Source organism: Neobacillus drentensis, assembly GCF_036965425.1.
Taxonomy (GTDB): Bacteria; Bacillota; Bacilli; order Bacillales; family Cytobacillaceae; genus Neobacillus; species Neobacillus drentensis_F.
This window is the reverse complement of record NZ_JBALPP010000022.1, coordinates 56,712-114,382: the sequence shown is the minus strand read 5'-3', so window position 1 is coordinate 114,382 and position 57,671 is coordinate 56,712. Positions and strand designations below refer to the sequence as shown.

Genomic DNA, 57,671 nt, shown 5'->3' with positions numbered 1-57,671 from the left:
CTTTCTATATTTACGATTTCGACTTCGTAAGGATAGACCGTTGGTGAATGAGTTAAATATGCGGAGTAATAATTGTTAACCGCTTTTTCTATTTCTGAACCTAACAAAACCATTAAAATATCATTGATCAACCATTCTTTCGAATCTTTGGGAGGCTCTGTATTTTCATATTTCCACCCTGCCAGCAGCCAATCAAAAAGCTCAACGGATCTCAATCGTTCTTTTTGATCATTTCGGGTATAAATGACATCGTTATACGACAACGTGCAAGTTTTTGTTTGGTTTTGAACAAGGCAGTTATATGCAGGTTCGATTAATGCAACATTGCCGTTTTTCATTTTTATTTTTAATACGGCATTTGGTGGTTGTTTATTAACTATCTCTATTTCTTCTTTTACAGGACTTGCATTGTTAATCCATTCAACAACCTTCCTGATAACAGGCTCTTCATAACCATCGGTTTCTCTAAAAACATGTGCTCCTCCATATAAGCGCTTTATTTGAATATAAGCAACATCCTCTGTTTTTAATTGAACCTCGGCCTTTGCTAGTGGAATCGAATGAAAATAGCCGGCAAAGACGACGAATAATAGGACTAATTTTTTCAATAAATTTTCACCACCATTGCACTGTCTCTAGTACCTTTTATAATTTTTCCTAAATTGAAAAGCTTTATGATTGCATGGGAAAGAAGATATCGTAAAATACCGTTTTCGACATTTTTTATTGGATCTTTAAAGGAGAAATTTAGTGGTGGAGCGTGCTAAAGCCACTTTTAAATAATCGTTTGATTAAATGACAAAAATTTTACCCTTATATCTAATAAAATCCTTAATTAATAAGCTTTACTACACTTTTAATCAAATGATTAATTAATTTGCTAGAACGGGGATTTTGTAGAATTTTGGATCAAGGGGACGTTTCTTCTGGTTTTCACTAACCCAATCAGAAACCAGGAGAACCGTCCCTGTGGCCTTTTTTTATTCTTCCGTAGGACGTTTAGGTCCGTTAAGCTCTAATTGATAAAATGCTAAGTCTAGCCATCTATTGAATTTAAAACCCGCCTTTTTTATTGTACCTGAATGAACAAAGCCAAAGTTTTTATGCATGGCAATGCTTTTTTCATTTGCTGCATCAATTCCAGCAATTAAGGTCATATACTCTCGTTCATTGGCAATAGCGATTAATTCTTTCATTAAAGAAGTCCCAATTCCCTTTTTTCTGTATTCCTTATTTACATAAACAGAATGTTCAATGGAATATTTATAAGCGGGCCATGCTCTAAAAGGACCGAATGTCGCAAATCCAGCCACTTTATGATCTAGTTCGCATACTATTATTGGATAACCATCAGCCATCTTTTGTTCATACCAGGTTTGTCTGCTTTCAAGCGTTTGCGGTTGATAGGAGTATACAGCAGTAGTATGGAGAATGGCATCATTATAGATATCTAAGATGTCCGCTAAATCTTTTTGCGTTGCTTCCCTTATCATGTTTTTCTCCCTCTCAAAATAAATTTCTTTTTCTCCATTTATTGTAGAATGTTCCATACAAAACGTAAAATTGAACTTTTTAACCCCTTGCTATAGGATAAAGTTATAGCAAAAAGATAAGGGAAGGTGAGGACATGACGCCCCAACAATTTCGATACATAGTGGAGATTGCCAAGCATAATTCAATTAGTAGAGCTGCTTCTGCACTTTACGTAACGCAGCCGAGTATCAGCAAAGCGGTCCGTGAACTAGAAACTGAGTTAGGGATTACTATTCTCGATCGAACGAATAAAGGCGTTGTCTTCACAAAAGAAGGCACAGAGTTATTATTTTACGCAAAAAAGCTTCTAGAACAAATGGAGTCTGTGGTCCATCATTTTAACAAAGAGAAAACAATAAACGTAACCAAGTTTTCTATATCATCTCAACATTATGGTTTCGCTATAGAGGCTGTTGCCAATTTAATGGATTATTTTGCTAAGCGGAAATATGAGCTGGCGATTCGAGAGGGTAAGACAACCGATGTGATTGATGACGTGTATGCAAGCAGAAGTATTCTTGGGATCTTATCTCTGAGCGATTTAAACAAGCATTTTTTTGAGCGTTATTTCACCACAAAGTTACTAACGTTTACTCCCCTGGCTTCATTGAAACAGCACGTCTTTCTACGAAAAGAGCACCCGCTGGCACACCTCGAGTGTATTACCTTGGAGCAGTTAAGGGACTATCCTTATCTGACCTACCAGCAGGACGACATGTTGCTGCATTTTGCCGAAGAAGCCCTGAATGTCGACAATATCGGGAAACTAGTTTATCTCAAGGATAGAGGGGCCATGAATAATCTCCTGTCAAATACAGACAGCTACAATCTGGGAACAGGCTGTATCGTAAAGAATTACATGAACCCCAATATTATCTCGATTCCCTTGGAAGGAGGCAATCTAATTCAAGTGGGCTTGGTGAAACGAAACGATGTGTTTTTGCCAGAAGAGGTTCTCGTATATATTGATTTTTTAAAATCAGCTTTGGAAAAATCTATCCCAAATGAGATTACAAAGTAAAAACAAGCTGCTAAATTCCGGTGTCACCACCCGATTTAGCGGCTTGCCAATGTTCCTTTTTAAAAATTCAGATCAGTTTACTAATGTATAAGAATCGAATTTTATTATGTTGTGTCCGTCATTTTCGTTATTCCTCTTTATAAAAGCGCTCGCCGGTTTCTGGGTTAAAATAAACAACTAATCTTTTATTTGTAGTTGGATCAATTGATACCTCATTTGTTCGGACAAATCCTTTAGGTATTTGTTTGCCATGTTTTGCTTTAAAGCGGCGGTCCCAAATAAGCCAAGATAAAAAAATTAGTATAAGCAGAATAAAGAGTTGGATACCGTAGAATCCCAAAATCCATTTCATGTGTTATTCCTTTTCCACCAATACAGCTGTCCCATATGCGACAATTTCACTCATGTTCTGGCCGATTTCGCCTGAGTCAAAGCGCATCATAATAATACCGTTGGCCCCCATTGCTACTGCATTTTTCACCATTCGATCTATTGCTTGTTTTCTGGCATCTTCTAGCATTTCTGTATACTGGCTTATTTCTCCTCCTACCAGCCCCTTAAGAGAAGCCATGATATCTTTCCCAATTCCCCTTGCCCTTACGGTTAAACCAAATACTGGACCTAATACGTCTGTAACTTTATGATTCGGAATATTTTCGGTTGTAACGATGATCATATGTATCCTCCCCTTTACAAAAAGTGAATATTCGATACTAATCTTACCCTAAATTGGGTATAAATACCATTGTTTTTGGTGCCGTCTAAAAATACCAGGGGATACCCTATCATCATCAGAAACCATTAGAACTGTCACTGTGGCCTTACCCCACTGGATGATATCTATTGGTAAAATGACAAACCCCTTTCTTTTTTTGCATTATCTGCCATATTTACAGAAATACTAAAAGAAAATATGTGATAGGATTGAATATTAATGGTTGAACACTTACCCAAAATAACATCTGCTGAAATTTCGATGTTGTGGAGCACCTATATTGGTGACACCATGTCTATTTGTGTTCTAAAACATTTTTTATAAACATGCGAAGATCCGGATATTAAAACCATTCTTAAACTTGCTCTTAGCTATTCTTACGACCATGTGGCTCAAATATCCGATATATTTACAAAAGAAGGTATTCCCCTCCCAATTGGATTTGGGGAACAAGATGTTAACTTGCAAGCTAAGAAACTTTTTTCGGATGTTACCTACATGCGTTACTTGCATCATATGGGGAGAACGGGATTGAATTCCTATAGCTTGGCCAAGTCCGTTTCTGCACGTAAAGACGTTCGTAACTTGTTCAAACAGTTTTCAAACCAAACAGAAACGTTGTATGACTTGTAATACAGAAGTGATGCAGGAAAAAGGGCTCTTTATCCGAGCTCCGTATATTTCTTATCCTGATAAAGTGGAGTTTGTTACAGATAAAAAATTCCTTGGTGGATTAGTAGGTCATCGCCGGCCGCTCCTTGGAATTGAAATAGCCCATTTAGGGGTTAATATCGAAGTCGCAAATGTGGCGAAAACAATCCTATTAGGATTTAGTCAAGTCGCTCAATCCAAAAAAATTAGTGATTACTTTAAAGATGGATATGAATTAGGAAAGAAAATGGTGGAAGATTTTATGATAAAACTAAAAGAAGATGATAATTCTTATCCTTCCACGTGGGATTCCACTGTTACAAATAGTAAAGACGCGCCATTTTCAGATAAATTAATGTTATTCCATACGAATGCACAAAGTGCTATTGGTCTTGGGGATTTTGGACTTGCCATTGCCGCCTCACTGCGAAAAGATTTAACGGTCAATTATGAAGGGTACATCCTTAGGATCGGGGCTTATGCAGTGGAAGGGGCAAAAATCTTAATTGACCATGGATGGTTTGAAAAACCTCCCCAATCCATCGACCGAGAAGCACTTAGAAACCAAAATAAATAATGAATATGGAAAAAATGCTTCTTCTTATTAAGCTAACCTGCGCTGGAGGAATTACCCTAACAGCATATTTTTTATTAGTGGAAGGTATTTGATTTATCCCATCACCTGTTTCAATAAGGGGAATTTATGAATATTTCCATCATATCATCCGTCACTTTATTAATCCTCATTTCATTTTGTGTTACGCCAAAAAAAATGCATATTTTTGAAATACTTTTTATTTGGATTGTCGTGTGGCTGCTCATGCACCCGTTATCGTGGATCATATATGTTAATTTAACTTGGATAAAAGTATCGACGAAGTTAGGGGATTTTTGGGCTTATGCTTTTGAGAGATTACTTCTTCTTCCGCTTCTGATCGTTCTCTTTTTTGAGATTTCGTTGAGATTCAATCGAAAAACAGCAAAATGTTTCATTCTTTTCGTGGCAATTTTAATTTTAATGCTTGATGAATATGCTTTGCTCAGAATGGGAGTTCTTCAAGATGTTAAGTGGAATATTGTCTATTCTTTTATTGGAAAGTCCTTTATTTTACTCGTTTCTTATTTTTTATGGATGAGATTTAGGAGGAAATTTATTTAAGAGGAGTTTTGGTACCCATGTTTTTATATTTACCGAAACACTTTGATGAAAATGAATGGTTCATTATCATTGTTCTGCTTTTAAGTATTTTCTTGGTGAGGCTGCCTAAAAGAATGCCTACCGAAGTTTCTTACTTAATCGTCCTATTAAGTCTTGCTATTCCGAACATCATCGACCATAGCATTGCTGCCATATCTCCTTATGATGTATATCGAATCAATGATTCGGAGAAGTATGAACTGTTTGATATTTTATTAAGCGGAGTTTATATTCCTTTTGGGTATCTTTGTGTGTATTTTTATGAATGGTTTAGACCGAAGAAAATGAAGATTGTATTTTATATTCTAAGCTGGTCCCTTTTTGCTATTTGTTTTGAATTTGTCATTGTAAGATTGCATGTCTTTACATATCATGGTTGGAAATTAGTCTATTCTTTTCCCACCTATTTGCTGGTTATTTCTCTATTCTTATCGTATTATGAGTTCCTCCTTTTCCACCACAAAAAAAAGGTGGAATCGGAAATTCATTATAGGAACACTTAAGTTGCAGTGGCACCAAATCCGAGACCTGGAAAATAACCAAAACCTGAGCCCGGTCCACCTAATCCAATGCCTGGATAAAACCATAAGCCTAGTCCAGGTTCACCAAATCAATGGAGGGGTGTTTTTTTTATGACTAAATTTACCTTTCGTCCATACCGAACCGAAATTTATACTGCCATATGGATCCATGGCAGAAATTAATTGTGATAAGAAGACTTTCACGATTTTAGAAAGTGGAGTGGAATAATTAAAGAATATGGGGACGGTTCTTCAGGCTGTTATTGCCAGTAGAACGGTCCCTTTTGAATTTAGGGAATTGAAATGACTTAAGTGCCATATAAAATTATGAAGGGAGGAGAGTCATGGAATGCATATGATGAATAACTATTTTCGTGCTAGGGCGAGTATGGTTTACATGATGACTAATAATGAAGTAATGAATCAAATCATTGCCTTTCGTCGGGACATGAATGGAATGCTCACCTTTATGGGCTCCTACCCAACTTATGGAAGGGGCACGGGTACAAAGGAGGTCTCCACTGCAACAGCAAACGATGGTGTCGATCCCCTTGCGTCACAAGGCTCCTTAACTTTGTCCCGTGATGGACGTTTCCTGATTGCCGTTAACGCTGGCAGCCATAGTATCAGCAGTTTCATCATACCTGACAGCGGGGCACCTGTTCTCATTGATGTGAAGTCATCAGGAGGCGCTCAGCCCAATAGTGTAGCTGTGTTTGGTAATCTTCTCTATGTTTCCAATGTAGGGAATCCCACTAATAATTTTGCATCCAATATCACTGGTTTTCATATAGACGCTAACGGACGCCTCACTCCTATTCCTGGATCCATCCATTCACTAAGCACCCCTAATGCTCAGCCAGCGCAGGTTCTCTTCACTCCCGATGGCAGTAAAATCCTTGTTTCCGAGCTTACTTCCAACCGTCTCAGTGTTTTCCATGTGAATCAAAATGGTACTGTTACTAGACCAATTGTTAATGATTCTAATGGAATGGGACCACTGGGAGCTTATTTTTTATCTTCTGGAATCCTTTTAGTTACGGAAGCCGTGTCAAATGCGCTGTCATCCTATTCATTGAGCCGCGACGGGACCCTTCATGTGATCAGCGGTTCGGTACCGAATGGATATGTGACGGCTTGCTGGGTTGCGACAACGAGAGATGAACGATTTGCTTACACCACCAATACCTTAAGCGGCACCATCTCCACATATCGAATTGATCCGAGTGGAGCATTGTCGGTGGTAAGGCACATTACCAGTACACCGGCTGGCACACCTGCCGGATTTCCAATGGATATTGGAGTCAGTAAAGATGGACGGCATTTTTACACCCTTAATGGAAACCAGGGGACAGTCTCCGTATTTACTATCCAAGATGATGGCGTTTTGGTACCATTGCAGGTTGCTGCTTGGACTAATATTCCTTATTTTGGATCGCAGGGGTTAGCGGTTCTTTAAAGACTATAGGGACGGTTCTCATGGAGCAGACCGAGAACCGTCCCTGTGGCTTTTTTTATTCCTCAGTAGGATTTTTAGGTCCGTTAAGTTCTAATTGATAAAATGCTAAGTCTAGCCATCTATTGAATTTAAAGCCTGCCTTTTTTATTGTACCTAAATGAACAAAGCCAAAGTTTTTATGTTATAAAGTAAGCGTAATAGGTCCGTTTGGCACTTTTCGGTTATTTAACCTTTCTTAAACATTTTCCTCGTGATTGATCTTATTAACAGTCGAAGCCCTTGTGGTATTAGGTATAGAAAATATGATATAAATAAGGGCTTAATCCGACGATACTTTAAATAAACTGATGCATAAGCTGGTATTGAGCATCGGCTATGCTGCCATACATTTTACATCCTCAGTGCGTAATAATGCGTTCGGTGCATTAGAGCAGATAAAAAAGCCCTAAAAAATAAGGGCTTTTTTATTTGAAAAAAATTAGGTTGGATTCTTCCTTTTAATAAAAGACAGTTGCTCCAATGATAATTAATAAAATAAACAAGACAACGATTAAGGCAAAACCTCCGCCATAACCAAAGCCGCCACCGTAACCGAATCCACCACAGCCACAACCTCCAAAGCCGCCGAATCCTCCATATCCGAACATAAATTTCCCCTCCTTTAATGTTTATTATTTAATTAATAAAAGCCGCCGAATCCTCCGCCTATAAAGGACGCACCTATAATAATAAGAAGGATAAACAATACAACTACTAATGCGAAACCTCCACCTGCTCCTACACCGTCCATTTAATTACCTCCTTTACATCTTATTCAATACAAAATATGACTAAATTTAAAAGGTGTCAGGGCACTTGCGAAATACAAAAGCCCAATCTCATCTTTTCATTATAAGAAACAGCATTATGTAGCAGAAAAAAGACTCCTTAACGCTAAGAGTGCTTAGTACGGCTGCTTTGGTTATGGCGCTGGATTTTATGGATGTGGTACTTTCGTTTTAATCGCAAGTATTCCTTATCTTGTTAATCATCGTTCAGTCGTTTATTAAATAAGAGCAATATAAAAAAGCCCTTGTTAGGGGCTTTTTCGTGTTTGAGATTACTTTCCTATATTCATACAAAGGATATGGGTATATCGGCTACACTCTATCGTATGCATAGAGCTAATTTAAATAATCCATAGGTTAAGCCTGATTTTGAGGGGTTTTTATTAATTATGCAATATCCGTATTGAAAGATAATCAAATCACTTTAGAAATCAAAAAACCTGTGAATGACCATACTGAAAGTTCTGATTATAAAAGTTTACGGATATATTTCTGTTATAGACGTAGAGAAAAATCGTTGCCATTCTACGGAGCTTTATAAGGAGAGTATATTTCTATTTTAATAACAGATGAAGCTGCAGCTATTTCCTTACTCTGTATGGAGGTGAAAGAAAATCATGGCGTACATTCTGGCATTTGATGCTGGTACTGGCAGTATTCGCGCTGTTTTGTTCGATCAATTAGGTAATCAAGTTGGGGTTTCACAAATAGAATGGAACCATTTATCAAATGAACAGTATCCAGGATCTATGGACTTTGATTGGGAAACAAACTGGAAGCTAGTCGTTCAGTGTGTAAGGACTGTTATAGAGGAAACAGGAGTAGACGCCAAGCAAATAAAAGCGATAAGTGCTACGAGTATGAGGGAAGGAATTATCCTTTATGATGAAACGGGTAAGGAGATTTGGGCTTGTGCAAATGTTGATGCTCGAGCTTCGGATGAGGTAAAGGCGTTAAAGGCATTAGATCCTGAATTAGAATACAAGCTTTATCGATTATCTGGCCAAATGTTTGCATTGGGGGCACTTCCCAGGCTTTTGTGGATAAAAAATCATTTACCGGATATTTATGACAAAGCCGCAGCCATGACAATGATTAATGATTGGATTCTTTATAAGTTGTCAGGGAAACTACAGGTCGATCCTTCAAATGGCTGTACGACTGGAATTTTTGATATTAAAAAAAGGAATTGGGATCGTGCTGCAGCAGAAATGTGCGGACTAAAAAATAATTTATTCCCTGCGGTTAATGAAGCGGGTACTGTCATCGGTCACGTGACGGATGGAGCAGCAGCGTATACAGGCTTGAATGCAGGAACTCCGGTTATCTGTGGAGGCGGAGATGCTCAAATGGCTTCTGTTGGTGTAGGTGCGGTAAAAGCGGGGCAAGCGGTTGTATCAGGTGGATCATTTTGGCAGCAAGAAGTCAATGTGGAACAGCCTTTGATTGACAAAAGCGGCCGAATCCGGGTTAACTGCCATGCCGTACCCGAATTATGGCAGCTAGAAACCATTGCTTTTTTCCCTGGTCTTGTCATGAGATGGTTCCGTGATGCCTTTTGTGATTTGGAAAAAAGCGAAGCAAAAGAGACCGGTCGGGACCCCTATGAAATTTTAGAAGAAAAGGCAAAGCATGTACCAATCGGGGCAAATGGGATTATTCCAATCTTTTCAGATACGATGAATTATCGCTCTTGGCGCCATGCATCCCCATCGTTCATTAACCTCACTTTAGATCCTCTGAAAACGGGTAAAAAAGAAATGTTTAAATCCATTCAAGAAAATGCGGCGCTTCTAACACTAGGAAACTTAAAGATTATCGAAGAAGAAACCGGATATTATCCAACAGAAGTTATTTTTGCAGGCGGAGCCTCGAAAGGAAAGCTTTGGAGTCAAACTCTTGCAGATGTTCTGGGAGTACCAGTGAAAGTCCCTGAAGTGAAAGAAGCAGCCGCATTGGGCACAGCGCTATTTGCAGGTATAGGCGCAGGAATTTATGCGAATATCGAGCAGGCCGTTAACCAAGTTGTAAAGTGGGAGAGGACACATCCCCCTAACAATGAAAACCATGTCCAATACTTAGAAATCTATGAAAAATGGAGAAGTGTCTATCAAGAACAACTTCAGCTTGCGGATCGTGGATTAACGTCTCATATGTGGAAGGCACCTGGTCTTGAATAATTTAAAAGTGGGTGATGGAATGAAGAAAGTTCACGAAAATGACTTCGAATATCGGTTTGGCGACAATGGGCCGAAATATTTAACAAAAGGTCCGAACGTAGATGTTGGTGTGGTGGTATTAAAGCCAGGCCAAGATTTCCAAAACCATTATCATACCGTTTGCGAAGAAATTTTCTATATCCTCGAAGGGAAGATCGATTTTTATATAAATGGGATTAAAGTACCTGTTATACCCGGTGATATGATTCAATGCCTTCCTGGCGATGCTCATTACCTTATCAATCAAACTGATCTAACCTTTAAAGCCCTTTTCATTAAATCACCGCATATTTCGGAAAGAGATGTTGTGAACAGTAAGAATCCAGAAATCAATGAAAGGAGTGAGTAGATCGTGAGCTGGGGCTTTCAAAATCGATTAAATAAAATATTGCCAAATAAGCGGGCAGTCATGCTTGCCATCGATCACGGCTATTTCTTAGGTCCAATAAGGGGTTTAGAAAAGCCTGAGGAAACGGTCAGAGACTTACTTCCCTATACGGATTCCCTCTATTTAACACGAGGTACACTGGCTGCATGTATTCCAAATGATACAGAAAAACCAATGGTTCTTCGTGTATCTGGCGGTCCTACTACACTCGGAAAGGATTTAGCGAATGAAACGATCGTTACTTCGATAAAAGAAGCGATTCGCCATAATGTTGTTGGTGTAGGAGTTTCGGTTTTTATCGGATCTGACTATGAAACTCAAACCGTAACAAATCTAGCTCATGTTGTAACGGATGCTCATGATTACGGAATACCGGTACTTGGAATTACTGCTGTCGGAAAAGAGCTGGAGAAACGGGATGCTAGGTTCTTGGCATTGGCTTCAAGAGTTCTTGCAGAAATGGGAACGGATATTGTTAAAACCTATTACTGTGACAACTTTGAACAGGTAACGAGTAAGTGTCCGGTTCCGATTGTTATTGCAGGCGGTCCAAAATTTGATACTATTCGTGAAGCACTTGAAATCACCTATAATGCGATGGCGCAAGGTGCAGCCGGGGTGGATATGGGAAGGAATATTTGGCAATCTAAGCATCCTCTTGCCATGATCCAAGCAATACATTCCATCGTTCATAAAGGATTCACTGTCAAAGAAGCAGTAGATTTATATGAATCTTCTTCTTCATAAAGGGACCAAGGGGACGGTTCTCACGGTTTTTTTGAACCATGAGAACCGTCCCTTTGGTGTTCCAGGAGGAATGCCCCAATTTCATTCGTATCGTTTCAATACAATCGCTGAATTATGCCCGCCAAAGCCAAAGGAATTGGATAAACCGATTGATAACGGAAGCTTTCGTGCTCCTTCTGCCACATAATCCAAATCACACTCTGGATCTGCCGTAACTAAATTGATGGTTGGAGGTACAATCCCTTGCTGTAGAGTTTTAACTAGAGCAATGGCCTCCACTCCGCCGGCAGCACCAAGCATATGGCCAGTCATAGATTTATTAGCCGTAACTGGTATTTGATAGGCACGTTCTCCGAATAAACTTTTTATGGCCATGGTTTCAGAGCGATCTCCTACTGGTGTACTTGTCGCATGAGCACTGATCACATCAACATCATCCGTTGAAATGTTTGCTTTACGTAAAGCATTTCTCATCGCTAAATAGGCGCCTTTTCCTTCAGGGTGTGAAGCGACCATATGATGGGCATCGGAACTAGCTCCATAACCGACGACTTCGCATAAAATCGGTGCATTTCTTTTAACAGCATGTTCTAAAGACTCTAACACTAATATTCCAGCTCCTTCACTCATGACGAAACCATCTCGTTCGGAATCAAACGGGCGGCTTGCGAGTGTTGGCTCCTCATTTCTTGTAGATAATGCTTTGGCATTCCCGAAACTCGCTAAGGATAAAGTGGTGATGGCTGCTTCCGTTCCACCTGCAAAGATAACATCTGCATCACCGTAGCGGATGGTATTAAAGGCTTCGCCAATCGCAGTGTTGCCGATTGAACATGCCGTTACTGGCGATAACGATGGTCCACGTGCTCCAAATTTTATGCTTATTTGTGCAGCAGCTGCATTGGAAATCATCATTGGAACCAGATTAGGACTTACTCTTCTCGGTCCACGTTCGTTTAGGAGGTTCACGTTATCAATAAAGGTGTTGATGCCGCCGATCCCTGATCCCACATACACGCCAAAGCGGTCCCGATCTAATTTTTCGAGTTGTAGTTGCGAGTTTTCCAGAGCCTCCTCGGCTGCAGCTAAAGCAAACTGTGTAAAACGGTCTAATCCTCTGGCTTCCTTCGTACCCCAGCGTTCTTCCGGATTAAAGTTACGCACTATACCGGCAATTTTCGTTTTGGAATTGGATACATCTAAAGTATCAATCGTTGATATACCGGATTTTCCTATTAGTAAGGAGTCCCAAAACGTGTCCACATCGTTGCCAAGAGGCGAGATAAGCCCCATTCCTGTAATAACCACTCTATTCATCTTCATTCCTCCAATCAGTTCATTTTCTATCATTGTAGCTCATTATTATCCTATTACAAGTTGTTGTTTATCATAGTATAATTAGTACCACGATAAATCGATCGAAAAGAGGAAGGGAAAATGAAACCTGAAACCAGACTTGAAGCACTTTCAGAATTTTTAAAAGCAAAACGTTCGAAGCTCAATCCACAAATGGTGGGACTGCCAACGGGGACCCGCAGAAGGACACCGGGTTTAAGGAGGGAAGAGGTGGCTCAATTAGCTGGTGTCAGCACGACCTGGTATACCTGGTTAGAACAAGGACGGGATATTAAAGTTTCTACTTCCGTATTAGATGCTATATCAGATGCACTGAAATTAAGTAATGATGAAAAAAAGTATTTGTATGCTTTAGCTTTGGAGGAAGGGAGTGGGGCCAATCCTGCATTCTCCAATACAGAAGAAATTATCATTAGCCCATCTTTAAAAAGGATTTTACAAGAGCTTCGATATTGTCCCACCATCATTACCGATCGGCGATGCTTTATTGTAGGATGGAATCAGGCAGCGGCCAATGTGTTTTTGGATTTTGAACTGATTCCAATGGAGCAGAGGAATCTCATCCAGTTGTTATTTTCAAGAAAGGAATTTAGAAGTTTAGCCGTTAATTGGGTCCATTTCGTAAAGGGGTTCATCGCCATTTTTCGGACGTATTACGGTCAATATGTGGCAGATCAATGGTACAACCAATTTATTCAGGAGATGGAACAGGTCTATCCGGAGTTTCACCAATTGTGGAATGAAAGTGAAGTGAGTTCAGCACCTGAAATTCAAATTGAATTCCGGCACGCGAAGGCAGGAAAAATGATCTTCAATTTAACTTCTTTACAGGTTCAGGGAAATAATGATTTAAGATGCAGTGTCTATACACCGGTTGAAAACACTGAAACAGAAATAAAGTTAAAGCGCCTTATGGAACATTAAAAATCTTGGACCATGGGGACGGTTCTCACGGTTTTTTTGAACCATGGGAACCATCCCTGTGGTATTCTTAGGTAACTAAAAAGCTTAATTAAATGGAACAGGGGTTGTTATCGATGATTCGAAAACATACATTGCATATTCTTAACGGGCAAGAAATGTATAATTATTTTAAAAAGACACAGTTTCTCGAACAAGAATGGATGATTCCTTTTAATGAAGCTATGTGTTATGGAAACACGTGCGACGATCTATTTTCACAGAAATTCGTCGAAATACGTTCAAAGGTTCATCAAGTAACGCCGGCACAATATGCTGAAATCACGCTTAAACCATTAGATCCTCTCTTTAGGGAAGATTTTACTCACATTGCCTTATGGTTTGATTCCGATATGTTTTGTCAAATTAATCTCCTCACCATTCTTGCGTGGTTGGACCAAACAAATCATAAAGGTAGGATTGACCTTCATATAGTCGGAGATAAGTTTGAACCGGTGGATTCCTTCGAATTAAAAGCGAATGGATATTATCAAGTTTACAAGCAAGTTTTGATACATAAAACACTTCCTAAATATATCCATCCAGCTCCCTTAAAGAAGGGGGTTGAACTATATTTGAATTACCTTAATAAAAAAAGTGATCTACTGCTGTATATTCAAAAGCACCAAGATGTTCCAGAAAAAGAACTTGTGCCTGCTCTAATCGAAAAATTCAGAGATTACGGGTTAGGAGATACACAATACTTCGAAATTATTAAGTCGCTTCGTAAAACAAATCCATAACCTTTAACTTTTATTTTCTAACTACCGGTTCATCCAGTTTAATAAGGAAATAGGAAGCTAGTCTTAAAAGAATAGCTTCCTATTTGTCTTTAAAACTTGTATTTTTCAGCCGAATCAACAGTGTGTTTCAGCAGCATGGCAATGGTAACAGGTCCTACACCACCGGGCACAGGTGTTATGGCACCTGCAGCCTGGTAACAACTCTCATAATCTATATCTCCAATATTTCCTTTGTTATATCCAGCATCTAGGACAACGGAGCCCTCTTTTAGCCAACTTCCTTGAATAAATTGGGGCTTACCAACTGCAGCTACCACAATATCTGCTTGTTTTAAAATATCTGGTAAATTAGACGTTTTTGAATGACACGTTGTAACCGTAGCATTTTCGTTAAGAAGCAACGCAGAAACAGGCTTACCTAGGATTGGGCTTCTGCCAACAACAACGGCATGTTTACCTTCGATTGAAATCTTGTAATATTTTATTATTTCCATAATGGCTGCTGGAGTACAGGAAGGATAATTTCCAAATCCTAATGCAGTCTGACCGTACCCAGCACTTGTAACACCATCTACATCTTTGCGAATATCGATTGCCTCGAAAGCCATTCGTTCATCAATCTGCGCTGGAACTGGATGTTGTAAAAGGATACCATGTACAGTTGGATCTTCGTTTAATTCTCTAATCGTTTCTAATAATTCGTTTGTCGTTGTTTCTTCAGGTAAATGTACACGAATAGAATTTATACCTAATTTCTTACAGGCATTCCCCTTCATTCTTACGTATGTTTCTGAGGAAGGATTATTCCCAACTAAAATCGTGGCGAGGCATGGTGTGACCCCATTGTTTTTTAATGATTCAATTCGTCCTTTTAGTTGATCCTTTATATTTTGAGCTACAACAATTCCATCCAAAATGATTTTCTCCATTTTTTTCGCCTCCAGGAATGATAATAAAAAAGAGATAAGGACAATATCCTTATCTCTAAAAAAAGGATAATATCCTTATCTCTGCCCAGACGACCCGACAATTCCAATCACAGCTTCCTTGTGGTCTTTTCCACGGATGTCGTCAGTTACTGTGACTGCTTCGTTTATAAGAAAAAGATAACATATAAAAGAAAAATGTCAAGAAGACCAAGTGGACGGTGGTGATTTCATTAATAAAAAAATATCTGGAATGAATCGATAAAATTCTATGGATTGTTTAATAAGAATAGAGGGAAGGTCAACGTAATGATATATTGATTTAGTATGTTTCTCGTCCAATAATAACCTATTATAATCGTTCAATAGTTTGTCTAGTTCTTGGCTGCAATAGATCGTTTCTTCATCTTGGAGTCCTTTTGTCATTCCTAAATGAATCATTTCGGCCTTTTTCTCATTTATTGCCTCTTCAAAGTGTTCCAGTCTCATTGCAGATTCACCTCGTAAATTCCAGTAAACTTTTAGTAAACTAATCTATTGAAATGAATTATAGCATTCTTTACCTAATATGGAAGAGATTCAACAAAACAAGATAAAAGGAGACAAAAATAGACGAAGAGCGTAGGTATTCGACAAGTGCCATGCGTGACATGGGGACGATTCTCTTGGAGGGTTCATGAGGGGAACACCCCGGTCAGGCAGACCGAGAACCGTCCCTCTAGCCTACTCCAGATATAAATCCGCAATCGAATAGAGGGCTGCTTTGCCTGCCATCTTTACTCGGGTGTCTTCATGCTTACAGTAAAGTGTACCGCCTCTTTTGGATACCTGCTTGGCAGTCATTTCCTTTTTGTCTAGTCTTTTTGCCCAATATGGAAGTAAACTGCAGTGCAAAGAACCTGTTACGGGATCCTCATTTACTTTTAACTTTGGAAAAAATCCTCTGGAAACAAAATCATATTCTGTTCCTTTAGCGGTGATACAGACACCAAGGCCATCCGGTAATTTTTCTAATTTTACAAAGTCTGGGTTTGCGTTAATCACGGCTTCTTCCGATTCTAATACCAATATTAGGTCTCTGTTGATAAAGGCTTCGATTGGTGTAACACCCAACGCTTCGATGATCTGTTCCGTTACTGGATATTCTTTGGATGGAACAGCGGGAAAATCCAATTCATACAAATCACCGATTCTATTTACCGTTAACAATCCGCCCATTGTATCAAACTGGACGGAAGACAGTTCCTTTTTATAATAATTCATAATGACAAAGGCGGTGGCGAGAGTAGCATGACCACAAAGGTTGATTTCTCCCCCTGGAGTAAACCATCGCAGCCGATAATGAGCTCCTTCTCTAACAGCAAAGGCGGTTTCGGATAAGTTATTTTCGATCGCAATTTTCTGCATTAAGTCGTCGGAAAGCCAATCCTTCATCACACAAACTCCTGCCGGATTGCCTTCAAAAATTTTCTCCGCAAAGGCGTCAACTACAAAATATTTCATAACTTAATCCCTCCGTGAGTACCTATGATATTTACTATTGAGATAAGTATAACACTCGAACAGCAAAGTTTTTTAGTAACTAGTAGAAGAATAGTTTAAATTATATACTTAGATTAATAGAGTTAGTTACATATATAAAGGAGATAAATATGCGGAGAAAGTTAAAATCAGCATTATTCTCAACGCTGATGTTGAGTGGATTCTTTTTTCTGTCTGGAGTCATTGAGGGAGCAGTTGGAGCATTTAGTATTGTCGTTCTGTTTTTTGCCGCAGTGGGAAACTTTCTTTACGGCATACCTGTTTCTTTTTTATCGGATCATCTTACAAGAAAATTAATGAAATCAAGGTTCATAGTGGCAGGCTTTATACATTTATTATTCGGCTTTTTAACCGCTTTTGTCATTGAGGGGTTAGGTATATTTGCTGGGGTTTGCTCCCTGCTCTTTTTCTTATTCGAAGAACTGCAAAGGAAGAACCGTTCACAATTTAAGGTCAATAGAAAAACAATCTTTATTAATGGGATCATAACAATCTGTTTGTTCTCATTAGGGATATATGGGTTATTGCATTTTATGGGCACAGATTCTGAAAAGGAAACAAATCAAATCTATTTAATTCCTAGTGGTTATGAGGGTTCTATTGTGGTTTACTATGATGTTTCGAAGGAACCCCCTTTAAAGAAAGAAGGCAAATTTTCAGTTATTCCCGTAAAAGTAGAAAATTTAGAAGCCTTAGCGGACACAGATATAGAACAATATGGTATTACATTGACTTCTTCACCTATGAATGACGAAGGTGCTACCATTAACGACAAATATTATTACGTAGACGAAACGGGAAAAAGAACGGAAATAGACCAATATTGCACCTCATATGGTACCAATGGTTCTTTTTCAGCTGATGATGAGAAGGAAATTCAATATACAACACTTCAAATCACGAAGACCGATTGCAGTGAGCAGTTTTATCTTAAGGGTAAGGACATTTATCATACTCAATTGGATGAGGTACAAAATCACTGGATGAATAAATTATTGGAAGAAAACTAATTTGAACCAAGAGAACAGTCCCTTTGGTGGCTATTGGTGATTAGCAGTATTAATGAATGGGAAAAATATGAGAAAGCAGACAGTAAAAAAATCTAAGGAGGTACCAGTGAAACGTATAGCGGTTTATTGTGGTTCAAGTTTCGGTGCTTCAGAAGCATATAAAAATGGAGCCGTTCAATTGGGAAAAGAGTTGGCTAAACAGAAAATCACGTTGGTTTATGGCGGTTCAAGTAACGGCTTGATGGGTGCAGTGGCGGATGCGGCACTTCAAGAAGGCGGGCATGTAATTGGAGTTATTCCCAGAGTATTGGAAGAACGTGAAATATCTCATAAAGGTTTGACGGAGCTGCATACGGTTGAAACGATGCATGAGAGAAAAGCAAAAATGGCAGAACTGGCAGACGGGTTTATTGTGCTGCCTGGCGGGGCCGGAACACTTGAAGAGTTTTTTGAAGTTTTCACATGGGGTCAGATCGGCTTGCATCAAAAGCCATGCGGCATTCTAAATATTCATCACTATTACGACCCCTTAAAAAATCTGATTGACCATATGATCGAACAGAAATTTTTACAGGAGAAATTTCGTTCTATGGTGATATTCGAAGAACAGCCAGATGTTTTGCTTGATCAGTTTTCCAAATATGTACCGCCATCGATAAAAAATTTCAAATAGAAGAGAAGTGTTCGTGCACTTCTCTTTTTTTATTCATTATCCTTTATGTAATAGGTTTAATTGCATATTTATTCAAATATTTGATTGGTTTTGAGATAGTGTAATTTGTTGAGGATTGTCAGTTTAATATAATGGGATTTCCAAAAATCTTAACAATTAATCCAATAAAAAAAGAGCTATCAAGCTCTTACTTTTTGTTCGTATTAGCCCCACCTTCGCTAAATACGGTGATGTTCACATTAACCATCCAACCCAGTATAATTATACAATAAAACGCTTACATATTCAATACCTATTCATAGTCTAATATTTTCCATATTAAGAGACTAAGGGGAAGGTCATAGTGGTTGTCATTTACCACATCTAAAACCATGAGAACCATCACAAAGGAATTATGCATTTTCAAGTAACAGCAGGTAATTTTACTAATATTGTAGAAATTAAAGCCAGATGCTATGTTCTTCAACTATAGGTTATCGAGGGTGGGAGTAAAATGTTAATAAAGCCAAAGAAATTGCAGCCAGGAGATTGTGTTGCAACCGTAAGTCTGTCTTGGGGAGGAGCTGGTGATCCAGGACTAAGATGGCGATATGAACAAGGTGTAAGGAGATTAGAAGAAGTTTTTGGATTGAAAGTTATCCCAATGCCAAATAGTTTAAAAGGGAGTGACTATCTTTATAAAAATCCACAAGCTCGTGCGGAAGATTTGATGACAGCGTTTAAGGATGAAAGTATTAAAGGAATCATTGCCAATATTGGCGGAGAAGATAGCATTCGCTTGCTTCCTTATATTGATTTTGATGATATACGTAAAAACCCGAAAATTTTTATGGGCTATTCTGATGTGACCATTTCCCATTTATTTTGTCTTAAAGCAGGAATTTCTTCTTTTTACGGTCCAGCCATTTTGACTGATTTTGCGGAAAATGTTGAGATGGATCCATATACGGTTGAAATGGTGAATCGAACTCTCTTTACAAATGAGATCATTGGCGAAATTCAACCGGCCAAAGAATGGACGAGTGAGCGGTTAGAATGGATAGAAGAGAATAAGAACCGCCGCCGGACAATGCAGCAAAATACCGGTTACGAGGTACTTCAGGGCTCAGGTGTCGTACAAGGACATTTGATTGGCGGTTGTTTGGAAGTGTTAGAGTTTGCGAAAGGAACAGAACTTTGGCCAGATCAGGAATATTGGAATGATAGCATACTTTTCTTTGAAACATCTGAAGAAAAGCCGGAACCGCATTTAATGAAGTATTGGCTGCGAAATTATGCGGTACAAGGAATTCTTCATAAAGCCAATGGAATTATTTTTGGCAAACCGCAAGACGGGAAGTATTACGATGAATATAAAGAAGTAATTCATAAAGTTATGAAGGAGTTTAACTTGGAGGATTTGCCGATTCTTTATAACTTGAATTTTGGCCATACCGAACCGAAATTCATTTTGCCATATGGAGCAAGGGCAGAAATAAATTGTGATAAGAAGACGTTCAGGATTTTAGAAAGTGGTGTGGAGTAGGAAATACTGTTTTCGACATCTTTCATTGCGTTTTGAAAGGAGAAACCCAGTAGTGGAGCGTGCCGGACCATTTTTAATCAAATAATTGATTAAAATTAAAAAGGCAGGATTTAAAACGAAGGGTTGATGAAGGAAGCATACAGGAACCGAAAACTGTCTTCATGGAGCGTTCATGAGAACAAAACCAGGATCGAAAAACCGAAAACTGTCCTCATGGAGCGTTCATGAGAACAAAACAAAGACCGGAAAACCGAAAGCTGTCCTCATGGAGTGTTTATGAGAACAAAACCAAGACCTGAAAACCGAAAACTGTCCTCATGGAGTTCATGAGGACAAAATCAAGACTGGCAAACAGAGAGCCGTCCCTATGGTGTTCTACTGAACTGTAACAGAAGTACCGGCTGGGGCACTTGTACCTGCAGCATTGGATGCTGTCACAGAAATGATATACGTTTGACCTGGCTCCGGGCCACTTAACGTTGCTTGTGTTTCTGTAGTGGGCGCCAATCTATACGTACTGCCCTTAACCGTAAAGGAAACTGTAAATTGAACATTTTGAGTAAGGTCATTATTGTTGGTCCAGGTAATCACGATATTATTAGAGTTTTTATCGAAATAAGCTTGTAAATTGCTTGGACTGATTGGTGCTGCTGCTGCTTTTTCTTTAACGGTTATGGAAGCAGAAGCTGGATCACTTTTTATCCCATCAGAGATGGCAACGATCGTAAATGTATATGATTTTCCTTTCTCCGGGCTTTGAAGTGCGGCTTGCCTATTACTTGTTGATGTTAATTTTGTTGTATTTCCATCCACTGTATAAGAAACATCATAGGCTGGTTCTGAACCAGTTTCAGAAGCATAATTCCATGATAATTGAATGCTATCTGAAGCTTCATCATATTTTGCTTGAACATTGGTTGGTTTATTCGTCTTAGGTGGTTGCGGCTTTTCTCCACCTTTTATATAGTATTCCTTGCCTAATTTTCCAACACTGCTTGGTTGCGTAAATCCTTCCGTGCTGGCAGCTGCTTTTGACATAATTGCTTTAAATGCTAATTTAGAGAAGTTGGCGCTTTTGCTTCCTAAATAGTCATCCTTAGAAGTAGTTTGTGTGTAGCCTGTCCAAACAGCACTGGTGTACTGCGGTGTATATCCTACAAACCAGGCATCTCTTGTCGCATCATTGGGTAAACCATATTTCGTTATTGCTGATTGATCGAAGCTGGTTGTTCCGGTTTTTCCAGCTATATCGAGACGAGGAATATTTGCCATGGTTCCTGTTCCTGAATCCACCACTGTACGTAACATATCTGTGATGAGGAAGGCCGTAGAATCTTCCATTACCTTCTTCTTACTTGAAGCTAAACTCATTTCCGTTCCATCCTGATAAATGATTTTGGAAACAGTAAATGGTTTTGCATAGTAGCCGCCATTTCCAAATGCGGTATACGCTCCCGTCATATTAAGAGGAGAGGCTGCATCAATCGCGCCAATCGCATTCGATTCATTTGCTTTTTGGGCATCTGTAATCGGAAAACCAAGGCTATTGGCAAAATCAGTGGCATAGTCTGCTCCTACTTCCTGATAGGTTTTTAATGCAGGAATATTCCGTGACCATTTCAGATGATCTCTAATTGATTTATCTCCTGCATAGGTATGACTTGCATTTCGAATCGGGGCACCATTTGAGTATTGATACTTTTCATCCTTTATTATGTGTCCAGTAGACCATTTGAATTTTTCAATGGCTGGCCCGTAGTCAAGAATGGGTTTAATCGTAGAACCAGGATGACGTTTAATTTTTGTTGCATAGTTAAATTTGCCGGTGCTATAATTTCTTCCTCCGCCAATGGCTTTAATGGCTCCAGTCTGGGTCTCTGCAATGACCACCGCTGTTTGCAGCTTATCATTAGCAGGAAAGTTGATATAATTGTTTGTTGAAAGAACGTCTTCCGTTACTTGCTGGATTTTTGGATCAATGGTTGTATAAATTTCCAATCCATCTTCAAAAATATTTGCACCTGTTTTTTCTTGTACTTCTGTAATGGCCGTATCAACAAATGCTTGATATTTATTGGGAGGTGCTTGTTGAATATTTAAGGTACCTTCAATTGGTGTACTTTGTGCTTTCTCCATTTCTGATTTAGAAATATATCCATGCCTGTTCATATAATAAAGAACCATATTTCTGCGTTTTTTGGCTGCGTCTAGATTACTTTCAACCGTTGGTGTATAGTTATTTGGACTTTGTGGAATCCCTGCCAGGAGTGCAGCTTGTTCCAGTGTTAATTTATTCAACTGGTCAGGACCAAGTCCAAAGAATCTTTCAGCTGCTTTTGCAACGCCATAAACATCATTGCCATATAAGTTTTTGTTAAAATACATCTCTAGAATTTGATCCTTCGAGAATTTTCTTTCTAATTGAAGGGCTAAATACCATTCCTGCACCTTTCTTGTAGGGGTTTTTTCTATGGTTAGAAAAGAATTTTTCACAACCTGCTGTGTAATCGTACTGCCGCCTTGCGAGGAACCGGTCGTTATATTCGTCCAAATGGCAACGAGTGTCCGTTTCACATCGATTCCATGATGCTGATAAAAACGGGCATCCTCTGTAGCTAGAACAGCATTTTTTAAGACATCAGGTATTTGCTTAATCGTAATTTCATCCCGTTTTTCTTTACCGATTTCGGCAATGACGGTTTTCTCATCACTAGCATAAAACTTAGAAGATAAAGGATCTTTTAATAGCGTTTCGTTAAATTTCGGAGCGTCTTTTATAATCCATGCCAAAGCTCCGGCCCCTGCCAGAAACAAAACTATACCTAATGTAAGACAAATATATAAGAACTTTTTCCAAAATCCTTTTCTTGGCTTCTTGTTTTTGGAAGAACCTTGCTGATGTTCTTGTATGTTTTTTCTTCGCTCAGTCCGAGAACTATACTCTTCTGACATGTTCCTTTCTCCTGCCTTTCAAAAATGCCATAGAGACGTTACTGCTGGTTTTATATTTAAGGATTCCCTTTTAGAAAAACTCAATGCTTTATTCCAAAAAAAAAGAGACTTATAATAGCCCCTAATTTATCTAAATAAACTTTTTTAATTCCTAATGATTTTCTAAAAGGTATTGTTTTATTTTATGAAACCGCAACCTTTTCCTTAAAACTTCACTGTTTTCATCATTGTAGGAGATTCTAGTTTTGTAGTAACTAATAATAATTTGATGCATGAACCACTTTACAGTTTTCATTAACACCACGCTCCTTTTTTGAATATTCTAGCGAATATTTATTAAGAACTAATGACAGTGATGTAAAAAATTCAATAAGAGTTGGTTAAAAGAGGTCTGACCCTCACTGGGTTAGATTTGAGAAAGGCATTTCTATAAGAGAGCTGTCCCCGCAGAATTTTTTCTAATGACATACCAAATAATGGACATAAAGCTAAATCATATAGTATTTTTATTTTGTGTCACGAAATTTTCTGGGAGGGATTAACATGGAATACCGTCGTTTAGGAAAAACAGGACTAAAAGTGAGTGAAATAAGTTTAGGCAGCTGGCTTACATATGGTGGGTACGTAGAGGAACAAAATGCTGCGGCTTCAATCGATAAAGCCTATGATCTAGGGATAAACTTTTTTGACACTGCCAATGTGTATATGCGCGGGGAAGCAGAAATTGTAGTCGGAAAAGCACTTAAGAAGTACGTGCGTGATTCCTACGTTTTAGCCACAAAGGTATTCTGGCCAATGGGTGATGGGCCAAACGACCGGGGGTTATCCCGAAAACATGTCATGGAACAATGTCATGCGAGCCTAAAGCGCCTGAACACAGATTATGTGGACATTTATTATTGTCATCGTTTTGACCAGGAAACGCCGCTGGATGAAACATTGCGGGCATTGGATGACCTTGTTCGCCAAGGAAAGGTTTTATATGTCGGGGTTAGTGAATGGACAGCTGAACAAATTACGGAAGCGGTTCATCTTGCAGACAAAAAGCTCCTTGACCGAATTGTTGTGAATCAGCCGCAATACAGCATGCTTCAACGGTATATTGAAAAGGACGTCATCCCAGTAAGTGAAAAACATGGCATTGGCCAAGTCGTTTGGTCTCCTCTTGCCCAAGGTATTTTAACTGGTAAATATCAGAAGGGTGCTCAGGCTCCTGCAGGAAGCCGTGCATCACAGGAAAAATACAGTAACCTTTTTGGATTACTCACTGATGAGAATCTCGATAAAGTGGAACTATTAAAAGAAGTCGCCAAAGACAATGACATGTCACTTGTCACCCTGGCATTAGCGTGGATTTTACGACAACCAAATGTATCCAGTGCTCTTGTAGGAGCGAGTCGGCCTGAACAACTAGAAGAAAATGTAAAAGCGGCGGGCGTAAAGTTAAATGCTGAAACCCTCGCTCGAATTGAGGATATTTTAAGATAAGGCTCTGTGATCAAGGGGACGGTTTATGTGGTAATCTCTAACCATTAGAATCGCCCCCTGTGGTCTTTTTAAAGAGGAGAACGGTCAATAAAAAGGGTTCATAATGCCCAACTCATCCGGGAAGTGAGAGAAATGTCCTTCATAAGATAAATGAAAGACAAAACGCATCTAATAAACAGGAGTACGGTCAGTTAGAGGGGTTCATAATGCCCTAACTCATCAGGGAAGTGAGAAAAATGTCCTTCATGGGGTAAATGAAAGACAAAACCTATCTAGTAATCAGGAGAACGGTCAATAAAAGGGGTTTTTAATACCCGATCCCATCATGAAAATGAGAGAAATGTCCTTCATAATGCGGATGTATGAAATAAAATTGATTTGTCGATAGGCTCAGAATAAATTTAATAAAGAAATCTACTGCAAAAGTTAAGTTTTTATTAAGAAAAAAAAGCTATCATTAAGACAAGCTTTTTCAAGACCCCCTTTTATATATTTACTGGATGCCCTCGAGGATTGTTTTCGAACAGTCTTGAGGGCTATTTTTTTGGGGGAGGAACGATCTTGTGGTTTTTAAATCGCATATGATTCATATGACTTGAGAAGATAGCGTTCTATAAACTCAGCTAATCCATCATTTTCGTGGTGTCCGGTAACAAAATCAGCTGCTGCTTTAACCTTTTCGCTAGCGTTCCCCATTGCCACACCAGTACCGGCATGACGAAGCATCTCTATATCATTAGGTCCGTCTCCAATGGTTACCACTTCATTTGGACTAATTCGAAGTTCGGTAAGTAAGCCTTTTATAGCAGACCATTTGGAAACATTAGGAGCAAGCAGCTCAAACCCGTCATTCCAATCGACGACTTCTGCTTCCTCTTTAAACAAAGCGGAAACTTTCGGACTAGCCGTACCTGTTCGAACACTATATTTAAGCACATCTTGATAATTTGCCTGTCTTAAATCTCCAATATACTGAGGCGGAATTTGCCCAACTTTTGTCCAATAATCGATTTCTTCATTTGTTTCCTTACAATAAACCCCGTCTGCTGTATGGATGATAACATTCCAAGGATTTTCAGCCGTCAGATAGTGAAATCGTTCTTCGTTCAATCCGACGGTTTTCTTTTGCAATACTCTTCCTGTCTCTGCATCGTGAATAGCAGCACCATTTAAACAGATCATCGGTGTTCGCAATCCAATTTCCTTATGGTAAGGAGCTGTTACTTCGTAGTGTCGGCCCGTGGCTAGAAAAACTATGACTCCCTGATTAATAAGCCTATAAATGGCTTCCTTATTTCGGTGGGAAATGTTGTTTGAGGCTTTTAGTAGTGTACCATCCATATCAATAAATATTGCACGCACATTCATCTATACTGCCTCCTCATTCGTTGATAAACCAATCATATCATCTGAATATTAATGGTTAGTAAACTGAGTGTATAGTTTAAATGAAGTTTATTATTCTGGTGCCCGTCCCCCAAAAAAACAATAAAGCTGCCTAAAAAATCATTTTGAAAAACGATCTTTTAGACAGCTTTTTGGATTTATTTATGCGGCTTAGCTAGTAGGACCATTGTCAACAGTGGCTTCGATGCTGTCCTGGATGCTTGTCGAAATCGAAGGCAGGAAATTATAACCAGTCAAAGATTCAATCGAGTCAACACTTACCCTGTAGTTGCCCCAAGGTTGACTGGAAGCTGTTTGATCATTCGGCAACATCACAGCGATTACTCTTGTCGAAGTGGATACACGGCTAATATCATTACTTCCATTAGGCAATACGACGATTACCTTCCATACTTTTGCCGGTACGACAACTCCGTTCCCAACTGTGGTTTTAAATCCATTTGACCCGGTACCCCCACTTCCGTAACCTCCGGAAATAATATATAATTCGTTTCCAGCTGCAACAAGTTGACGGGAATATGACTCTAAATTTTCCCATGTAATCTGGTTGTTATTTGGAGCTTGAGGGAGCATATTGGTCATCAGAAACGTAGCTGAATTGTTGGCAACAGAAGATGTACGGTCTCCAGAAGGAGTCATGTGCCCTCTGTCAAATCCGCTTCCAGAAAATTCAGTAGCAGTAACCTGATACCATCCCGACGGCAATGTAGTATCAGCACGGAAGTCATCCTGACGTGGAGTGCTTCCAATATCAGAGGAACCTAAATGCCAGCTGACCCAGTTAGGCTCGTGTTTGCTATTGTTGTACGATAGTGTATATTGCGGCTTAGTCATTAAATAATTATTGGCATTAGTTGTAACTGCTGTGGCGCCACTTGGATTCCCCAGCCCCATATTATCATCATCAACACCTGTTTGTGTCGTAGGTTCAGCTGGTGAAGATGAATTCTGAGGAGCCAAGCTACTGGTAATCACTAAGTCATTTGCATTATTGTTTGTGTCCCAACCATTACCTTGCCCCTGTACGGTTCCACCGTTATTGTCTTTACGTTCTGCACTTGTAGTAGCAGAAAGTGTACCTACTGGAGAAGTCTCTGAATTATTGGCAGAACCATAGCCTACAAAATCGACAACATTTGAATCTGTTGAACCCGATACCGAGGTGGTGACCTTTGCCAATGCAACCTTTCCACTGGTTGCACTTAAGTTAATAGTGCCTGTAACATTAGCAGTCGGCAAATCAACCGTTCCGCCGCCGCCGCTAGCCTGTTTCACTAAAAAGTATTGATGTGCACCAATACTGCCTGTTAAATTTGTAATGTTACTAAACGTACCGGTTGAAGAGGCATATTGAACAGACCATCCAGACAAGTTAATACTAGAATTTGTAGGATTGTAGAGTTCAATATAATCATTTTTATAGGATGAGCCACTATTACCTCCACCACCATAAACTTCACTGATTACAACATTGGTTCCGACCGCAGCTTGTGCAGGCTTAATATTTAAATTAGCTATGGCACCTACAAACACGAGGCACGTTGAAACAAGAACGGCTGCCTTTTTCATTATATTTCCTTTGCTCTTTTTAGATAAAATTGCTTTTTGTCCCAATCCGCTTTCAAACATATTTCGATAACCTCCTATTAATGATATAGAAATAGCCCGTTTAATTTCAAAAAAGGATGATAAAAAATAATTACAGGAAATTAGAAAAAGTTGTGATAGACTAAATACCTCAGTTATCGGTCTATGAATATAAAAGTCTTAAATAATTCTCCAACACCTCCATCTCTATTAACGCAACCCACTCCACATAGCTTGTATACAAATCATAGTTATGTGTTGTGTATACCATGCTCAAATTTATAATAGCAAAAGGCTCTTCTGAAAAATACTAATTTTCTGTAAATTTATTCTACTTCTTCTATAAATAGGGTTAATCTTTGGTATCTCCTCATGATTTTGAGGAGGCTATAAAACTAATAATCGAATATGCAAAACAATCTTCAAGCGAAACTATTGCAGGAAGGTATTGAGAGAATGGAATACTTGGCTTTTCTCCGGGAAAAGGAGTGGATTACGGTCAAGGATATGCCTTAGGCATGCCATAAAAGGATGTTAATCCGGGGAGAATCCCGCAGTATTCTGTATCGCAAAGACTCTCTGTCATTTAATGGTTAGGATGATGTAGTATATTAAGGAACAATGTGTTCAACATACCGATCCCTTATCAGGAATGATAAAGGTTTCCCTGGCAGCTTCTGAGCGGTTTGCCGAACTTGCCGTTCAGGACAATGGCTCTGGTATCTCCGAAGAAAATCTTCCTTTGATATTTGACCGTTTTTATCGTGCGGATGTGTCCCGTACAAGACGGACAGGAGGCGCGGGACTTGGGTTATCGATCACCAAGTCGATTGTGGAAGCACATGGAGGAGGAATTGAGGTCGAGAGTCAACCGGGAACCGGTACAATCTTTCGTGGTTACTTACCGTTGTCAGAGTGACATTGGGGACCGTCCTTGTGGCTTTTTCAACTAAATATAGGCCCATCTCTTATGAATAAGTATAAATGGGAAAAATAACATTCGGACAAAGGGAATATATAATGAAATTAGCAGAGGGGGTGTGTTAATTTGGAAAATAAAAAAGTCTTTAATGATATAATTTCTGATTATGCAATAGCTCGACCAGGTTACCCAATTGAGTTGTTTAGGGATATCATCGATTATTCAAAAATAAAGAATGAGGCAAAGATACTTGAAATAGGTTCAGGACCAGGTCAAGCTACAGAGTATTTTGTGAAAAATCGATATTCAATTACAGGATTAGGCTTCTTAGTACTGTTTTTGTTAGTCCACAGTATTTGGAGGAGAATCACTCAATCTCGATTAAGTATTGCGAGGGACAATTATGAAAAGGTTTAAATTGGGATTTATAGGATTTATACTTTTATTAACAATAATTTTATTAATATCCATATTACAGGTTAGAGGTACCAAAGCTGATGACACAGTTTATAAGGTAGAAATTTCAACCACTCCAGCTGAAGGGTTTTTAATTGCTCAAAATATGTCCCCTGGAGATAAAAAGACTTCCATACTAAGGGTAAGCAATAATGGTAACTTAGACTTTAACTACTCTGTTAGTTCACGTCAGGAAACTGGAAATGTAGATTTATATAATAAAATTTTGCTAAAGGTATCTGATAGTGAAGGTAGGCTTTATGAGGGTCCATTAAATAATTTTAAAGATTTCCCTTTAGGCACGATTGAAATCGATGGAAATGAATCTCTAACATTTACGGCAGAACTTCCAGTCGATAGCGGAAATGAAATCCAAGGGCAGTCGACAAAAGTAGCATTCGATTTTACAGCTATTGGACATGAGGAACAGATACCGATTGGAGATCAATGTTATGAGCCACCATTCTCAAATCAGAATTTTACTCTTCAACAAAAATCAACAGTCCCAATTAAATTTCATTTGAGAGATGAATTTGGAAATTTAGAAGAAGAACTATTACAAAATGTTCGAATAGAGGTGACTGGTCCTTCTTCTAAAGGCGGAGTACTTAAGTATGTTTTTGTTCCTAAAGATGGATCGTTAGATTTCCAAAAGGTTAACCCACCACATTATCATGCTCGCTTCTCCACCTTTGATTATCCTGTAGTGAATGATCAATGGTATACAGCAACAGTTTATGTGGATAACAAAGAATATTGTAAAAAAACCTTCCAAGTGTTACAAAATGGTAACCGTTCCAATGCACCATAAAAGACCTTGAATCTAATTTCAAGGTCTTATTTATCAATAATTTAATAGGATATAAATAACACTCTAGTAATTATAAAAGGAGCTTCCAGAATTGTATAAAAATATTTGCCCAAATTGCCCCAAACAATCCTTCAGCAGCATCGACTTCGGAAAATAGCTCTGTCCCTACTGCAACAAGACCCCACCAAAGCCAAGCTCCTAGATGCTGAACGTCACCATAAAAACACCCCTCCATTATTCCTAATCAAAACAAACCACACATTTGAAAAATTCACAAATTATTTTTCCACCCAAGCATATTTAGACACATTTCGGGAGGTAAAAGATGTATAATATAGTCAAACGGGTGAAAAAGAGGATTGATATTTTGTTATTCAAAAGCCTAGAGTTCAAAAATGATATTGGACAGAAGGTTAAAGTCGTCGAAATTCCTGTATTGGGGGAAGATAGTACTTATAAATTTATGATCCAAGTCCGTTTACAGACGTATATTACGTCAATCTACAAGGAGCCAAGCCCGAAAAAATGCTACTCCTTTAAAGACTACTTGAAGAAGGTCATGAAATGGCCGGATTATGAACAATTATTTAACGTGGCAGAATTAAAGAATAATGCTTAATGTAAGGGGAGCACCGGGTAACCGGTGTTCTTTTTGTGTCAAAACAACACAAAAACCGTGATTTTGTTCCAATCAATCCCCGAAACCTGTATAATACAAAGCAGTAACATTAGGGAAGTGAACAAATGAGCAAGATTAAAATTGTAACCGATTCAACGTTAGACATTTCCAATGAAACGGCCGATCAATTAGGGATTGTCATTGTGCCGTTATCGATAACGATAAATGGAGAAACCTATTTAGATCGGGTTGATATAGACCCAGCTGAATTTATTGAAAATATGAGCGTTGCAAATGAATTGCCGAAAAGTTCTCAGCCTCCAGCAGGTGCCTTTTTAGAGGTTTACGACCAGCTTGGGAAAGAAGGATATGAAGTTTTATCCATCCACATGACCGGAAAAATGAGCGGCACGGTTCGCTCAGCAGAAAGTGCGGCCCAAATGTCAGAGACAAAAGTGACGGTGGTCGATTCGCAATTTATTTCCAAGGCCTTATCCTTTCAAGTAAAAGAAGCTGCCGAAATGGCCAAACAGGGGAAAAGTGTGGAGGAAATCCTTGAACGTTTACAATCGGTTCGCGAGCATACGAAGTTATATATAATGGTAGATACGTTAGAGAATTTGGTAAAAGGCGGGAGGATTGGTAAAGGTAAGGCCTTTATCGGATCCCTATTAAACATCAAACCGATTGCTTCGCTAGAGGGAGCAGAATATAACCCCGTAACTAAAGTGCGTAGTCATTCCCAGGTTGTCAAATTTATGGTCAAGCAGTTTGCTGATGATGTAAAAGGGAAGACGATTCGCGGCGTTGGAATTGCTCATGCCGAAGCACATGAACTGTCTACAAAAATAAAAAATAGCATAATAGAATTAACCGGTTATCAGGATATAGAAATAGATTATACCGGCCCAATTGTTAGTACCCATACCGGCCCAGGTGCTTTTGCGTTAATGTATTATTATGAATAAAAAAAGAGGATGTCAAAAAAGTCTAGCTTTTGACATCCTCTTTATTTCTACTGGATGATAGATTTTTTAATTCGCCGATAAACTGGCTAGATTCGCCGATAAATTTGAAAATTCGCCGATAAAGTGGTCAGAATCGCCGATAAACACTAAAAATTCGCCGATATCATTTTTCATTGATTAAAAAATATGAAATTTGCATGTAAAAACCATTAAAATCTGACCCAAAAAACTTATTATTTGCGAATAATCTAGTTATATTTGCGAAATGCCGATTTTTATTTGCGAATCTCACAGTTTTACTTGCGATAACTCGAATTTTATTTGCGAATCGAATCTTAATGTTACCCAACTTATCCCAGGACCACATTTAAAGAATAAATCAACCATTTACCACTTTTTCAGAACCTTCAGGAACCGTCAACCCCAATCGAACCAGATGCTTCCGGATCCCGCTCCGTTCCCAAGTTTTAAAAATAGTATTTTCCAAACTTTTTTTCGGGTAGAAAATGCCGATGTTTGTAAGTTCCTCAAAGGAAAGTCCTTCCCGTACATATTTCTCAATGGTTTGATCGCGTCGGTCAATAATGGCAAGGAATTTATCCATCGCCGCCTGAAAATCCTGCTTAGAAAAAATTCCTTTTTGATGGCCGGTAATATAGGTGTCAGCATCAAGGGACAGCAATCGTTTACCGGAAGCGATGAAATCTTCAATATCCCCATCCGTACCGTTATACCAGGGACCAAATGAGGTCATGTCATAGTCACTCGTAAATACAACGCCTTGCTCCGGGAAGTAAGGGCATGAAAGCCCGTTTGTATGACCAGGTGTATGAAGAAAATGTACTTTTACTTTTCCAAAGCGATATTCCACTTCATAATCATAGGTTCCTGTTATTTCTCCGAGGTTTTTCACCCATTCCTGAGGGAGATTCTTTTTCCATTTCTCCACACCAATCTGGCCCCATTCCTGGTATACGCCATTTGCTTTCGCTACCCCTTCAATCGAACGTGACGTTTCAAATTCAATTGGGTTAATCCATTTTGTAGTGTCTGCAAACACGTGGTTAAAACGAGTGTGGTCAGGATGGTAATGCGTATTGATAATTAAGTCCAGTCCGTAATCCGCATAAATCTCTTTTAAAAGGTTCGGGTCGGCTCCGGTATCGATCAAAAGCTTTTCGGAATCATTGATGAATAAGCTTCGGGAATAAGGGACCTTGCTGGCATTTGGGCCTTCTAAAACCATGATTGGTCCAAAACGCTTCATGATTAACACCTCCATTAGTGAAAAGGTTCCAATATTTCAAAAACATGAATGAATACTCATTCATAATATCATATCCATTTTCTGAATGAAACCTTTCTAACTTATGAAATGTATCATTGGTTTTCTTTTGGGTATAATTTGGTTTTTTGGTAAAAATAAAAAAAACAGACGGACTAAAGGTGTTGACTATGTTCAAATGGAGATCAGATAGAAAGCAGGCAGAGGAACATAAATCGCATAGTTTAGATGTAGATGAACTAAAAAAGCAATTAGAAGAGGAACTTGCCTCCTGTTCTGATATCAGTTTTCGAACCATAAAAAAAGATGGGAAAAAGATTTTAACAAGTTTTTTAAGTAGTTTAATTGATAAATCTAGCCTTGATGAATTTATCCTTCAATCGTTGCAAACAAACTTTTCAAAGAGTATGACAGTTGAAGAGGTTGCGCAAATTCTTCCGATTGCTCAATTATCTGCTTCCAATCAACTAAAAGAAATTGTCGAGTCTATTATCGAAGGAAGTGTCTACATCTATGTTGAGGGTGAACCATGCGGACTGCTGGCAAATGTAAGCAAGACAGCTGAAAGGTCCCTGGAAAAGGCTGAAACAGAAGCACTGGTTTACGGTCCCAAAATATCGTTTACAGAGTCCCTTCCAATTAATGTGAATATATTGCGGAGTAATGTTAAGGATGCGAAATTATGCTTTGAGGATATTGAAGTAAGTACAAGAGTAAAAGCAAGAATTAAGATTGTTTATATAAAGGATATCGCTGATCCAAATAATGTAGAAACCTTTAGGCAGAGAATTTCAAATTTAAAAGTTGACTATATTCCAGATACCACGGTTCTTGGCCAATTGATTGAAAACAATAGCTGGTCGGTATTTCCGCAGTTAATGACAACGGAATTGCCTGATCGAATTTCGATTGGCTTATTAAGTGGTAAAGTAGCAGTGCTAATGGATCGCAGTCCTGCAGCCCTCTATGGGCCTACTCCATTTTTCACCTTCTTTGAATCAACTGAAGATATTTATATGCGCTGGAATATGGCTTTTTTCTTACGAATGCTCCGTCTATCAGCTATTTTTTTATCCGTGCTTTTGACGCCGGCATATGTGTCCGTATTAACGTACCATTATGAAGTCATTCCTTCACCATTGCTTGTTTCTTTAGGGCAATCAAGGGCCAATGTCCCTTTCCCGCCTGTATTTGAGGCATTGCTGCTGGAATTTATTATTGAGATGTTAAGAGAAGCGGGAGCAAGGCTGCCTACTAAAGTGGGACAGACGATGGGTATCGTTGGTGGTATCGTTATCGGACAGGCGGCAGTGGATGCGGGATTTACGAGTAATATTTTAATTATTATTATTGCCCTTAGTGCCCTTGGATCGTTTACAACACCGAGTTATTTAATGGGTACGGCCATCCGGATCATCCGGTTTCCGATTATTATTTTGGCCGGCTTTTGGGGTGGGATTGGGATAATGGTTGCCTTTTGTTTCTTCCTGATTCATCTATTAAAACTAGACTCTTTGGGACGGCCCTATTTATCTCCAGCCTATCCACTGAGACTTTCGGATTTAGGTTACAGTATGTTTAGGTATCCCCTTGAGTATCTTTCCAAAAGGCCCGTAACAAATCAGCCGGTTGACAATGATCGGTTTCCTGTCAAAAAGGCAAAACAAAAGAAGGATGTAGATGAATAGGAGCGGTACGAAATGAAGGTGAATTTACATCCACGAACAGGACTTTTATTTAACGCCTATCTCCTTATGTTTTTTATTCATAAAGTGCAAACGGGGGTGGGAATAGTTGGACTTCCACGAATTGTTTATTTAGATTCTAAGCATGATGCGTGGATCTCCGTCTTTCTCGCTGGGGTGATTACGGGCATTGTTATTTGGGCCATGTTTATCATGCTTAAACAATATGACAGTGCAGATTTGTATGGAATTCAAGTTGATATGTTTGGAAAATGGTTAGGCAATTTATTGAACATCATTTATATGGTCTACCTATCGGCCTGTTTTTTTGCTATTTTTATGAATTATATTGAAATTGTCCAGGTTTGGATCTTTCCAAACTTACCGACGTGGCAACTTTCCCTTGTCCTAATTGCTTTGTCTGTTTATGCCGTTCAAGGGGGAGTTAGAGTCGTGGTCGGATTAGCTTTTCTGGCTGTTTTAGGTACATTGTGGCTTGCAGCTGTTCTCATTGTACCGATGAAATATGCTGATTCGACCCACTTATTTCCTATTTTAAACGTTGATATCAAACATCTAATAAAAGGCATGTACGGTTCCTCCCTATCAATGATGGGATTTGAATTATTAATGTTTTTCTATCCCTTTATCAAGGATAAAAAAAATACTCTGCTGTATGCGCAAATAGGAAATTTATATACAACTATTCTTTTTTCCATTGTCACACTTGTTTCCATTATGTTCTTTGCGGAAGATAGTTTGGCTCGTACCATTTGGCCCGTTTTATCGATGTTTAAAATTGTTCGGCTTCCTAACTTGGAGAGATTTGAATTTATTGCTGTTTCCTTTTGGATGTTAATTATTGTACCCAATATGAGTGCTTATCTTTGGGCAGCTTCAAAGGGATTTAGCAGGGTCATCAATCTGAAGCAGAAACACGGAATTTGGTTCATTGGGATTCTTGGCTGGGCTTTGGCTTTTTTCGTACATACTCGGAGTCAAATGAATGCTGTGACAGATTATGTCGCAAAAATGGGATTTGTTCTGGCATTTTGTTATCCGGTTATGCTGTCTGCCTTGGTATTTATGAAGAAAAGGTTTATGAGGAGGAAAGCAGATAATGCTCAAGGTTCGTAAACGAATTTTCTTCACCGTCTTGATTTTTGGTATATTATTTGTTTCTGGCTGTGTCGAGCAAAAACAGCTTGAAAAATTGGCTCTCGTAACAGCTGCAGGTTATGATTTAGAAAAGAAAAATGTAATTAGAGGAACTGTGGTCGTTCATCAGTTTGATCCGATGGCCCAAAACATTACACGAATGATTTCCACAACAGCGAATACGAGTAAAGGTTTACGTCAAGGTCAGAATCTGAAATCAAACCAAAAGCTAGTCACTGGACAGATGCGCTGTGTTATTTATAGCAAGGAATTGGCAAAGAAAGGAGTTATCCAGCTGGTAGATGCACTTAATCGTGACTCTACGGTCGGAAATATGGTATATCTAACAGTTGCTGATGGCTCCGCTAAAGAGATTATGGATGTGGACAATACAAACACTAAAATCAGCCTTGGAACTTACATTTACAATTTAATCAAACAAAATGTTGAAAGTGAGCAAATTCTTTCACCCACCCTGCAGGAATTCAATCATAATTATTATGATATAGGGAGAGACCCGGTGCTGCCTGTTTTAAAAGTTCAAAATCAAGATGTAATCATTAAAGCTTTAGCCCTTTTTAAGGATGACCGATATGTCGCCGAGCTTGGCGCAAAACAGCACTTTTATTTAAAGATTTTATCCGATAGGTACAAGGCAGGGACTCATGAACTTGGTTTTAAACGTTCTGATTTTGAAAAGATTCGAATGAAAAAAGGAGAGCATTCGATTCGGGATGTTTACAACAAATTATTTATTGACATTGATAATATCAATAGTCATGCTAAGCTTAAAATGATAGACAAGAAAACTCTAAAATTTATGGTTGAGGTAAAACTTGATTCACGCTTGCTAGAATCGACTGAACCATTAGATTTTTCCAATCCATCCTCGGTAAAGTTTATTGAAAAGAAATTAAATCTAGCGATGGAAAAGGACATTAAAGGATTATTAAAGTATTTTCAAAAATTAGGCGTGGATCCAGTTGGAATAGGTAATGAATATAAGGCACATTTACGCGGGAAAAATCTGTCCAAAAAGGAATGGAGAGAACTATATAAGCGAGCAAGCTTTGAGGTGCATGTAAAAAATAGGATAGTGAAAACAGGCGTCATCGATTAAAGCGCCTTTTCCTTTCTTCTTTTTCTAATCTTTGTTAAACTATTCACGTATTGGAAAAGAAAAGGTTGTAGGTGAAAATATGAAGCTTCGATTATCATTTGTCGTACTACTTATGTTAATGCTTTTACTTTCAGCATGTGGAAAAAAAGAAATAGAAGGTGCAGTTAATTGGCCAGTAAAAGATTTTTCTGCTACCAGCAATGACAATAAGTCCTTTGGTTTGAAGGATTTAAAAGGGAAGATCTGGGTTGCGGATTTTGTGTTTACAAATTGTGCAGATGTTTGCCCGCCAATGACCGCAAATATGACCAAGCTGCAAAAAATGGTTAAGGACGAAGGCTTAAAAAATGTCGAGTTTGTTTCTTTTAGTGTAGACCCAACGGTAGATACACCTGAAAAGCTTGGAAATTATGCTAAACAATATGGAGCGGACCTTCATAACTGGACACTCTTAACGGGTTATTCTCAAGAGTATATTGAGAAATATGCCATGAATACCTTTAAGACATTAGTAAAAAAACCAGTAGAGGGGGACCAGGTCATCCATCAAACCTATTTTTACTTAGTGGGGCCTGATGGAAAGATAAAAAAATCGTATTCTGGTTTTAAGGATGTTCCGTATGATGAAATTATCGATAATATCAAAACATTGCAATAGATCTCTAAGGAGGTCTATTTTTTTACCTTAAAAGGAAATTAGGCATATTTGTTTTGAATTTTTCTCATCGTGATATAATAACAATAATTTAGAAGGAAGGTGAATAAAGATGAAGAAGTTTTTCACCCCTCTAATTCTCTCGGCCTTATTTTTATCTTCTTGTTCTGGGTCTAATCATTTGACGCTCCATCCGGCTAAGCAAACCGCGGCGGAAGTCTTTGAGCCGGTTCCCGCTGATTTTTTACCGCGGAAATTAACGGTACTGTCAGCTGGTGATTCACTAACGCAAGGTGTCGGGGATAGTACAAAGCAAGGTGGTTACCTGCCCTATTTAGACACGTTGCTGGAAAAAGAAAAAGGAATACAAGAAGTGGATTTCTATAATTATGGTGTCAAAGGCAATCGTACTACCCAATTGTTAAAAAGGCTTCAATCACCAGATATGAAGTTTGTTCTGCAAAAGGCGGATGTGGTGGTCATTACGATTGGCGGAAACGATGTTATGAAAGTGGTTAGGGACAATCTTTCCAACCTGCAGCTTTCTGTTTTTGATAAGGAAAAAGAATTTTATCAGAAGCATTTAACCCAAATTTTCGAAACCATCGTTCAGGAGAATCCGAATGCCTCAATTGTGTTAGTCGGATTATATAATCCTTTCACAAAATGGTTTCCTGATATTGAAGAAATGGATACGATTGTTTCTGATTGGAATAATGCTGGAAAAACGGTAATAGCTAATTATCCCAATGCCTATTTTGTCCCCATTGAAGATGTGTTTTTAAATGCGAATGAAAATTTACTGTATACTGATAATTTTCATCCAAATGACAAAGGTTATGAATTGATTGCCGAAAGGTTGAATGATACCTTCGGTGAACAGGTGATTCCAGATCTTGAAAAGAAGCCTTATATGGTTAGTACAGAGGAGAATTAGATTTTATGAAAAATAAATGGAAAATAGGTTTTCTCCTCTTGTTAGGAATTAACCTTCTGTGCGTTATTATCGTGCTGTCGCTGATAATGATTCCGCCAGATGATAAAGAAAACGGAAAATTAAAAGGCCCAAATGGAGACTATGTTTCCTTCGAGGTCAATTCTAATAAAAACGATTTAAATCGGCTAATCAATCATTATTTGCAGGAGGAAGCTGCCGATTCGAAGATTGATTATCGGGTTGTATTGGGTGATGAAGTGGAGTTATACGGCATTCTTCCATTTTTTAGTGAAGAAATTAATTTGAAATTAACGTTTGAACCGAAGGCACTTAAAAATGGGGATTTAGTCTTAAAACAAAAGACGATGTCCATCGGACGATTAAATCTCCCTATTTCCTATGTGTTAAACTTTATTCGTGAAAATTATAAACTGCCAATGGGAGTAGACATTCGCCCGAATGAAAAAAAAGTCTATGTGAAAATGCAAAATTTGAAGCTTAAGAGTGATCTCAAAATTAAAGTGAGAAAATTTAATTTAAAAAAGGATGATATCGCCTTTACAATATTAGTTCCCGTGAAATAGGTGCCTTGTGAGGGCACCTTATTTTTTGTTCATTCATCTTTTAAAGTAATATATTGTAGTTCGGGATTTTCCTTTAAGCTGCCAACAAAAACAATCGTGTAGCTTTCATTTACTTTAAACTGGACTTTAGGCATTGGTAAAAGCACCATCCTGCTGCCTGCTTCTCTCACCTCCAGATCCACCGTCATAGGTGTTAACCCTAAATACGCCGTTGCCTGCTTATAAGATACTTTCGGGAAAATCACATCTCGGTCCTTGACAGCAATATCAAGTCCCTTGGTATCCTGTGATAAGTGGATAAAGCGGACTTTTGCTTCGTTTGTTGGTACTTCAGGATGATTTTCAAACAGTAGGAGACGCATTTTCTTGACAGAGTCAATGGCAGCAAGGGTATAGGATTTACCCGGCTCTACCGCAATTGTTTTGTTTAGGATGCTGTCCACTAAATTTCCGGCGGGATAAATATCTATATGGTATTTCCCGGCTTTTAAGGATTGAGCGTTACTTGCATTTTTAAATCCAAGCTCTCGGACTGCCCGGTGCCCATTAATATAAATATCAACCTCAGGGGAATCATAGGAGGTGTGTACGAAACGGACCATAGCTTCTTCCTGAGAATGATTCCTCATCATGTACAAGGCTTTGTTCATGTATTTCACATGTTTTAAATAGGAATGAATATGAAGGTTTGGGTCATTGTACTTATAAAACTGCGCCAACATATCATACATCGCGGCCTTTTGAAGATAATCTGAATGTGTTCGTTCTTCAGACATACGATTCAGCTCCCAGCTAGTTAATTACATCTTAATTTATTCATGCTTTACTAGTCAGGTGCCTACATCACATTCCGCAAAATGGATTTTTTGCATTTTTTATAGACAAATGGATAATTTAAACATATACTAGTATCAAATATGCTTGAAAGTGGGTGATGTGCAATGTTAATTGAAGTGAAGAATGTAAACCGAGATTTGAATATTGTTTGCACAGCCCAAAATCAATCCGTTTAGGAACTTTTGTCTTTATTTTCGTATGCGAATAAAGCCATGGGCTGTGTGTGCCTATGGTTTTTTGTTTTGGAAAAATATTCGCTGGAGGAATAAAGATGAATTTAGAAATGATTGGTTTAACAGAAACGATTAAAAATAATTTTGAACAATCAGAAGCTAGTGACGAATGTCTTCTGGGGCGGGTTGCGCTGGAACATAAACGAATGTACAGAGTATGGACTGAGCAGGGAGAATTATTATGTGAGGTATCTGGAAAGTTTAGTTTTAATGCTCAGTTGAGAGAGGACTATCCCGCTGTAGGCGATTGGGTAAGCTTGAAGCCTAGATTGGCGGAAGGCAAGGGAACGATTCAGGCAATCATGCCGCGAAATAGTAAATTTTCACGAAAATCGGCAGGGGATAAGGCGGAGGAACAAATAGTGGCAGCCAATGTGGATACGGTTTTTCTTGTCAATTCCTTAAACGAGGATTTAAATTTACGTAGATTAGAACGGTACCTCTTATTAACACGGGAAAGCGGAGCAAACCCGGTTATCGTTTTAAGCAAAGCCGACCTTTGCACCAATGTAACCGAGAAGGCAGCTGAGGTCGAAGCGATTGCCTTCGGCGGGGTTCCGGTGATACCTATAAGCGCCGAAGCAAATGAAGGGTTAGAAAAGCTTGAACCTTTTTTGCAGCCAGGAAAAACGATTGCCTTACTCGGCTCCTCAGGGGTCGGAAAATCGACTTTAACGAATCGATTGCTGGGTGAAGAAAAGCAACAGGTCCAAGAGATACGTTCGGGCGATGATAAAGGGCGACATACGACGACACACAGGGAACTGGTGTTATTACCGAATGGCAGTGTGTTAATCGATACTCCGGGAATGAGGGAGCTGCAGCTTTGGGAGAGTGCAGATGGCCTCTCAGAAACCTTTTCAGATATTGAAGAATTAGCAGGTCTATGTAAATTTCGTGATTGCCAGCATAAAGATGAGCCTGGCTGTGCTGTTGTGCTGGCCATTCATGAAGGAACACTTTCTTTCGAACGCCTGACGAGCTACAACAAGCTGCAAAAAGAGCTTGCGTTTATTGAACGAAAATCAGATAAGCGGGCACAAGCGGAAGTCAGAAAGCAATGGAAGAATATTAATAAACAAATCAAGCAGCGAAGTAAATATTAAGCGATTTTAAGCCGGACCAGTAATATGACTGATCCGGTCTTTTTTATATCTCAGTCAGGGAATTTTATTTTTGGACTTGGATTTTGTATACTTTTAATCAAAGTAAACAAAGGGGTGGGGACATGGAAAAGACCAACCAACTAGCTACATTTGCTGGCGGCTGTTTTTGGTGTATGGTGAAACCATTTGATGAACAGCCTGGCATTAAAAGTGTGATTTCCGGGTATACAGGGGGAACCGTGGCAAATCCGACGTACCAGCTGGTGTGCAGTGACACAACCGGGCATTATGAAGCGGTTCAAATAACCTTTGATCCTGAGGTTTTTCCATACGAAAAATTGCTTGAGCTATTTTGGCAGCAAATTGATCCAACCGATCCTGGCGGTCAATTCTACGACCGCGGTCAATCCTATCAGACCGCGATTTTCTACCATGATGAGCAGCAAAAAAGACAGGCCGAGGAATCCAAACAACGATTACAGACGAGCGGCCGCTTCAACAAACCGATTGTGACACCAATTTTACCGGCACAAACCTTTTATCCGGCTGAAGAGTACCACCAGCATTATTATAAGAAAAATCCAGCCCATTACGAACGATATCATATTGGCTCAGGACGAGCCGGATATATTCAAAGTCACTGGGGAGGGAAACACAAATGAAAGATAAAGATTTGAATCAGTTGAAAAAAGATTTAACACCGATGCAGTTTGAGGTGACACAAAATAATGGGACCGAGCCTCCCTTCCGCAATGAATATTGGAATGAAACACGGGAAGGCATATATGTCGATATTGTTTCTGGGAAGCCGCTGTTCAGTTCTCACGATAAGTTCGATGCCGGCTGCGGCTGGCCGAGCTTTACCAAGCCGATACATGAGGATGAAGTGACCGAAAAGCAGGATTTCAGCCATTTTATGATTCGCACCGAGGTGAGGAGCAAATCGGCAGATTCCCATTTAGGCCATGTGTTTAACGATGGTCCAAATCCAACTGGGTTACGTTACTGCATTAATTCCGCCGCCCTTAAATTTGTTCCGAAGGAAAGATTAGCAGAAGAAGGCTACGGGGAATATTCAAAACTATTTGAAGCAAAATAAAAAGCCGCCAATGCGGCTTTTTTTATGCATTTCTTCCATTTTGCTTACTTGAGGAGGTCATTCCGCCCGATAGGACAAATTTCATCGCATCCTCCGCCTTCACATCAATCACTTCAACCTGCTCTTTTGGAATTAAAAAGGTAAACCCGGCAACTTGAAAGGTTTGCGGAATATAAACCGCCACATGTTCTTTAAGCGGGTCATGGAAGGTTTCCAACTGATCAGATGTAATAAAACCAATGCTTTTCATTTCCGTTCCAGGAAGCGTGACAAGGGCAACCTTTGAAAAAGATTTCTTATCACCTAGAAACGACTGGACAGTGTCTTTAATCACGGAATAAATTGTTTTGACGACGGGGATTTTTTCGAGAAGCTTATCAATTAATTTGATAATTTTCCCAGTTATATATTTCGTAGACATCCATCCTAAAAGAGTTATTAATACGATAGTAGTCAGTAAGCCGATTCCAGGTATGTAATCATCTTTAAAAAAAGGCTTAAGCGTATTTCCGAGCAGACTATCTAAAAACATAAAGGTTTTATAAATAACATAGATCACTAGAATGATCGGCACAATCGTTAAAATGCCATTAATAAAATTTTTCAATATCGATTTCATTAATTCACCTGCTTTATTTTCATTGTCTTTCATAATATAGGCGAATGCACAGACAGGTCAAGTACCTAGTTCATAAAGTAACAGAGGAAAGAGCAATTAAGAACAATTTCTCAAGGAGTGATTCTTATATGTATTATGGTCATGGATTTGGATATGATGGCTGCGGCGGTTATCCCGGAGTAGGTTATGGAGGAGTAGGTTATGGAGGAGTAGGATGCGGGTTTGGAGGCTTTGCCTTAATCGTTGTTCTATTTATCTTGTTAATCATCATCGGCGCAAGCTGGGCATATTAAAATGTAAAAAGGCTGACTAGAGGAGTCAGCCTTAGTTATTGTTCTAACATTCAGATTAATACCTTAAACACGAACGTTTTATACATAATATAAAAAATAGTTCGTATTTATTGTTGACGGAAGGGGAATTGCATGCTATATTTACCAATGTTGAGTAAAACGACTTTGGAGGTAATTGGACAATGAATACGAGATATGATGTGATTGTAGTAGGGGCTGGCCCTGCAGGGATCTTCGCCTGCTATGAACTTACACTAAAAATGCCGAACGCAAAGGTTTTATTAGTTGATAAAGGACATGATATTTATCGACGTAATTGCCCAATTTTACAAAAGAAAATTGAAAAATGTCCGCCGGCTGCAGGGAAAAAGGATTTTGCCGGATGCTTGCCTGCCTGTTCGATTACAAATGGGTTCGGTGGTGCTGGTGCTTATTCGGACGGGAAGTTTAATATCACAAGTGAATTTGGCGGCTGGATGACGGATTATTTGCCAGACTCTCAAGTAGTAGATTTAATTCGCTATGTGGACGAGATTAATTTACAGCACGGGGCTACCCAAAGTATTACTGACCCGTTAACTGAGGAAGTAAAGGATATCGAACGCCGCGGCTTTGCTGCAGGACTTAAGCTGCTGCGTGCCCAGGTTCGCCATTTGGGTACGGAACAGAACCTTGAAATCTTGAAAAGTATTTTTGAATATTTAAAAGATAAGGTTGAGATGAAATTTAAAACAGAAGTTGAAGATCTATTTACAGAAAAAACCCCGGACGGTCATGTGGTTAAGGGAATTAAACTAAAAAGTGAGCAATATATATACGCTGATAAAGTAATTATCACTCCAGGTAGAGATGGTTCTAAATGGCTTTCCGATATTTTGAAAACTCGCAGATTAAAAATGATTAGCAACCAAGTGGATATTGGTGTCCGCGTGGAAACTTCCAATATTGTCATGCAGGAAATCAATGAGCATTTATATGAAGGAAAATTTGTTTTTAATACATCTGTTGGAACCAGGGTGCGTACTTTTTGCAGCAACCCATCAGGCCATGTCGTGGTTGAAAACCACTCCGGTATCATGCTGGCAAATGGCCATGCCTACAAGGATCCCAAGCTAGGCAGCCCGAATACGAACTTTGCCCTGCTCGTCTCGCACACATTTTCCGATCCGTTTGATAAGCCGAATGAATATGCGCATGAAATTTCACGCTTGGCAAACAGCCTATCGAATGGCGGATTAATCGTCCAAAAATATGGCGACATCTTAAAGGGCAGAAGATCAACTGAAAAACGGATTAAAGAGGGATTCCTAGAACCAACATTAAAAGAAGCAGTTCCTGGAGACCTTGGATTAGTCCTTCCATATAACACATTAAAGAGCTTAATTGAAATGACAGAGGCATTGAATCAAGTAACACCTGGTCTTGCATCGGAACATACCTTGTTCTATGGTGTGGAAGCGAAATTCTATTCCGCCAGACCAAAATTAAATGATCGATTTGAAACAGAAATCAGCGGCCTGTATGTTGGCGGCGATGGTGCCGGTATAACAAGGGGGCTTGCCCAGGCAAGCGCCTGCGGCGTCTGGATTGCAAGAGACATAATCGAAAAAACTGCAACAGAACAAAAGGAAGAAATAGTAATGGCTTAAGCCCGCTTTTTAGCGGGTTTTTATTTTTTCTGGAATTCTCTAGGAATGTCGTGCATTTTTTAATATGCTAGACTAAAAGAAATGGTTTCGAATGCAGAGGTGTAAAATGACGATTATTACTCAACTTAAAGCCCTTTATGAACAAAAACAATTCTATCAGGCCCTTGAGGTATTGAATGGCGAAATTTCTCGTTTGAAATCTTTCCGATACACTGATTTGAAAATGGAACTTGAAAAAATAGAGTCTGCAGAGGATTTTAAAATAATTCTTAAGACTACTGACCATTTTTTAATGTACAACTATAGTTCCTTTATCGTCCGGTATGCTTACCGGCGCTTTCAGAATCTGTTAACGGCGTCCTGGTATTGTGAAGAATTATTGGATGGCGGGAGACCCTTGGAGGCAGAAGAAATTATTACACACGTCATAACTGAAAGTAAGGAAGATATTCACGAATGTGAAAGCCTGGAAAGGGCGTATTTTTCCAAGATTCGTTGTTTAATAGAAATGAAACGCTTCAAGGAGATCGAGCCGTTACTTGAAAAGCTGAAAGAATCATCGAGGCCTATGGAAGATAAACTTGGGTATATTCATTTGCAAATGGGGAATCGAAACAAGGCAGAGAAATATCTGCAATTGGGCTTAAAGGATCCGGAGCGAGGCCGTTACTGTTACTTACTATTATCCGATTTATATGCTGCCAATGGCCGCCCCATGGAAGCATTAAAACTGATAGAGGAAGGGGAAAAGCTGTACCTAGAAACGCCTGCCTTCCTGCTGGAAAAAGTAAAACGCTATCGAGATCTTGGAAAGCAAATGGAAATGCTGGAAGTAATCAAGCAATTGAACGATTGCATCCCATTAAATGTCTATCAAAACTATTTCCGTCATTTGACTGGGAATGCATACTATCAACTAGAGGATTTCACTCGTCTGGAAGCCTTCGTACAAGAGGAACGCTTAAAATCTACCTTATTTGAACGAAAAATAGAAGATGGAGAGTTAATCAAGCTAATGATAAGGCCCATCGTTCAAAAGAGCAATTATTGCGTCCCGGCCAGTTTAGAAATGATCCTGAATTCTTACGGGATGAAAATCACGCAGGATGAAATTGCCACCCGTATTTTTGATTTTACGGGCTCCAGATTGTCGACCACAGTTGCCTATCTTGAAGAGCTTGGGTTTTCCTGCCGATACTTTATTGGTAACAAGGAGCGGTATGTACAGTTATTAAAACAGGGCATTCCTATCCTTTTGAGTGTTGATTTTGAGCATTCATCCCATGTACAAGTAATGACGGGCTATGACAGCCGCTTTGACTTTTATCATATACAGGACCCAAACATGCTGGAAGGGCTGTATGTTTCGAGCGAAGAGCTTCAAAAAGCCAATCGCGCAACCAGTTATATGTCAATTGTTGCGGTGCCTAATGAAAGAGCTGAGGAGATAGCCTTTCTTTCCCTTGAAGAGGACTCCTATTTTCGGACACTTCATGATTTCGGTGAGAAAATGGAGGAGGATGAAAATAAATATAAAGGCTTATTTTTTCAATTTTTGCAAGAAAACATTGAAATTCCGTACACCCCTATATATGTCGTAAAGCATTTTTCCTTTGATGAATATGAGGATTTTATCATTGCGTGTGCAGAAAGGATTTTACTTGAATATCCAGAGAGTGATTTCTTTAATCTCCATGTTTCACAGGCTTATTTAAGATTGTCAAAAATGGAACTTTCCGAGCGTCAGCTTACCAAAACGACCCGGAAAACATTTAGTACCTTATATCATTTTTTAAAGGGCAGAATTTCACTCTATTTTGACCAACATGAAGAAGCCTCCCGTTACTTCAGGAACTCACTGCAGCTTGACCCTGATCAATATTATACTTGGAGCTATCTAGCGCTTTCCTATCTATATCAAAAGGATATCGTTCAAGCCGAGTTATTTTCAAAGATTAGTATGATGCTTGCTCCAGACGACCGATTTATCCGATTGAACCATGCAGCAGTCTTAATGGAAAAGAACGAGAATGAAAATGCCCGGATGCTATATAATGCGCTCATCAAAGACGAACCAAAGGATGCCCATGCCTGGTACGAGAGAGCACGCTTGGATCAGAAATTAGGAAAACATCGGAAAGCCTTAAGAGGGTACCTAATGTCTTTGAAATTAGACAATGAAGCCCCTTATGCCTATCTTGCTGCCGCAGACTTGTTTGAGCTGGAATTTGATCAGTTGGAAAAGGCGGAGGAAATACTGTTATCTGGAATACAATCGGCAAAATCCTCTCAAGTATATGTCCGGCTAGGGGAATTATATAAGGACCAAGAAGAATGGTCAAAAGCAATCAATATTTATCAAACTTGTATAAGTTTATTTCCTGATGAGCGATTTGCTTATTTGGGAATGGCAGAATCGATGGCAAGTGATGACCATAAAGAAGAAGCTGTTCAATATTTAAAAAAGCATGCAGAACGTTTTGAAAAAGATAGTGAATTTTTAATTAACTGTGGCAGGATAATTGCTGACTGGGCAAAAGAGGAGGAGGAACTTCCGTTATTAAAGGATGGGTTAAAGCTTTTTGAAGACGGAATGGACTTTATTCACTCCAATCTGTATGATGCATTAGAACTCTATGTGGGATTGGTGGAAGAAACACCCTTCGTCGACCGGGCGATAGAATTCCTCTCTGAAAAATCATCCCAACATCCTAATAGTATTGAATTTAAATGTTTTCAAGGGACTTTATATGAAGAAAAACAGCAATATGCTCAAGCGATTGATGCGTATAAATCCGCTTTAAAAGTTAGAGCAGATTCCTTTCCTTATTACCGTCTGGGTGCGGTTTACTTTAACCTGAATCAGCTTGATTTTGCAAAGGATGCCTTTAAGAAGTGTTTAGAGCTGGATGCAAAAGTCGACCTTGCCTATCTGAAGCTTGCGGAAATAGCATTATACCAGGATAAGCGGGAAGAAGAGGCAGACTATTTACTTCGTCTTTTGGAAATTGCTCCGATCAATGTAAATGTGGAATACTTGACCTCGATTATGGATGAGGAAGGATTGCACAATTTATTAAACAAGCTTGAAAATTTGCAAGGCTCATTCCCGGAGGTGCGGAGACTCGACATGCTAGCCTACACACACGGAGCCCTTGGAAATATAAAAGCAGAAGAGAGTATTCTAAAGGAAGCAGTGGAAAATGAACCTGAACAGCCAGAACTGCTTCACCACCAAGCCAAGCTGTTAATTAAACAGAAAAAGTGGGAAAAGGCTTCTTTACGACTTAAGCATCTTTTAAATAAGTATAACGAGGATGAAGATTTATTTAAGACGCTTATCCAATTTACCGCAGCTTCTAATCGTTGGGCGGCCCTTGAGGATTTCCTTCATCAATTCAAAGGAAAGAGCGAAGAAAAGGCTTCTATGTTCCTGTTAGCTGGTGAAGCTGTTGAGGAGCATTTCAGGGAAGCTGATTGGTTGGACGAGGATGAAGGGAATGTATTTACTCGGTTTGTCCGAAAGCTGAAGAATCGATTTAAACAAATGAGAATATTTGGTACAGCAATCGAGTTATACGAAACGGCTATTAAATTGGCTCCTGACAATCTGAATCTTGTAAGCCGATTTGCAAAGTTTTATGAGGATTTTGATTTAATGGATGACTCTATTAAGGTGTTGCAGAAAGCTTTATCCACTGCATGGGATGATAAGATTGCCTATCAATTAGGCATGATTTATTTGGATTCCAAGGACTATCAGGCGGCATTGCCATTGTTTGAAAAATGTTTACAGCAGGATCCTGAAAATTCCCACGTTCAAGCAGTTTCTGCCTATATAATTGGTGAACAAGGAGACATAGCAGAGGCTGAAAAAAGAATGAAACAGGTAATTGCTGATAATCCATTTGAAAATCATGCCCATTCCCATTTAGGCCAATGGTTAAATAAACAAGGCAAATATGCTGAGGCTAAGGAACTGCTTGAAAAAGGAATGGAAATTCATCCCTTTGACTCCTCCATTAAACTGCAGCTAAGTGTTACGTTGAGTTATTTAGATAAAAATGAAAAAGCTTTAGACATGATTAATCGGGTTTTGGAAATGGAAGATGAAAACTTACTTGCTCATTACAACAAGGCTTGTTATTTAGCGTTACTTAACCGTACCTCTGAAGCGCAGCAAGTGCTTGATTTTGTATTCGAAAATGAGGAGACAGATTTTTTCCGCCAGTTAGCGGAACAGGATGAAGATTTAGTTCAGTTAAAAATAGGATGAAACTAAAACTGTCCTATGTTAAATGATTTTTCGATACAAATTTTATATTTTAATTTGGTTTATGTCCTCATGATTTTTCATGAGGACATTTTTGCCTTCCTCAAGTGGATATTTGTCCGTATGAACCCTCCATGAGGACAGAATTTATGAATTCCAAAGAAATTTGTCCGTATGAAACCCACAATGAGAACTATCTTCACAAATATGTACAGAATCCTGACTTCATGGTGTCTGTTTTTTTATTCCCAATAACGATTTCTAAATAAGATGAAAGAAACAAATAGATGTTTCATACAATTTCTATGAGGCCTGACTTATTTTAAGAAGAAAGTGGTGTCCGCCCCATGGAGCGTTCTTTTTTAATTAAACCAATGCTTGATGAAATATACCCAATGATTGATTATGGCAAAGGGGTCTATTTATTTGATAAAGAAGGGAAAAAATATTTGGATGCTTCGTCTGGTGCTGTTACAGCTAATATTGGCCACGGAGTAAGAGAAATTATTGACGCGATGAATGAGCAGGCAAATAAGGTTTCCTTTGTCTATCGCTCGCAATTTACCAGTGAAGCGGCCGAAAAGCTGGCTGAAAAAATTGCTGAACTAACTCCAGAAGGGCTTAATTGGAGCTTTTTTGTAAACAGCGGTTCGGAAGCGACCGAGACAGCTATGAAAATGGCCATCCAATATTGGCAGGAAAAAGGAATTCAAACTAAAACCAAAATATTATCCCGCTGGGTCAGTTACCATGGAATCACACTTGGAGCCCTTTCGATGTCGGGGCATACAGGAAGAAGAGCAAGATTTGTTCCCCTCTTAGAAGAATTTCCCGTCATCCACCCTCCCTACTGTTACCGCTGTCCTTACAACCTAGAGGCACCTTCCTGTAATTATTTATGTGCCCGCGAACTAGATACTGCCATTTCACGATTAGGAGCAGACAAAATTGCTGCTTTCATTGCTGAACCTGTGATTGGTGCAGCAGGCGGAGCCATCGCGCCGCCAAAGGATTATTTCAAACAGATAAAAGAAATATGTCAAGCCCATGATATTCTTTTTATCGCTGATGAGGTGATGACAGGGTTTGGACGTACTGGGACGATGCTTGCCTGTGAGCAATGGGGAGTTACGCCGGATATTGTTGCTTTAGGGAAAGGAATGGGGGCGGGCTACGCACCAATAGCGGCAGCCGTTGCCAGTGAAAAGGTAATGGAGCCAATATTGGCAGGGTCAAAATCCGTGATGAGCGGTCATACTTTAAGTGCTAACCCCCAAACATGCGCCGTTTCCTTAGCCGTTCTGGAATATTTGGAAAAAAACGAGATTTTAAAAGAGGTAGATTGTAAGAGTACTTATTTAAAAAATCAGCTCGAAAAATTAAAAGGCCAATTTTCATTTATTGGAGACATTCGAGGTAAAGGGTTGCTGCTGGGAATAGAATTTGTTGAAGATGAAAGCGCGAAAACTCCTTTTCCAAGAAGTGCACAAGTCACACAAAAAATTGTAGCCCTTGCCAAAGAAAAAGGGCTGCTCATATATCCTGCAGGAGCGGGAATCGACGGTGTAAACGGTGATGCCATCATCGTGTCCCCGCCATTAACAATCTCAAAAAGGGAAATCGAGGAACTTGCCGCACTATTAAAAGAAACATTTGAAGCATTTTCAAAGCAAATCTAGGAATGGCTGGTGAAGCGTAAATGGATAATCCATTCGGCAAAATTACGGCGCTTGAGAATGTTATGGAATTATTCCATGACGGCATGACGTTGATGTTTGGAGGTTTTGGCGGGGTGGGATCGCCGCCGACCCTAATCGATGGAATACTAGAAAAAGGAGTTACTAACCTTACCTTAATTGGGAACGATACAGGTTTTCCGACTATAGGAATCGGCAAGTTGGTCAAAGCGGAGCGAGCCAAAAAAGTAATTGCCTCTCATATCGGTTCAAACCCCTATGCTGGCCAGCAAATGCACGAGGGAAAGCTTGTAGTTGAGTTTTCCCCGCAAGGAATCTTAGCCGAGAGAATCCGTGCCGGAGGCGTGGGACTGCCGGCAATCCTTTCCGATATTGGCATGGATAATGAGATTGTGGCAAAGAATAAACCTCTATTTACACTAAATGGAAAAAACTATCTTGTAGAAACAGCCTTAACTGCAGAGGTTTCAATCGTGTTTGCGAAAAAAGCAGATGAGTACGGGAATTTGATTTATGACAAAAGTGCCCGTAACACTAATCCACTTGTCGCAATGGCAGGGGACATTACGATTGCGGAAGTCGAAGAAATTGTTCCATTGGGCAGCCTGGCCCCGGATGAAATTATTACCCCGGGAGTTTTCATCAATTATGTCATTCCGTCGAAGGGAGTGAATTGGAAATGGGCATGGGAGTAGATATTCGGAATCAAATGGCGAGAAGGGCATCTGAGGAAATTCAAAATGGAATGGTCGTGAATCTTGGAATCGGCATCCCCTCTCTTGTCCCCAACCATCTATCTGAAGAAACAAAAGTGATGTTTCATGCTGAAAACGGGATAACCGGCATGGGACCAAGTCCAAATAAGGGTGAAGAGGATGAAAATTTATGCAATGCCGGAGGATTTCCTGTCACCCTCACTTGCGGAGGTTCCTACACAGATAGTGCCATTGCCTTTGGGATGATCCGCAGAGGTAAAGTTGATATTACCATTTTAGGTTCCCTTCAAGTCAGCCAAAATGGCGACTTAGCGAATTGGATTGTACCGGGAAAAAAGGTTCCAGGAATGGGAGGGGCGATGGAACTCGCTCAAAAAGCCAAAAAAGTCATTGTGGTTATGAATCATAATGATAAAAATGGCAGTCCCAAAATTGTTCCAGTCTGTACGCTGCCTTTGACCTCATCCAAGTGTGTTGACCTGATTATTACAGAAATGGCCGTTTTCAAGGTAACGGAAGAAGGGCTGCTTCTGACCGAATTATTTGCGCCATATAGTTTAGAAAATGTCGTCACTAAGACCGGTTGTGAATTTAACATAAGTGAAAATATCCGTAGAATACCATACTAGCAAAATCTGGGCAAAAGGAGTGAGTCACATGGAAAAAAATAAAGTCCGTATTAAGCAGTGGCTTAAGGAAAATCGCGCCAGGGGAGCACGATTGTTACAAATCCTTGTTCAAGAGGATAGTACAAGAGGAAATGAAAGCGGGACCCAGGCAATAGTTATCGAAAAATGCCGTCAGCTTGGCTTAACATTAGATATTTGGGAGATTGACGGCGACGAGCTGAAGAAACATCCTGCCTATTGTTGTGACCGGGAAAGTTTCGATGGAAATCCTAATTTAGTTGCCGTGCTAAAAGGTTCCGGCGGAGGCAAATCTATCATTCTAAATGGGCATATTGATGTGGTGCCGGTAGGAAATGTAAACAACTGGAAGCAGGATCCTTTTAGCGGAACGATAGAGTGCGGCAAGCTTTATGGAAGAGGAGCAACCGATATGAAAGGTGGGAATGTTGCTCTTATTATGGCAATAGAATCATTAATTGCAAATGGAATAAAGTTAAAGGGGGATGTTATTTTTCAAAGTGTCATTGAGGAGGAAAGCGGCGGGGCCGGTACACTTGCTGCCGTATTACGCGGATATCAAGCAGACGGGGCAATCATTCCGGAACCGACAAATATGAAAATCTTCCCAAAACAACAAGGGTCGATGTGGTTCAGAATTACCGTTAAGGGAAGGGCTGCACATGGGGGTACCAGGTATGAAGGTGTCAGCGCCATCGAAAAATCCCTGATCGTTATTCAAAGATTACAACAATTAGAGAAAGATAGAAATGCCAGGATATCCGATCCTCTATTCGAAAAAATTCCGATTCCGATTCCGATCAATATTGGAAAAATCAAAAGTGGTGAGTGGCCATCTTCCGTCCCTGACACCGCGATCATCGAAGGAAGAATGGGAGTGTCTCCAGAAGAAACGATTCAAGCTGCCCAATTAGAAATGGAAACTTGTTTGCAAGAAATAAACGAGAAGGATGAATGGTTCAGCGAGAACCCATTGCAAATTGAGTGGTTTGGCGGCAGATGGCTGCCAGGAAGCCTTGAGAGTGAGCATCCTTTGATAAAAGAGCTTACAAAGAGTTTCATAGAAGTAAAAGGAAATCAGCCGTCCATAGAGGCGAGTCCATGGGGAACAGATGGAGGAATCCTTTCTAATGTAGGGAATACTCCAGTGGTTGTCTTCGGGCCGGGGATTACGGAGACAGCCCATGATGCCAACGAACATATTAATTTAGAGGATCTGTTTGCTGCTAGTGAGATTATTGCCTTTACTTTATTGGAATGGTGTGAAGTGGATGAGTAACAAAAAGGATACAAAAAAGAGTTCCATTCAATTGAAAACAAGAATTCCAGGTCCGAAAGCAATTGAACTGCTAGCAAGGAAAGAACACAATGTCCCAAAGGGACCCTTTAATACAATCCCAACCTTTGCAGTAAAAGGGGAAGGAGCTTTAATTACGGATGTTGATGGCAACACTTTTATTGATTTTGCCGGTGCGATTGGCTCGTTAAATGTCGGTCATTGCCCGCCAATGATCGTTGAGGCACTGCACCGCCAGATTGATGCCTATCTTCACCCATGCTTTCACGTTATGATGTATGAACCCTATATTGAGCTCGCTGAAACCTTAAACCGAATTACTCCCGGAAATCATAAGAAGAAAACCTTCTTTTTAAACAGCGGGGCAGAGGCTGTTGAAAATGCCGTAAAAATAGCTCGAAAATATACCGGAAGGAAAGCGATAATCTCATTTGAAAGAGGCTTTCACGGACGAACCTATATGGCGATGTCCTTAACAAGCAAGGTCAAGCCATATAAATATGAGTTTGGTCCTTTTGCGCCTGAGACCTATAAGTGGCCATACCCTTATTATTATCGCTCAGAATTTGACTCCCCGGAACAGTTAGATGCTGCACTTCTCCAGCGATTTGAAACCTTTTTCCAAAGTGAAGTTCCTCCAGAAGAAATAGCTGCGGTGATTATGGAACCGGTACAAGGTGAAGGGGGATTTGTCTTTCCTTCGAAAGGCTTTGTGAAAGGTGTCAAAGCTCTATGTGAAAAGCATGGGATTTTGTTTATTGCTGATGAGATTCAAACTGGATTTGGCCGAACTGGAAAAATGTTTGCCATCGAGCATTTTGATGTTGTACCGGATCTTTTAACGATGTCTAAATCAATCGCGGCAGGATTGCCGATTAGTGCTGTCACCGGCCGCGCTGAAATTATGGATTCTCCTAACACAGGAGAAATTGGCGGAACATATGGCGGCAGCCCGCTTGGCTGCGTTGCCGGACTTGAAGTGGTGAAAACCATCGAGGAAGGAGGTTTGTTAAGCCGGGCCGAAAACATCGGCAAAGCCTTCCAAAACCGTTTTGAAAAAATCAAAACCCATTATCCGCAAATTGGTGAAGTTCGTCATCTCGGCGCAATGTGTGCCATCGAATTTGTAACGGATTCCGAATCCAAATCACCTAATAAAGACCTTGTTCAGGAAATCATTAAAACCGCCCATCAAAATGGACTTATTATCATGACAGCGGGATTATATGGCAATGTCATTCGCTTATTAACTCCACTTGTGATAACAGATGAACAGCTGAATGAGGGAATGGAAGTGTTAGAGAAAGCCATTCAACTTTGTTGTCAAAAAAATAAGTCAATTTAAACCACTTTCTTTCAAATAGATTTCTATAATAGTGGTAAAGCAAGGGAATGGAGGATAATATTTTGAAACAATCACTATGGATTGGCGGAGAATACCGTCCTGCAGCAACCTATACGGAATTAAAGAACCCTTTTAATCTTAAGCATATTGCGGATATTGCAGTTGCCGGAAAGGACGATGTCCTGGATGCAATCGCGTCTGCATATCAGGCTTCCGCAAAATTAGCAGCGCTGCCGGCATATGTCAGGGCGGAAATTTTAGAAAAAGTAGCAGGTTTTCTAAAGGAAGAAAGAGAAGAATGTGCTAAGATCATTTCTCAAGAAGCAGCAAAACCGATTAAAGCTGCTCGGGCCGAGGTGGACCGGACAATCATGACCTATACCTTTGCTTCCCATGAAGCAAGAAGAATCCATGGAGAAACTGTTCCGATGGATGCAGCCCCAGGCGGGGAAGGAAGGCTAGCTTTTACAGTTAGAGAGCCCATTGGTGTCATCGCAGCGATTACGCCATTCAATTTCCCTATGAATCTCGTTGCTCATAAAGTAGGACCAGCGATTGCCGCAGGAAATCCTGTGGTGTTAAAACCGGCGAGCCAAACCCCGTTATCGGCTTATAAGATTGCTGAATTTTTTCACCGGGCAGGTTTGCCGCACGGTGCCTTAAACGTGGTAACCGGAAGCGGACGCAGTGTCGGCGATATATTAATGAAAGACGACAGAATTAAGATGATCACCTTTACGGGAAGCCCTGAGGTTGGCAGATATATCAGGGAAAACTCCGGCTTAAAGCGAGTAACCCTGGAATTAGGTTCAAACTCTGCCGTAATTGTCGACGAAGGGGTCAACCTTGAAAAGATTATCCCAAGGATTGTCACAGGTGCGTTTTCCTACCAGGGGCAGGTATGTATTAGCATTCAGCGAATTTTTGTTCATGAAAATCTATTGGAAGCATTTACGGAGCAGTTCATAGAAGAAGTGAAAAAACTAAAAATCGGAAATCCCTTGGATGAAGATACAGATATCTCTGCATTGATTTCGAGGGGAGATGTTCAGCGTACAAAAGAGTGGGTAGAAGAAGCAGTCGCAAGCGGTGCAGGGATAAAAATTGGCGGCAGCATTACGGATGGAATTTATCAGCCAACCGTTTTGGTCGATGTAGACACCAGTGAAAAGGTTTCTTGTGAAGAAATTTTTGCTCCGGTCGTCCATATCAATCGGTTTAAAACAATGAATGAGGCCATTGAGATGGTCAATGACTCAAAATATGGCCTGCAGGCAGGGATTTTTACGGATAACATCCATTATGGACTTCAGGCTGCGAAAAGATTAGAAGTTGGCGGCGTAATGATTAATGATATTCCTACGTTCCGCGTTGATCAAATGCCATACGGCGGGGTGAAGTTAAGCGGCATGGGACGAGAAGGAATCAAATACGCCGTCGAGGAAATGTCCGAATTAAAATTAATTAGCTTTAAGATGGAATAACATCACGATGTCTGGCTTAATTCTAGGCCAGACTTTTTTTCAAATAGCTTCATGGTGTTTAAGGAGGGGATCGAATGAATCAAACATCAGAAACGATTTATTTGGAGGACAGTCACTTTTTCCTGGAGGTCTATTTGGACCCCTTTAATAAACGAATTCGTGTGGATGATTATCGGGGGAATTTGAACTTGATATTAGAAAAAACAGAGGAGCTTATTAAAAAGCACCAAGCGGAAAAGCTAATATTTAAGGGGCGTACAGAAGATTCACTGAAATTACTCGAACATGCACTCCAGCCTGAAGCGGTCGTCGATCGTTATTTTCTTGGTTCCGATGCTCATTTTTTTTCAAAGTTTTTTACACCAGAAAGGAAGAAAAACGATCATTGGATTACAGAAGACGGGATGGTCCACAGTATTTATCAATTAGATATATCGGTCGAAAAAGCGTTTCCTCCTAAAGAATATGAATTGAAAAAGGCAGACGAAAGATATGCGGTAGAGCTAGCCGCGCTGTATGGCCAAGTGTTTCAAATCTATCCCACTCCGATGAATGATCCGGAATATATTAAAAAGACCATGAAGGACGGAACGATTTATTATGCATTTCTTTACCAGGGTAAAATAGTCAGCGCTGCCTCTGCTGAAATCAATGGGTTTTATAAAAATGCGGAATTAACAGATTGTGCGACCCTGACAGAACACCGGAAGTATGGATTAATGAAGCTAATTCTTAAAGAGATTGAGGCTGAATTGAAAAGAAAAGGAATCTTTTGTGCCTATTCGATAGCTAGATCATTATCCTTTGGCATGAATGCTGTTTTATACCAGCTTGGGTATTCCTATAGGGGAAGGTTAATGAATAATTGCTATATCTATGACAAATTAGAAAATATGAATATGTGGGTAAAGAATCTGGCAAACTGCTAAATTTTTGGCTCAAGTATGACCATTTTTCGGCACCTTATCTTACCAGAAAGGCAGGTGAAATAAATGGCCCAATTAATCGCTTTAACGCAAGAAGTTCTAAGTGCCATTCTAAAAAGTATTGATGAAGGAATCCATGTGGTCAATACAGAAGGAAAAACGATATATTATAACGAAGTGGCAGCAAGACATGACGGGATGACAGTAAAGGAAGTATTGGGGAAGCATTTATTTGACTCCTTTCCTTCCCTTTCAGAAGAATCTAGTACCTTGTTAAAGGTCATAAAAACAGGAAAGCCAATTTACAATCAAACCCAGGTCTATATGAATTTGCATGGCACAAGAATTGATACCATGAATACAACACTGCCAATCTTTTTAGGCGAAGAAATCATCGGTGCCGTTGAAATCGCTAAAGATTATTCACGAATGAAGCTGTTTGCAGAAAGATTACTAGACCTGCAAAAAGGGTTAAATAGAAGCAGCAGGAAAAAATCTGCAAAGCAGGTCAAGTATACCCTTAGGGATTTAATGACGGTAAATCCCAGCTTCAACAGCTTGAAGGAGGATGCGAAAAGATTAGCAAAATCGGATTCTCCCATTCTTGTTTACGGGGAAAGCGGCACTGGAAAAGAACTCTTTGTACAGGGCCTCCACCATGAATCACTGCGCTCAGAAGGTCCATTTATAGCGCAAAATTGTGCAGCAATCCCTGAAACCCTGCTTGAAAGCATTCTTTTTGGTACAGCTAAGGGAAGCTATACTGGGGCAGTTGACCGTAAAGGCTTATTTGAGCTGGCAG

General features: G+C 39.5%; 56 protein-coding genes, 2 pseudogenes and 1 riboswitch (2 of these 59 cut by a window edge). Of the genes and pseudogenes, 41 read left to right on the top strand and 17 right to left on the bottom strand.

Going from position 1 to position 57,671, the window contains the following annotated elements; all coding sequences use genetic code 11:
* A protein-coding gene (locus V7161_RS06650) for a DUF3888 domain-containing protein (protein ID WP_335443333.1) crosses the window boundary here: on the bottom strand, positions 1 to 608 show its 5' portion. It extends 205 nt beyond the left edge of the window; the window shows 608 of its 813 coding nt (coding positions 1-608); its start codon is at positions 606 to 608; its stop codon lies beyond the left edge, outside the window.
* A 372-nt stretch (positions 609 to 980) separates the two neighbouring features.
* Complete coding sequence (locus tag V7161_RS06645) at positions 981 to 1,493, bottom strand: GNAT family N-acetyltransferase (RefSeq protein WP_335443331.1); 513 nt, start codon at positions 1,491 to 1,493, stop codon at positions 981 to 983.
* A 134-nt stretch (positions 1,494 to 1,627) separates the two neighbouring features.
* Between V7161_RS06645 and V7161_RS06640 the strand changes: the two genes are divergently transcribed.
* The gene (locus V7161_RS06640) at positions 1,628 to 2,554 is read left to right on the top strand and encodes a LysR family transcriptional regulator (RefSeq protein ID WP_335443330.1); all 927 of its coding nucleotides are present in this window, start codon (positions 1,628 to 1,630) and stop codon (positions 2,552 to 2,554) included.
* 127 nt (positions 2,555 to 2,681) lie between these two features.
* On the opposite strand, the gene V7161_RS06635 is transcribed toward V7161_RS06640, so the two are convergent.
* Both V7161_RS06635 and V7161_RS06630 read right to left on the bottom strand, forming a co-directional pair.
* Complete coding sequence (locus tag V7161_RS06635) at positions 2,682 to 2,906, bottom strand: hypothetical protein (protein WP_335443328.1); 225 nt, start codon at positions 2,904 to 2,906, stop codon at positions 2,682 to 2,684.
* A gap of 3 nt (positions 2,907 to 2,909) precedes the next feature.
* The gene (locus V7161_RS06630; RefSeq protein WP_335443326.1) at positions 2,910 to 3,230 is read right to left on the bottom strand and encodes a YbjQ family protein; all 321 of its coding nucleotides are present in this window, start codon (positions 3,228 to 3,230) and stop codon (positions 2,910 to 2,912) included.
* Positions 3,231 to 3,656: 426 nt separating this feature from the next.
* Here V7161_RS06630 and V7161_RS06625 point away from each other — a divergent pair, with 426 nt between their 5' ends.
* The 6 genes and pseudogenes from V7161_RS06625 (at position 3,657) to V7161_RS06600 (ending at position 7,098) form a co-directional block, all read left to right on the top strand.
* Positions 3,657 to 3,902 (top strand): DUF3231 family protein, encoded by a 246-nt coding sequence (locus V7161_RS06625; RefSeq protein WP_335443324.1) that lies wholly within the window; start codon positions 3,657 to 3,659, stop codon positions 3,900 to 3,902.
* Positions 3,892 to 4,497 carry a DUF3231 family protein gene (locus V7161_RS06620; protein WP_335443322.1) on the top strand — a complete coding sequence of 202 codons (606 nt, stop codon included), beginning with the start codon at positions 3,892 to 3,894 and terminating at the stop codon, positions 4,495 to 4,497. The genes V7161_RS06625 and V7161_RS06620 overlap by 11 nt, the downstream gene beginning before the upstream one ends.
* A gap of 126 nt (positions 4,498 to 4,623) precedes the next feature.
* Positions 4,624 to 5,079, top strand: a complete 456-nt coding sequence (locus V7161_RS06615) for a hypothetical protein (protein ID WP_335443320.1) — start codon at positions 4,624 to 4,626, stop codon at positions 5,077 to 5,079.
* A 17-nt stretch (positions 5,080 to 5,096) separates the two neighbouring features.
* Complete coding sequence (locus tag V7161_RS06610) at positions 5,097 to 5,621, top strand: hypothetical protein (RefSeq protein WP_335443318.1); 525 nt, start codon at positions 5,097 to 5,099, stop codon at positions 5,619 to 5,621.
* A gap of 136 nt (positions 5,622 to 5,757) precedes the next feature.
* Positions 5,758 to 5,868, top strand: a pseudogene (locus V7161_RS06605) (LD-carboxypeptidase); the annotation flags it as partial.
* A 120-nt stretch (positions 5,869 to 5,988) separates the two neighbouring features.
* Entirely contained in the window at positions 5,989 to 7,098 is a 1,110-nt protein-coding gene (locus tag V7161_RS06600; RefSeq protein ID WP_335443316.1) for a lactonase family protein, read from the top strand.
* A 55-nt stretch (positions 7,099 to 7,153) separates the two neighbouring features.
* Here V7161_RS06600 and V7161_RS30375 read toward each other — a convergent pair.
* The 3 genes and pseudogenes from V7161_RS30375 to V7161_RS06590 form a co-directional block, all read right to left on the bottom strand.
* Positions 7,154 to 7,279 (bottom strand): annotated as a pseudogene (locus tag V7161_RS30375) (GNAT family N-acetyltransferase); the annotation flags it as partial.
* A 316-nt stretch (positions 7,280 to 7,595) separates the two neighbouring features.
* Positions 7,596 to 7,745, bottom strand: coding sequence for a YjcZ family sporulation protein (locus V7161_RS06595; protein ID WP_335443314.1), 150 nt, complete (start codon positions 7,743 to 7,745; stop codon positions 7,596 to 7,598).
* 32 nt (positions 7,746 to 7,777) lie between these two features.
* Positions 7,778 to 7,888 (bottom strand): YjcZ family sporulation protein, encoded by a 111-nt coding sequence (locus V7161_RS06590; protein ID WP_335443312.1) that lies wholly within the window; start codon positions 7,886 to 7,888, stop codon positions 7,778 to 7,780.
* Between the two features lie 654 nt (positions 7,889 to 8,542).
* Between V7161_RS06590 and lsrK the strand changes: the two genes are divergently transcribed.
* The 3 genes from lsrK to lsrF are packed head-to-tail and all read left to right on the top strand — an operon-like array spanning position 8,543 to position 11,279.
* On the top strand, positions 8,543 to 10,105 hold the full coding sequence (lsrK, locus tag V7161_RS06585; protein ID WP_335443310.1) for an autoinducer-2 kinase: 1,563 nt from the start codon (positions 8,543 to 8,545) through the stop codon (positions 10,103 to 10,105).
* A gap of 19 nt (positions 10,106 to 10,124) precedes the next feature.
* Positions 10,125 to 10,493: a cupin domain-containing protein gene (locus V7161_RS06580; RefSeq protein WP_335443353.1), complete on the top strand. Its 369-nt coding sequence runs from the start codon at positions 10,125 to 10,127 to the stop codon at positions 10,491 to 10,493.
* A gap of 3 nt (positions 10,494 to 10,496) precedes the next feature.
* Entirely contained in the window at positions 10,497 to 11,279 is a 783-nt protein-coding gene (gene lsrF / locus V7161_RS06575; RefSeq protein ID WP_335443308.1) for a 3-hydroxy-5-phosphonooxypentane-2,4-dione thiolase, read from the top strand.
* 81 nt (positions 11,280 to 11,360) lie between these two features.
* Here the strand turns inward: lsrF and fabF are convergent, their stop codons facing one another.
* On the bottom strand, positions 11,361 to 12,596 hold the full coding sequence (fabF, locus tag V7161_RS06570; RefSeq protein WP_335443306.1) for a beta-ketoacyl-ACP synthase II: 1,236 nt from the start codon (positions 12,594 to 12,596) through the stop codon (positions 11,361 to 11,363).
* 120 nt (positions 12,597 to 12,716) lie between these two features.
* Here fabF and V7161_RS06565 point away from each other — a divergent pair, with 120 nt between their 5' ends.
* On the top strand, positions 12,717 to 13,559 hold the full coding sequence (locus tag V7161_RS06565) for a helix-turn-helix transcriptional regulator (RefSeq protein ID WP_335443304.1): 843 nt from the start codon (positions 12,717 to 12,719) through the stop codon (positions 13,557 to 13,559).
* Positions 13,560 to 13,672: 113 nt separating this feature from the next.
* Complete coding sequence (locus V7161_RS06560; RefSeq protein ID WP_335443302.1) at positions 13,673 to 14,338, top strand: AraC family transcriptional regulator; 666 nt, start codon at positions 13,673 to 13,675, stop codon at positions 14,336 to 14,338.
* A gap of 89 nt (positions 14,339 to 14,427) precedes the next feature.
* Here V7161_RS06560 and V7161_RS06555 read toward each other — a convergent pair whose 3' ends face one another.
* The 3 genes from V7161_RS06555 to V7161_RS06545 form a co-directional block, all read right to left on the bottom strand.
* Entirely contained in the window at positions 14,428 to 15,267 is an 840-nt protein-coding gene (locus V7161_RS06555; RefSeq protein ID WP_335443300.1) for a bifunctional 5,10-methylenetetrahydrofolate dehydrogenase/5,10-methenyltetrahydrofolate cyclohydrolase, read from the bottom strand.
* A 76-nt stretch (positions 15,268 to 15,343) separates the two neighbouring features.
* Positions 15,344 to 15,427, bottom strand: a riboswitch (ZMP/ZTP riboswitch).
* 38 nt (positions 15,428 to 15,465) lie between these two features.
* Positions 15,466 to 15,753 (bottom strand): aspartyl-phosphate phosphatase Spo0E family protein, encoded by a 288-nt coding sequence (locus V7161_RS06550; RefSeq protein ID WP_335443298.1) that lies wholly within the window; start codon positions 15,751 to 15,753, stop codon positions 15,466 to 15,468.
* A 234-nt stretch (positions 15,754 to 15,987) separates the two neighbouring features.
* On the bottom strand, positions 15,988 to 16,767 hold the full coding sequence (locus V7161_RS06545) for a PhzF family phenazine biosynthesis protein (RefSeq protein WP_335443296.1): 780 nt from the start codon (positions 16,765 to 16,767) through the stop codon (positions 15,988 to 15,990).
* A gap of 149 nt (positions 16,768 to 16,916) precedes the next feature.
* On the opposite strand from V7161_RS06545, the gene V7161_RS06540 reads away from it, so the two are divergent.
* From V7161_RS06540 to V7161_RS06530, 3 genes are all read left to right on the top strand, one after another.
* Positions 16,917 to 17,816 (top strand): DUF6843 domain-containing protein, encoded by a 900-nt coding sequence (locus V7161_RS06540; RefSeq protein WP_335443295.1) that lies wholly within the window; start codon positions 16,917 to 16,919, stop codon positions 17,814 to 17,816.
* 106 nt (positions 17,817 to 17,922) lie between these two features.
* Positions 17,923 to 18,489: a TIGR00730 family Rossman fold protein gene (locus V7161_RS06535; protein ID WP_335443293.1), complete on the top strand. Its 567-nt coding sequence runs from the start codon at positions 17,923 to 17,925 to the stop codon at positions 18,487 to 18,489.
* A 493-nt stretch (positions 18,490 to 18,982) separates the two neighbouring features.
* Positions 18,983 to 20,014: a S66 family peptidase gene (locus tag V7161_RS06530; protein ID WP_335443291.1), complete on the top strand. Its 1,032-nt coding sequence runs from the start codon at positions 18,983 to 18,985 to the stop codon at positions 20,012 to 20,014.
* Positions 20,015 to 20,389: 375 nt separating this feature from the next.
* On the opposite strand, the gene V7161_RS06525 is transcribed toward V7161_RS06530, so the two are convergent.
* Positions 20,390 to 22,966, bottom strand: coding sequence for a PBP1A family penicillin-binding protein (locus V7161_RS06525; RefSeq protein ID WP_335443290.1), 2,577 nt, complete (start codon positions 22,964 to 22,966; stop codon positions 20,390 to 20,392).
* A 543-nt stretch (positions 22,967 to 23,509) separates the two neighbouring features.
* Here V7161_RS06525 and V7161_RS06520 point away from each other — a divergent pair.
* On the top strand, positions 23,510 to 24,454 hold the full coding sequence (locus V7161_RS06520; protein ID WP_335443289.1) for an aldo/keto reductase family protein: 945 nt from the start codon (positions 23,510 to 23,512) through the stop codon (positions 24,452 to 24,454).
* A gap of 570 nt (positions 24,455 to 25,024) precedes the next feature.
* Here V7161_RS06520 and V7161_RS06515 read toward each other — a convergent pair.
* Both V7161_RS06515 and V7161_RS06510 read right to left on the bottom strand, forming a co-directional pair.
* The gene (locus V7161_RS06515; RefSeq protein ID WP_335443287.1) at positions 25,025 to 25,822 is read right to left on the bottom strand and encodes an HAD family hydrolase; all 798 of its coding nucleotides are present in this window, start codon (positions 25,820 to 25,822) and stop codon (positions 25,025 to 25,027) included.
* Positions 25,823 to 26,011: 189 nt separating this feature from the next.
* On the bottom strand, positions 26,012 to 27,490 hold the full coding sequence (locus V7161_RS06510; RefSeq protein WP_335443286.1) for a DNA/RNA non-specific endonuclease: 1,479 nt from the start codon (positions 27,488 to 27,490) through the stop codon (positions 26,012 to 26,014).
* Between the two features lie 568 nt (positions 27,491 to 28,058).
* On the opposite strand from V7161_RS06510, the gene V7161_RS06505 reads away from it, so the two are divergent.
* From V7161_RS06505 to V7161_RS06485, 5 genes are all read left to right on the top strand, one after another.
* Entirely contained in the window at positions 28,059 to 28,367 is a 309-nt protein-coding gene (locus V7161_RS06505) for a sensor histidine kinase (RefSeq protein ID WP_335443351.1), read from the top strand.
* Between the two features lie 129 nt (positions 28,368 to 28,496).
* Complete coding sequence (locus V7161_RS06500; protein WP_335443284.1) at positions 28,497 to 28,787, top strand: hypothetical protein; 291 nt, start codon at positions 28,497 to 28,499, stop codon at positions 28,785 to 28,787.
* Positions 28,774 to 29,637 (top strand): hypothetical protein, encoded by an 864-nt coding sequence (locus V7161_RS06495; RefSeq protein WP_335443282.1) that lies wholly within the window; start codon positions 28,774 to 28,776, stop codon positions 29,635 to 29,637. Before V7161_RS06500 ends, V7161_RS06495 begins: the two co-directional genes overlap by 14 nt.
* A 367-nt stretch (positions 29,638 to 30,004) precedes the next feature.
* Positions 30,005 to 30,256 (top strand): DUF2535 family protein, encoded by a 252-nt coding sequence (locus tag V7161_RS06490; RefSeq protein WP_335443349.1) that lies wholly within the window; start codon positions 30,005 to 30,007, stop codon positions 30,254 to 30,256.
* A 125-nt stretch (positions 30,257 to 30,381) separates the two neighbouring features.
* Positions 30,382 to 31,224 (top strand): DegV family protein, encoded by an 843-nt coding sequence (locus V7161_RS06485; protein ID WP_335443281.1) that lies wholly within the window; start codon positions 30,382 to 30,384, stop codon positions 31,222 to 31,224.
* A gap of 379 nt (positions 31,225 to 31,603) precedes the next feature.
* Here V7161_RS06485 and V7161_RS06480 read toward each other — a convergent pair whose 3' ends face one another.
* Positions 31,604 to 32,491 carry an MBL fold metallo-hydrolase gene (locus tag V7161_RS06480; RefSeq protein WP_335443279.1) on the bottom strand — a complete coding sequence of 296 codons (888 nt, stop codon included), beginning with the start codon at positions 32,489 to 32,491 and terminating at the stop codon, positions 31,604 to 31,606.
* Positions 32,492 to 32,679: 188 nt separating this feature from the next.
* On the opposite strand from V7161_RS06480, the gene V7161_RS06475 reads away from it, so the two are divergent.
* The 6 genes from V7161_RS06475 to V7161_RS06450 all read left to right on the top strand — a co-directional run bounded on the left by V7161_RS06475 (position 32,680) and on the right by V7161_RS06450 (position 38,648).
* Complete coding sequence (locus V7161_RS06475) at positions 32,680 to 34,197, top strand: spore germination protein (protein ID WP_335443277.1); 1,518 nt, start codon at positions 32,680 to 32,682, stop codon at positions 34,195 to 34,197.
* Between the two features lie 12 nt (positions 34,198 to 34,209).
* Positions 34,210 to 35,331 carry a GerAB/ArcD/ProY family transporter gene (locus V7161_RS06470; RefSeq protein WP_335443275.1) on the top strand — a complete coding sequence of 374 codons (1,122 nt, stop codon included), beginning with the start codon at positions 34,210 to 34,212 and terminating at the stop codon, positions 35,329 to 35,331.
* Entirely contained in the window at positions 35,315 to 36,472 is a 1,158-nt protein-coding gene (locus V7161_RS06465) for a Ger(x)C family spore germination protein (RefSeq protein WP_335443273.1), read from the top strand. The genes V7161_RS06470 and V7161_RS06465 overlap by 17 nt, the downstream gene beginning before the upstream one ends.
* 79 nt (positions 36,473 to 36,551) lie before the next feature.
* Complete coding sequence (locus V7161_RS06460; protein WP_335443271.1) at positions 36,552 to 37,130, top strand: SCO family protein; 579 nt, start codon at positions 36,552 to 36,554, stop codon at positions 37,128 to 37,130.
* 109 nt (positions 37,131 to 37,239) lie between these two features.
* Complete coding sequence (locus V7161_RS06455) at positions 37,240 to 38,064, top strand: SGNH/GDSL hydrolase family protein (RefSeq protein WP_335443269.1); 825 nt, start codon at positions 37,240 to 37,242, stop codon at positions 38,062 to 38,064.
* A gap of 5 nt (positions 38,065 to 38,069) precedes the next feature.
* Positions 38,070 to 38,648, top strand: a complete 579-nt coding sequence (locus V7161_RS06450) for a YpmS family protein (RefSeq protein ID WP_335443267.1) — start codon at positions 38,070 to 38,072, stop codon at positions 38,646 to 38,648.
* Positions 38,649 to 38,677: 29 nt separating this feature from the next.
* Here V7161_RS06450 and V7161_RS06445 read toward each other — a convergent pair whose 3' ends face one another.
* Positions 38,678 to 39,424 carry a DUF4397 domain-containing protein gene (locus tag V7161_RS06445; protein WP_335443265.1) on the bottom strand — a complete coding sequence of 249 codons (747 nt, stop codon included), beginning with the start codon at positions 39,422 to 39,424 and terminating at the stop codon, positions 38,678 to 38,680.
* 332 nt (positions 39,425 to 39,756) lie between these two features.
* Here V7161_RS06445 and rsgA point away from each other — a divergent pair, with 332 nt between their 5' ends.
* The 3 genes from rsgA to msrB all read left to right on the top strand — a co-directional run bounded on the left by rsgA (position 39,757) and on the right by msrB (position 41,923).
* Positions 39,757 to 40,824 (top strand): ribosome small subunit-dependent GTPase A, encoded by a 1,068-nt coding sequence (gene rsgA, locus V7161_RS06440; protein WP_335443263.1) that lies wholly within the window; start codon positions 39,757 to 39,759, stop codon positions 40,822 to 40,824.
* 122 nt (positions 40,825 to 40,946) lie between these two features.
* Positions 40,947 to 41,486 (top strand): peptide-methionine (S)-S-oxide reductase MsrA, encoded by a 540-nt coding sequence (gene msrA, locus V7161_RS06435; protein ID WP_335443262.1) that lies wholly within the window; start codon positions 40,947 to 40,949, stop codon positions 41,484 to 41,486.
* On the top strand, positions 41,483 to 41,923 hold the full coding sequence (gene msrB / locus V7161_RS06430; protein WP_335443261.1) for a peptide-methionine (R)-S-oxide reductase MsrB: 441 nt from the start codon (positions 41,483 to 41,485) through the stop codon (positions 41,921 to 41,923). Before msrA ends, msrB begins: the two co-directional genes overlap by 4 nt.
* Before the next feature lie 22 nt (positions 41,924 to 41,945).
* On the opposite strand, the gene V7161_RS06425 is transcribed toward msrB, so the two are convergent.
* Positions 41,946 to 42,542 (bottom strand): DUF502 domain-containing protein, encoded by a 597-nt coding sequence (locus V7161_RS06425; RefSeq protein WP_335443259.1) that lies wholly within the window; start codon positions 42,540 to 42,542, stop codon positions 41,946 to 41,948.
* A gap of 128 nt (positions 42,543 to 42,670) precedes the next feature.
* Here V7161_RS06425 and V7161_RS06420 point away from each other — a divergent pair, with 128 nt between their 5' ends.
* The 11 genes from V7161_RS06420 to V7161_RS06370 form a co-directional block, all read left to right on the top strand.
* Positions 42,671 to 42,835 carry a YjcZ family sporulation protein gene (locus V7161_RS06420; protein WP_335443257.1) on the top strand — a complete coding sequence of 55 codons (165 nt, stop codon included), beginning with the start codon at positions 42,671 to 42,673 and terminating at the stop codon, positions 42,833 to 42,835.
* Between the two features lie 182 nt (positions 42,836 to 43,017).
* Positions 43,018 to 44,484 carry an NAD(P)/FAD-dependent oxidoreductase gene (locus V7161_RS06415; protein WP_335443255.1) on the top strand — a complete coding sequence of 489 codons (1,467 nt, stop codon included), beginning with the start codon at positions 43,018 to 43,020 and terminating at the stop codon, positions 44,482 to 44,484.
* A 106-nt stretch (positions 44,485 to 44,590) separates the two neighbouring features.
* The gene (locus V7161_RS06410; protein WP_335443253.1) at positions 44,591 to 48,760 is read left to right on the top strand and encodes a tetratricopeptide repeat protein; all 4,170 of its coding nucleotides are present in this window, start codon (positions 44,591 to 44,593) and stop codon (positions 48,758 to 48,760) included.
* Positions 48,761 to 49,104: 344 nt separating this feature from the next.
* Entirely contained in the window at positions 49,105 to 50,436 is a 1,332-nt protein-coding gene (locus tag V7161_RS06405) for an aspartate aminotransferase family protein (protein WP_335443251.1), read from the top strand.
* A 20-nt stretch (positions 50,437 to 50,456) separates the two neighbouring features.
* Entirely contained in the window at positions 50,457 to 51,149 is a 693-nt protein-coding gene (locus V7161_RS06400; protein ID WP_335443249.1) for a CoA transferase subunit A, read from the top strand.
* Positions 51,134 to 51,799, top strand: coding sequence for a 3-oxoacid CoA-transferase subunit B (locus V7161_RS06395; protein WP_335443247.1), 666 nt, complete (start codon positions 51,134 to 51,136; stop codon positions 51,797 to 51,799). Before V7161_RS06400 ends, V7161_RS06395 begins: the two co-directional genes overlap by 16 nt.
* A gap of 28 nt (positions 51,800 to 51,827) precedes the next feature.
* Positions 51,828 to 53,096 (top strand): peptidase, encoded by a 1,269-nt coding sequence (locus tag V7161_RS06390; RefSeq protein WP_335443246.1) that lies wholly within the window; start codon positions 51,828 to 51,830, stop codon positions 53,094 to 53,096.
* On the top strand, positions 53,089 to 54,459 hold the full coding sequence (gene gabT / locus V7161_RS06385; RefSeq protein ID WP_335443245.1) for a 4-aminobutyrate--2-oxoglutarate transaminase: 1,371 nt from the start codon (positions 53,089 to 53,091) through the stop codon (positions 54,457 to 54,459). Before V7161_RS06390 ends, gabT begins: the two co-directional genes overlap by 8 nt.
* Before the next feature lie 47 nt (positions 54,460 to 54,506).
* Positions 54,507 to 55,943 (top strand): aldehyde dehydrogenase family protein, encoded by a 1,437-nt coding sequence (locus V7161_RS06380; RefSeq protein WP_335443244.1) that lies wholly within the window; start codon positions 54,507 to 54,509, stop codon positions 55,941 to 55,943.
* A gap of 74 nt (positions 55,944 to 56,017) precedes the next feature.
* Positions 56,018 to 56,872: a putative beta-lysine N-acetyltransferase gene (gene ablB, locus V7161_RS06375; protein WP_335443242.1), complete on the top strand. Its 855-nt coding sequence runs from the start codon at positions 56,018 to 56,020 to the stop codon at positions 56,870 to 56,872.
* Positions 56,873 to 56,935: 63 nt separating this feature from the next.
* Positions 56,936 to 57,671 carry the 5' portion of a sigma-54 interaction domain-containing protein gene (locus tag V7161_RS06370; protein ID WP_335443240.1) on the top strand. 659 nt of this gene lie beyond the right edge of the window, so 736 of the gene's 1,395 nt are visible here — the first part of the coding sequence; its start codon is at positions 56,936 to 56,938; the stop codon falls past the right edge of the window.

Excerpts from the sequence above, each read along its gene's own strand:
- V7161_RS06645 (WP_335443331.1), bottom strand. The coding sequence starts at position 1,493 with ATGATAAGGGAAGCAACGCAAAAAGATTTAGCGGACATCTTAGATATC.
- V7161_RS06640 (WP_335443330.1), top strand. The coding sequence starts at position 1,628 with ATGACGCCCCAACAATTTCGATACATAGTGGAGATTGCCAAGCATAAT.
- V7161_RS06635 (WP_335443328.1), bottom strand. The coding sequence starts at position 2,906 with ATGAAATGGATTTTGGGATTCTACGGTATCCAACTCTTTATTCTGCTT.
- V7161_RS06630 (WP_335443326.1), bottom strand. The coding sequence starts at position 3,230 with ATGATCATCGTTACAACCGAAAATATTCCGAATCATAAAGTTACAGAC.
- V7161_RS06620 (WP_335443322.1), top strand. The coding sequence starts at position 3,892 with ATGACTTGTAATACAGAAGTGATGCAGGAAAAAGGGCTCTTTATCCGA.
- V7161_RS06615 (WP_335443320.1), top strand. The coding sequence starts at position 4,624 with ATGAATATTTCCATCATATCATCCGTCACTTTATTAATCCTCATTTCA.
- V7161_RS06610 (WP_335443318.1), top strand. The coding sequence starts at position 5,097 with ATGTTTTTATATTTACCGAAACACTTTGATGAAAATGAATGGTTCATT.
- V7161_RS06600 (WP_335443316.1), top strand. The coding sequence starts at position 5,989 with ATGCATATGATGAATAACTATTTTCGTGCTAGGGCGAGTATGGTTTAC.
- V7161_RS06595 (WP_335443314.1), bottom strand. The coding sequence starts at position 7,745 with ATGTTCGGATATGGAGGATTCGGCGGCTTTGGAGGTTGTGGCTGTGGT.
- V7161_RS06590 (WP_335443312.1), bottom strand. The coding sequence starts at position 7,888 with ATGGACGGTGTAGGAGCAGGTGGAGGTTTCGCATTAGTAGTTGTATTG.
- lsrK (WP_335443310.1), top strand. The coding sequence starts at position 8,543 with ATGGCGTACATTCTGGCATTTGATGCTGGTACTGGCAGTATTCGCGCT.
- V7161_RS06580 (WP_335443353.1), top strand. The coding sequence starts at position 10,125 with ATGAAGAAAGTTCACGAAAATGACTTCGAATATCGGTTTGGCGACAAT.
- fabF (WP_335443306.1), bottom strand. The coding sequence starts at position 12,596 with ATGAATAGAGTGGTTATTACAGGAATGGGGCTTATCTCGCCTCTTGGC.
- V7161_RS06565 (WP_335443304.1), top strand. The coding sequence starts at position 12,717 with ATGAAACCTGAAACCAGACTTGAAGCACTTTCAGAATTTTTAAAAGCA.
- V7161_RS06560 (WP_335443302.1), top strand. The coding sequence starts at position 13,673 with ATGATTCGAAAACATACATTGCATATTCTTAACGGGCAAGAAATGTAT.
- V7161_RS06555 (WP_335443300.1), bottom strand. The coding sequence starts at position 15,267 with ATGGAGAAAATCATTTTGGATGGAATTGTTGTAGCTCAAAATATAAAG.
- V7161_RS06550 (WP_335443298.1), bottom strand. The coding sequence starts at position 15,753 with ATGAGACTGGAACACTTTGAAGAGGCAATAAATGAGAAAAAGGCCGAA.
- V7161_RS06545 (WP_335443296.1), bottom strand. The coding sequence starts at position 16,767 with ATGAAATATTTTGTAGTTGACGCCTTTGCGGAGAAAATTTTTGAAGGC.
- V7161_RS06540 (WP_335443295.1), top strand. The coding sequence starts at position 16,917 with ATGCGGAGAAAGTTAAAATCAGCATTATTCTCAACGCTGATGTTGAGT.
- V7161_RS06530 (WP_335443291.1), top strand. The coding sequence starts at position 18,983 with ATGTTAATAAAGCCAAAGAAATTGCAGCCAGGAGATTGTGTTGCAACC.
- V7161_RS06525 (WP_335443290.1), bottom strand. The coding sequence starts at position 22,966 with ATGTCAGAAGAGTATAGTTCTCGGACTGAGCGAAGAAAAAACATACAA.
- V7161_RS06520 (WP_335443289.1), top strand. The coding sequence starts at position 23,510 with ATGGAATACCGTCGTTTAGGAAAAACAGGACTAAAAGTGAGTGAAATA.
- V7161_RS06515 (WP_335443287.1), bottom strand. The coding sequence starts at position 25,822 with ATGAATGTGCGTGCAATATTTATTGATATGGATGGTACACTACTAAAA.
- V7161_RS06510 (WP_335443286.1), bottom strand. The coding sequence starts at position 27,490 with ATGTTTGAAAGCGGATTGGGACAAAAAGCAATTTTATCTAAAAAGAGC.
- V7161_RS06495 (WP_335443282.1), top strand. The coding sequence starts at position 28,774 with ATGAAAAGGTTTAAATTGGGATTTATAGGATTTATACTTTTATTAACA.
- V7161_RS06485 (WP_335443281.1), top strand. The coding sequence starts at position 30,382 with ATGAGCAAGATTAAAATTGTAACCGATTCAACGTTAGACATTTCCAAT.
- V7161_RS06480 (WP_335443279.1), bottom strand. The coding sequence starts at position 32,491 with ATGAAGCGTTTTGGACCAATCATGGTTTTAGAAGGCCCAAATGCCAGC.
- V7161_RS06475 (WP_335443277.1), top strand. The coding sequence starts at position 32,680 with ATGTTCAAATGGAGATCAGATAGAAAGCAGGCAGAGGAACATAAATCG.
- V7161_RS06470 (WP_335443275.1), top strand. The coding sequence starts at position 34,210 with ATGAAGGTGAATTTACATCCACGAACAGGACTTTTATTTAACGCCTAT.
- V7161_RS06465 (WP_335443273.1), top strand. The coding sequence starts at position 35,315 with ATGCTCAAGGTTCGTAAACGAATTTTCTTCACCGTCTTGATTTTTGGT.
- V7161_RS06460 (WP_335443271.1), top strand. The coding sequence starts at position 36,552 with ATGAAGCTTCGATTATCATTTGTCGTACTACTTATGTTAATGCTTTTA.
- V7161_RS06455 (WP_335443269.1), top strand. The coding sequence starts at position 37,240 with ATGAAGAAGTTTTTCACCCCTCTAATTCTCTCGGCCTTATTTTTATCT.
- V7161_RS06450 (WP_335443267.1), top strand. The coding sequence starts at position 38,070 with ATGAAAAATAAATGGAAAATAGGTTTTCTCCTCTTGTTAGGAATTAAC.
- V7161_RS06445 (WP_335443265.1), bottom strand. The coding sequence starts at position 39,424 with ATGTCTGAAGAACGAACACATTCAGATTATCTTCAAAAGGCCGCGATG.
- rsgA (WP_335443263.1), top strand. The coding sequence starts at position 39,757 with ATGAATTTAGAAATGATTGGTTTAACAGAAACGATTAAAAATAATTTT.
- msrA (WP_335443262.1), top strand. The coding sequence starts at position 40,947 with ATGGAAAAGACCAACCAACTAGCTACATTTGCTGGCGGCTGTTTTTGG.
- msrB (WP_335443261.1), top strand. The coding sequence starts at position 41,483 with ATGAAAGATAAAGATTTGAATCAGTTGAAAAAAGATTTAACACCGATG.
- V7161_RS06425 (WP_335443259.1), bottom strand. The coding sequence starts at position 42,542 with ATGAAATCGATATTGAAAAATTTTATTAATGGCATTTTAACGATTGTG.
- V7161_RS06420 (WP_335443257.1), top strand. The coding sequence starts at position 42,671 with ATGTATTATGGTCATGGATTTGGATATGATGGCTGCGGCGGTTATCCC.
- V7161_RS06415 (WP_335443255.1), top strand. The coding sequence starts at position 43,018 with ATGAATACGAGATATGATGTGATTGTAGTAGGGGCTGGCCCTGCAGGG.
- V7161_RS06410 (WP_335443253.1), top strand. The coding sequence starts at position 44,591 with ATGACGATTATTACTCAACTTAAAGCCCTTTATGAACAAAAACAATTC.
- V7161_RS06405 (WP_335443251.1), top strand. The coding sequence starts at position 49,105 with ATGGAGCGTTCTTTTTTAATTAAACCAATGCTTGATGAAATATACCCA.
- V7161_RS06400 (WP_335443249.1), top strand. The coding sequence starts at position 50,457 with ATGGATAATCCATTCGGCAAAATTACGGCGCTTGAGAATGTTATGGAA.
- V7161_RS06395 (WP_335443247.1), top strand. The coding sequence starts at position 51,134 with ATGGGCATGGGAGTAGATATTCGGAATCAAATGGCGAGAAGGGCATCT.
- V7161_RS06390 (WP_335443246.1), top strand. The coding sequence starts at position 51,828 with ATGGAAAAAAATAAAGTCCGTATTAAGCAGTGGCTTAAGGAAAATCGC.
- gabT (WP_335443245.1), top strand. The coding sequence starts at position 53,089 with ATGAGTAACAAAAAGGATACAAAAAAGAGTTCCATTCAATTGAAAACA.
- V7161_RS06380 (WP_335443244.1), top strand. The coding sequence starts at position 54,507 with ATGGAGGATAATATTTTGAAACAATCACTATGGATTGGCGGAGAATAC.
- ablB (WP_335443242.1), top strand. The coding sequence starts at position 56,018 with ATGAATCAAACATCAGAAACGATTTATTTGGAGGACAGTCACTTTTTC.